General features: G+C 73.8%; 57 protein-coding genes and 3 tRNA genes (2 of these 60 only partly in view). 37 read left to right on the top strand and 23 right to left on the bottom strand.

The features are described 5' to 3' along the window. The 5 genes from ACN261_RS10415 to ACN261_RS10395 all read left to right on the top strand — a co-directional run. A protein-coding gene (locus tag ACN261_RS10415) for an isochorismatase family protein (RefSeq protein WP_421485012.1) crosses the window boundary here: on the top strand, positions 1-143 show its 3' end. The gene continues 505 nt to the left of window position 1, outside the view; the window shows 143 of its 648 coding nt (coding positions 506-648); the start codon falls outside the window, past its left edge; its stop codon occupies positions 141-143. Between the two features lie 93 nt (positions 144-236). After that, positions 237-2,204: a chorismate-binding protein gene (locus ACN261_RS10410; protein WP_421485011.1), complete on the top strand. Its 1,968-nt coding sequence runs from the start codon at positions 237-239 to the stop codon at positions 2,202-2,204. A 29-nt stretch (positions 2,205-2,233) separates the two neighbouring features. Beyond that, positions 2,234-2,707 carry an RrF2 family transcriptional regulator gene (locus ACN261_RS10405; protein ID WP_357925226.1) on the top strand — a complete coding sequence of 158 codons (474 nt, stop codon included), beginning with the start codon at positions 2,234-2,236 and terminating at the stop codon, positions 2,705-2,707. A gap of 218 nt (positions 2,708-2,925) precedes the next feature. Beyond that, positions 2,926-4,152, top strand: coding sequence for an MFS transporter (locus ACN261_RS10400; RefSeq protein WP_425849716.1), 1,227 nt, complete (start codon positions 2,926-2,928; stop codon positions 4,150-4,152). Next, the gene (locus ACN261_RS10395; protein ID WP_421485009.1) at positions 4,149-5,216 is read left to right on the top strand and encodes an NADPH:quinone reductase; all 1,068 of its coding nucleotides are present in this window, start codon (positions 4,149-4,151) and stop codon (positions 5,214-5,216) included. Before ACN261_RS10400 ends, ACN261_RS10395 begins: the two co-directional genes overlap by 4 nt. 74 nt (positions 5,217-5,290) lie before the next feature. Here ACN261_RS10395 and ACN261_RS10390 read toward each other — a convergent pair whose 3' ends face one another. Further along, positions 5,291-6,073 (bottom strand): SAM-dependent methyltransferase, encoded by a 783-nt coding sequence (locus ACN261_RS10390; RefSeq protein ID WP_425849712.1) that lies wholly within the window; start codon positions 6,071-6,073, stop codon positions 5,291-5,293. A 186-nt stretch (positions 6,074-6,259) separates the two neighbouring features. Here ACN261_RS10390 and ACN261_RS10385 point away from each other — a divergent pair, with 186 nt between their 5' ends. Beyond that, positions 6,260-6,745, top strand: coding sequence for a hypothetical protein (locus tag ACN261_RS10385; protein ID WP_421485007.1), 486 nt, complete (start codon positions 6,260-6,262; stop codon positions 6,743-6,745). On the opposite strand, the gene ACN261_RS10380 is transcribed toward ACN261_RS10385, so the two are convergent. Continuing rightward, positions 6,710-9,055 carry a glycoside hydrolase family 65 protein gene (locus ACN261_RS10380; RefSeq protein ID WP_421486974.1) on the bottom strand — a complete coding sequence of 782 codons (2,346 nt, stop codon included), beginning with the start codon at positions 9,053-9,055 and terminating at the stop codon, positions 6,710-6,712. The two genes, ACN261_RS10385 and ACN261_RS10380, sit on opposite strands and share 36 nt — an antisense overlap. Before the next feature lie 174 nt (positions 9,056-9,229). Here ACN261_RS10380 and ACN261_RS10375 point away from each other — a divergent pair, with 174 nt between their 5' ends. Beyond that, a complete protein-coding gene (locus ACN261_RS10375) occupies positions 9,230-9,853 on the top strand; it encodes a phosphatase PAP2 family protein (RefSeq protein ID WP_425849709.1) in 624 nt (207 codons plus the stop codon). Positions 9,854-9,859: 6 nt separating this feature from the next. On the opposite strand, the gene ACN261_RS10370 is transcribed toward ACN261_RS10375, so the two are convergent. Then, a complete protein-coding gene (locus ACN261_RS10370; protein ID WP_425853585.1) occupies positions 9,860-10,561 on the bottom strand; it encodes a prepilin peptidase in 702 nt (233 codons plus the stop codon). A 559-nt stretch (positions 10,562-11,120) separates the two neighbouring features. On the opposite strand from ACN261_RS10370, the gene ACN261_RS10365 reads away from it, so the two are divergent. The 12 genes from ACN261_RS10365 (at position 11,121) to ACN261_RS10310 (ending at position 20,629) form a co-directional block, all read left to right on the top strand. Continuing rightward, complete coding sequence (locus tag ACN261_RS10365) at positions 11,121-11,681, top strand: hypothetical protein (protein WP_421485005.1); 561 nt, start codon at positions 11,121-11,123, stop codon at positions 11,679-11,681. Next, a complete protein-coding gene (locus ACN261_RS10360) occupies positions 11,675-12,670 on the top strand; it encodes a hypothetical protein (RefSeq protein ID WP_425849707.1) in 996 nt (331 codons plus the stop codon). Before ACN261_RS10365 ends, ACN261_RS10360 begins: the two co-directional genes overlap by 7 nt. 55 nt (positions 12,671-12,725) lie before the next feature. Beyond that, entirely contained in the window at positions 12,726-13,376 is a 651-nt protein-coding gene (locus ACN261_RS10355) for an SAF domain-containing protein (RefSeq protein ID WP_425849705.1), read from the top strand. A 2-nt stretch (positions 13,377-13,378) separates the two neighbouring features. Further along, positions 13,379-14,182, top strand: coding sequence for an AAA family ATPase (locus ACN261_RS10350; protein ID WP_357925206.1), 804 nt, complete (start codon positions 13,379-13,381; stop codon positions 14,180-14,182). Beyond that, positions 14,172-15,725, top strand: a complete 1,554-nt coding sequence (locus ACN261_RS10345; RefSeq protein WP_421485002.1) for a CpaF family protein — start codon at positions 14,172-14,174, stop codon at positions 15,723-15,725. The genes ACN261_RS10350 and ACN261_RS10345 overlap by 11 nt, the downstream gene beginning before the upstream one ends. Then, positions 15,722-16,621 (top strand): type II secretion system F family protein, encoded by a 900-nt coding sequence (locus ACN261_RS10340; RefSeq protein WP_421485001.1) that lies wholly within the window; start codon positions 15,722-15,724, stop codon positions 16,619-16,621. Before ACN261_RS10345 ends, ACN261_RS10340 begins: the two co-directional genes overlap by 4 nt. Further along, entirely contained in the window at positions 16,618-17,481 is an 864-nt protein-coding gene (locus ACN261_RS10335; RefSeq protein ID WP_421485000.1) for a type II secretion system F family protein, read from the top strand. The genes ACN261_RS10340 and ACN261_RS10335 overlap by 4 nt, the downstream gene beginning before the upstream one ends. A 27-nt stretch (positions 17,482-17,508) precedes the next feature. Next, positions 17,509-17,700 (top strand): hypothetical protein, encoded by a 192-nt coding sequence (locus ACN261_RS10330; protein WP_421484999.1) that lies wholly within the window; start codon positions 17,509-17,511, stop codon positions 17,698-17,700. 68 nt (positions 17,701-17,768) lie between these two features. Further along, complete coding sequence (locus ACN261_RS10325; protein WP_421486972.1) at positions 17,769-18,218, top strand: TadE family protein; 450 nt, start codon at positions 17,769-17,771, stop codon at positions 18,216-18,218. A gap of 146 nt (positions 18,219-18,364) precedes the next feature. After that, a complete protein-coding gene (locus ACN261_RS10320; RefSeq protein ID WP_425853584.1) occupies positions 18,365-18,841 on the top strand; it encodes a TadE/TadG family type IV pilus assembly protein in 477 nt (158 codons plus the stop codon). Between the two features lie 53 nt (positions 18,842-18,894). Beyond that, positions 18,895-19,269, top strand: coding sequence for a hypothetical protein (locus tag ACN261_RS10315; protein WP_402893940.1), 375 nt, complete (start codon positions 18,895-18,897; stop codon positions 19,267-19,269). Positions 19,270-19,345: 76 nt separating this feature from the next. Further along, positions 19,346-20,629: a LysM peptidoglycan-binding domain-containing protein gene (locus tag ACN261_RS10310; protein WP_421484998.1), complete on the top strand. Its 1,284-nt coding sequence runs from the start codon at positions 19,346-19,348 to the stop codon at positions 20,627-20,629. A 211-nt stretch (positions 20,630-20,840) separates the two neighbouring features. On the opposite strand, the gene ACN261_RS10305 is transcribed toward ACN261_RS10310, so the two are convergent. Continuing rightward, on the bottom strand, positions 20,841-21,680 hold the full coding sequence (locus ACN261_RS10305; protein ID WP_425849699.1) for a Rieske 2Fe-2S domain-containing protein: 840 nt from the start codon (positions 21,678-21,680) through the stop codon (positions 20,841-20,843). A gap of 318 nt (positions 21,681-21,998) precedes the next feature. Between ACN261_RS10305 and ACN261_RS10300 the strand changes: the two genes are divergently transcribed. Next, positions 21,999-22,754 (top strand): crotonase/enoyl-CoA hydratase family protein, encoded by a 756-nt coding sequence (locus tag ACN261_RS10300; RefSeq protein ID WP_421484997.1) that lies wholly within the window; start codon positions 21,999-22,001, stop codon positions 22,752-22,754. An 82-nt stretch (positions 22,755-22,836) separates the two neighbouring features. On the opposite strand, the gene ACN261_RS10295 is transcribed toward ACN261_RS10300, so the two are convergent. The 3 genes from ACN261_RS10295 to ACN261_RS10285 form a co-directional block, all read right to left on the bottom strand. Continuing rightward, positions 22,837-24,321, bottom strand: coding sequence for a dihydrolipoyl dehydrogenase family protein (locus tag ACN261_RS10295; protein ID WP_421484996.1), 1,485 nt, complete (start codon positions 24,319-24,321; stop codon positions 22,837-22,839). Positions 24,322-24,501: 180 nt separating this feature from the next. Then, positions 24,502-25,824, bottom strand: coding sequence for a cryptochrome/photolyase family protein (locus ACN261_RS10290; protein ID WP_421484995.1), 1,323 nt, complete (start codon positions 25,822-25,824; stop codon positions 24,502-24,504). Continuing rightward, entirely contained in the window at positions 25,821-26,732 is a 912-nt protein-coding gene (locus ACN261_RS10285) for a phytoene/squalene synthase family protein (RefSeq protein ID WP_421484994.1), read from the bottom strand. The genes ACN261_RS10290 and ACN261_RS10285 overlap by 4 nt, the downstream gene beginning before the upstream one ends. A 65-nt stretch (positions 26,733-26,797) precedes the next feature. On the opposite strand from ACN261_RS10285, the gene ACN261_RS10280 reads away from it, so the two are divergent. The 9 genes from ACN261_RS10280 to ACN261_RS10240 all read left to right on the top strand — a co-directional run bounded on the left by ACN261_RS10280 (position 26,798) and on the right by ACN261_RS10240 (position 33,121). Further along, positions 26,798-27,952, top strand: a complete 1,155-nt coding sequence (locus tag ACN261_RS10280) for a polyprenyl synthetase family protein (protein WP_421484993.1) — start codon at positions 26,798-26,800, stop codon at positions 27,950-27,952. A gap of 28 nt (positions 27,953-27,980) precedes the next feature. Continuing rightward, on the top strand, positions 27,981-29,462 hold the full coding sequence (gene crtI / locus ACN261_RS10275; RefSeq protein WP_421484992.1) for a phytoene desaturase family protein: 1,482 nt from the start codon (positions 27,981-27,983) through the stop codon (positions 29,460-29,462). A 4-nt stretch (positions 29,463-29,466) separates the two neighbouring features. Beyond that, positions 29,467-30,102, top strand: a complete 636-nt coding sequence (idi, locus tag ACN261_RS10270) for an isopentenyl-diphosphate Delta-isomerase (protein ID WP_425849693.1) — start codon at positions 29,467-29,469, stop codon at positions 30,100-30,102. Then, positions 30,092-31,045 (top strand): MerR family transcriptional regulator, encoded by a 954-nt coding sequence (locus ACN261_RS10265; RefSeq protein ID WP_421484990.1) that lies wholly within the window; start codon positions 30,092-30,094, stop codon positions 31,043-31,045. The genes idi and ACN261_RS10265 overlap by 11 nt, the downstream gene beginning before the upstream one ends. Positions 31,046-31,107: 62 nt before the next feature. Beyond that, a complete protein-coding gene (locus ACN261_RS10260; RefSeq protein ID WP_425849690.1) occupies positions 31,108-31,896 on the top strand; it encodes a polysaccharide deacetylase family protein in 789 nt (262 codons plus the stop codon). A gap of 143 nt (positions 31,897-32,039) precedes the next feature. Then, a tRNA-Glu gene (locus tag ACN261_RS10255) sits at positions 32,040-32,112 on the top strand. A 31-nt stretch (positions 32,113-32,143) separates the two neighbouring features. Continuing rightward, positions 32,144-32,220, top strand: a tRNA-Asp gene (locus tag ACN261_RS10250). 102 nt (positions 32,221-32,322) lie between these two features. Then, positions 32,323-32,396: transfer RNA gene (locus tag ACN261_RS10245), tRNA-Phe, on the top strand. Positions 32,397-32,596: 200 nt separating this feature from the next. Beyond that, positions 32,597-33,121, top strand: a complete 525-nt coding sequence (locus tag ACN261_RS10240; protein WP_425849687.1) for an SRPBCC family protein — start codon at positions 32,597-32,599, stop codon at positions 33,119-33,121. Between the two features lie 30 nt (positions 33,122-33,151). On the opposite strand, the gene ACN261_RS10235 is transcribed toward ACN261_RS10240, so the two are convergent. Further along, on the bottom strand, positions 33,152-33,868 hold the full coding sequence (locus ACN261_RS10235) for a DUF2786 domain-containing protein (protein WP_425849685.1): 717 nt from the start codon (positions 33,866-33,868) through the stop codon (positions 33,152-33,154). A 128-nt stretch (positions 33,869-33,996) separates the two neighbouring features. Between ACN261_RS10235 and ACN261_RS10230 the strand changes: the two genes are divergently transcribed. Then, positions 33,997-34,410, top strand: coding sequence for a hypothetical protein (locus tag ACN261_RS10230; protein ID WP_421484986.1), 414 nt, complete (start codon positions 33,997-33,999; stop codon positions 34,408-34,410). A 46-nt stretch (positions 34,411-34,456) separates the two neighbouring features. On the opposite strand, the gene ACN261_RS10225 is transcribed toward ACN261_RS10230, so the two are convergent. Then, on the bottom strand, positions 34,457-34,846 hold the full coding sequence (locus tag ACN261_RS10225; RefSeq protein WP_204928428.1) for a hypothetical protein: 390 nt from the start codon (positions 34,844-34,846) through the stop codon (positions 34,457-34,459). Positions 34,847-35,029: 183 nt separating this feature from the next. Between ACN261_RS10225 and ACN261_RS10220 the strand changes: the two genes are divergently transcribed. After that, a complete protein-coding gene (locus ACN261_RS10220; RefSeq protein WP_421484985.1) occupies positions 35,030-36,382 on the top strand; it encodes an ABC transporter substrate-binding protein in 1,353 nt (450 codons plus the stop codon). Positions 36,383-36,432: 50 nt separating this feature from the next. Here the strand turns inward: ACN261_RS10220 and ACN261_RS10215 are convergent, their stop codons facing one another. Together ACN261_RS10215 and ACN261_RS10210 are read right to left on the bottom strand one after the other, a co-directional pair. Continuing rightward, on the bottom strand, positions 36,433-37,176 hold the full coding sequence (locus ACN261_RS10215; protein WP_421484984.1) for an enoyl-CoA hydratase/isomerase family protein: 744 nt from the start codon (positions 37,174-37,176) through the stop codon (positions 36,433-36,435). After that, positions 37,173-38,027, bottom strand: a complete 855-nt coding sequence (locus ACN261_RS10210) for a 3-hydroxyacyl-CoA dehydrogenase family protein (protein WP_425853583.1) — start codon at positions 38,025-38,027, stop codon at positions 37,173-37,175. The genes ACN261_RS10215 and ACN261_RS10210 overlap by 4 nt, the downstream gene beginning before the upstream one ends. 169 nt (positions 38,028-38,196) lie before the next feature. Here ACN261_RS10210 and ACN261_RS10205 point away from each other — a divergent pair, with 169 nt between their 5' ends. Further along, on the top strand, positions 38,197-38,499 hold the full coding sequence (locus ACN261_RS10205) for a hypothetical protein (protein ID WP_357925163.1): 303 nt from the start codon (positions 38,197-38,199) through the stop codon (positions 38,497-38,499). 33 nt (positions 38,500-38,532) lie between these two features. On the opposite strand, the gene ACN261_RS10200 is transcribed toward ACN261_RS10205, so the two are convergent. After that, complete coding sequence (locus ACN261_RS10200; protein ID WP_425849682.1) at positions 38,533-39,315, bottom strand: class I SAM-dependent methyltransferase; 783 nt, start codon at positions 39,313-39,315, stop codon at positions 38,533-38,535. Positions 39,316-39,358: 43 nt separating this feature from the next. On the opposite strand from ACN261_RS10200, the gene ACN261_RS10195 reads away from it, so the two are divergent. After that, entirely contained in the window at positions 39,359-39,748 is a 390-nt protein-coding gene (locus tag ACN261_RS10195) for a PPOX class F420-dependent oxidoreductase (protein ID WP_421484982.1), read from the top strand. Positions 39,749-39,864: 116 nt separating this feature from the next. Here the strand turns inward: ACN261_RS10195 and ACN261_RS10190 are convergent, their stop codons facing one another. After that, positions 39,865-40,074, bottom strand: a complete 210-nt coding sequence (locus tag ACN261_RS10190; protein ID WP_007073996.1) for a BldC family transcriptional regulator — start codon at positions 40,072-40,074, stop codon at positions 39,865-39,867. Between the two features lie 251 nt (positions 40,075-40,325). Further along, positions 40,326-41,165 (bottom strand): hypothetical protein, encoded by an 840-nt coding sequence (locus ACN261_RS10185; protein ID WP_088641961.1) that lies wholly within the window; start codon positions 41,163-41,165, stop codon positions 40,326-40,328. A gap of 264 nt (positions 41,166-41,429) precedes the next feature. Here ACN261_RS10185 and ACN261_RS10180 point away from each other — a divergent pair, with 264 nt between their 5' ends. Further along, positions 41,430-42,512 (top strand): Glu/Leu/Phe/Val family dehydrogenase, encoded by a 1,083-nt coding sequence (locus tag ACN261_RS10180; RefSeq protein WP_357756924.1) that lies wholly within the window; start codon positions 41,430-41,432, stop codon positions 42,510-42,512. A gap of 338 nt (positions 42,513-42,850) precedes the next feature. Next, positions 42,851-43,069, top strand: coding sequence for a DUF3073 domain-containing protein (locus tag ACN261_RS10175; protein ID WP_088641959.1), 219 nt, complete (start codon positions 42,851-42,853; stop codon positions 43,067-43,069). A 182-nt stretch (positions 43,070-43,251) separates the two neighbouring features. Here ACN261_RS10175 and amcA read toward each other — a convergent pair whose 3' ends face one another. The 5 genes from amcA to ACN261_RS10150 all read right to left on the bottom strand — a co-directional run bounded on the left by amcA (position 43,252) and on the right by ACN261_RS10150 (position 47,931). After that, positions 43,252-43,485, bottom strand: a complete 234-nt coding sequence (amcA, locus tag ACN261_RS10170) for a multiple cyclophane-containing RiPP AmcA (protein WP_420119319.1) — start codon at positions 43,483-43,485, stop codon at positions 43,252-43,254. Further along, a complete protein-coding gene (gene amcB / locus ACN261_RS10165) occupies positions 43,454-44,557 on the bottom strand; it encodes a cyclophane-forming radical SAM peptide maturase AmcB (protein ID WP_425853582.1) in 1,104 nt (367 codons plus the stop codon). Before amcB ends, amcA begins: the two co-directional genes overlap by 32 nt. A 129-nt stretch (positions 44,558-44,686) precedes the next feature. Then, positions 44,687-45,841: a phosphoribosylformylglycinamidine cyclo-ligase gene (gene purM / locus ACN261_RS10160; RefSeq protein WP_421484980.1), complete on the bottom strand. Its 1,155-nt coding sequence runs from the start codon at positions 45,839-45,841 to the stop codon at positions 44,687-44,689. Between the two features lie 59 nt (positions 45,842-45,900). Beyond that, entirely contained in the window at positions 45,901-47,439 is a 1,539-nt protein-coding gene (gene purF / locus ACN261_RS10155; RefSeq protein WP_421484979.1) for an amidophosphoribosyltransferase, read from the bottom strand. Between the two features lie 168 nt (positions 47,440-47,607). After that, positions 47,608-47,931, bottom strand: a complete 324-nt coding sequence (locus ACN261_RS10150) for a sterol carrier family protein (RefSeq protein ID WP_421486968.1) — start codon at positions 47,929-47,931, stop codon at positions 47,608-47,610. Between the two features lie 180 nt (positions 47,932-48,111). Here ACN261_RS10150 and ACN261_RS10145 point away from each other — a divergent pair, with 180 nt between their 5' ends. Beyond that, positions 48,112-50,424: a carboxypeptidase regulatory-like domain-containing protein gene (locus tag ACN261_RS10145; protein WP_425849676.1), complete on the top strand. Its 2,313-nt coding sequence runs from the start codon at positions 48,112-48,114 to the stop codon at positions 50,422-50,424. A gap of 118 nt (positions 50,425-50,542) precedes the next feature. Here the strand turns inward: ACN261_RS10145 and ACN261_RS10140 are convergent, their stop codons facing one another. The 4 genes from ACN261_RS10140 to purS form a co-directional block, all read right to left on the bottom strand. Further along, a complete protein-coding gene (locus ACN261_RS10140; protein WP_421484977.1) occupies positions 50,543-51,298 on the bottom strand; it encodes a 2-phosphosulfolactate phosphatase in 756 nt (251 codons plus the stop codon). Between the two features lie 4 nt (positions 51,299-51,302). Beyond that, complete coding sequence (gene purL / locus ACN261_RS10135; protein ID WP_421484976.1) at positions 51,303-54,113, bottom strand: phosphoribosylformylglycinamidine synthase subunit PurL; 2,811 nt, start codon at positions 54,111-54,113, stop codon at positions 51,303-51,305. A 70-nt stretch (positions 54,114-54,183) separates the two neighbouring features. Beyond that, positions 54,184-54,867, bottom strand: coding sequence for a phosphoribosylformylglycinamidine synthase subunit PurQ (gene purQ / locus ACN261_RS10130; RefSeq protein WP_421484975.1), 684 nt, complete (start codon positions 54,865-54,867; stop codon positions 54,184-54,186). Then, entirely contained in the window at positions 54,864-55,124 is a 261-nt protein-coding gene (gene purS / locus ACN261_RS10125; RefSeq protein WP_088641951.1) for a phosphoribosylformylglycinamidine synthase subunit PurS, read from the bottom strand. Before purS ends, purQ begins: the two co-directional genes overlap by 4 nt. A 462-nt stretch (positions 55,125-55,586) precedes the next feature. Between purS and ACN261_RS10120 the strand changes: the two genes are divergently transcribed. Next, positions 55,587-55,722, top strand: the 5' end (the start) of a protein-coding gene (locus ACN261_RS10120; RefSeq protein WP_088641950.1) for a S1 family peptidase. 548 nt of this gene lie beyond the right edge of the window; the window shows 136 of its 684 coding nt (coding positions 1-136); it begins with the start codon at positions 55,587-55,589; its stop codon lies off the right edge, out of view.

Below are 55,722 nucleotides of genomic sequence, written 5' to 3'. Positions count from 1 at the left end.
TCGTCGCCGCCGACGCGGTGGCCGACTTCACCGCCGACGACCACCGGATGGCCCTGACCTACGCGGCGAACCGGTGCGCCGTGGTCGCCGACACCGACACCCTGCTCGCCGCGCTGTCCGTCACCACCGCCGCCCACGCCTGAGCACGGGCCGGGTCGCAACCACCGTCGCATGCCCGGCCGGCCGGAACCTGTACCGGCCGGTCGGGCACCCACCACCACGAGAGGAGGCGGCCGATGTCCACGCAGCACCGACCACCGTCGTCCGACCCGGTCACGCTGCCACCCGCCGACCGGGCCGGGTGCCATGGACCGTTCGCCCTGCTGCACCGGCCGTACGCGCACGAGTACGGCTGGGTCGACGTGCTCGCCGGGCCGGTCGCCCCGGTCGACCGGCTGGCCGACCTGCCCCTGCCCGACCCCGCCGGTTCCCCGGCCGGCGAGGACCTGCTGGTGCTGATCCCCTACCGGCAGCTCGCCGAGCGGGGGTTCGACGCCCCCGACGACGGCACCCCGCTGCTGGCGATGCGGGTCGAGCAGCAGGAGGTGCTGCCGCTGGCCGAGGTGCTGCGCCGCATCCCCGACGGCGAGATCCCGGTCGGCCCCGGCGACTACGACCTGTCCGACGCCGCGTACGCCGGGCTGGTGCGTGCGGTGCTCGACGCCGAGATCGGCAGCGGCCAGGGGGCCAACTTCGTCCTCAAGCGCACCTGGATCGCCGACCTGAGCGGGGACCCGTTGACCGCCGCGCTGCGGTTGTTCCGTCGGCTGCTCGCGGCGGAGAACGGCGCGTACTGGACGTTCCTGGTGCACACCGGTGACCGGACGCTGGTCGGGGCGAGCCCGGAACGGCACGTCAGCCTGACCGACGGCCGGGCGGTGATGAACCCGATCAGCGGCACCTACCGCTACCCGGAGTCCGGGCCGACCCTGCCCGGCGTGCTCGACTTCCTCGCCACCTCCAAGGAGACGGCCGAGTTGTTCATGGTCGTCGACGAGGAACTGAAGATGATGGCCCGGATCTGCCCGGACGGCGCCCGGGTCCGGGGGCCGTACCTGCGGGAGATGACCCGGCTCGCGCACACCGAGTACCTGGTCGAGGGGGACACCGACGCGGACGTGCGGGACGTGCTGCGGGAGACGATGTTCGCCCCGACGGTGGTCGGCAGCCCGTTGCAGAACGCGACCCGGGTGATCGGCCGGTACGAGCCGACGGGCCGCGCCTACTACAGCGGCGCGCTGGCCCTGATCGGCCACGACCGGGACGGCCGCCGGACGTTGGACTCGACGATCGTGATCCGTACCGCCGACATCGACTCCGGTGGCCGGCTGCGCCTGTCGGTCGGTGCGACGCTGGTGCGCGACTCGGACCCGGTGGCGGAGGCGGCGGAGACCCGGGCGAAGGCCGCCGGCCTGCTGACCGCCCTGCACGCCCAACCGCTCGGCCGGCTGGCCGGGCATCCGGGGGTGCGGCGGGCGCTGCGGCGACGCAACGAGCGGGTCGGCCGGTTCTGGTTGGCCTCCGACCAGCCCGGCACCGAGGGCCCGCACCGGGCCGGCGACGCCGATCCGCTGTTCGACGGCCGGCGGGTGCTGGTGGTCGACGCCGAGGACACCTTCGCCGTCATGCTCGGCCAGCAACTGCGCTCGCTGGGGTTGGACGTGACGGTGTGCCGGCACGACGAGCCGTTCACCGTCGACGGGTACGACCTGGTGGTGCTGGGGCCCGGTCCGGGTGACCCGTGCGACGGTGCCGATGCGAGGGTGCGGCTGCTGCGGGAGACCATCGGCACGTTGCTGGCCGGTCGCCGCCCGTTCCTCGCCGTGTGCCTGAGCCACCAGGTGCTGTGCGACCTGCTGGGCATCCCGCTGCACCGGCTGCCGGTGCCCAACCAGGGGGTGCAGAAGGAGATCCGGTTGTTCGGCGTGCGGCACCGGGTCGCCTTCTACAACACCTTCACCGGACGCTGTCCCACCTCGCTGCTGCCGGCGGGGCGGCACGCCGGGACGGTGCAGGTGAGCCGGGACCCGGCGACCGGCGACGTGTACGCGTTGCGGGCGGCCGGGTTCGCGTCGGTGCAGTTCCATCCGGAGTCGATCCTGACCGAGGACGGGGTGGGCATCCTGCGGGAACTGCTGCGGGTCCTGCCGCTGCCGGGCGCGGCGCGGATGCTCTCGGCCGTCGGCGTCGACTCCCGAAGCTAACCAGGACGTGTACTATCCAGGTTATGCGGATGAGCGAGCAGGTCGAGTGGGGGTTGCACTGCTGCCTCACCCTCGCCTGGATCGGCGGCGAACACCCGATGCCCGCCGTCCGGCTCGCCGAGTGGTTCGAGCTGCCTCCGGCCTACCTCACCAAGTGCCTCCAAGCCCTGACCAGGGCCGGCATCCTCCAGTCGGTGCCCGGTGCGCGCGGCGGGTTCCGGCTCGCCCGCCAACCGGCGGACGTGACGGTGATGGACGTGACGGTGGCGATCGAGGGGGCCGACAACCCGTTCCGGTGCACCGAGATCCGCCAGCGCGGCGCGGGGGTCGACCCCTCCGCGCCGGAGTTCCGCACCCCGTGCGCCATCAGCACCGTCATGCACCGCGCCGACCTGGCCTGGCGACGCGAGCTGGCCGGCCACACCCTGGCCGACCTGCTCGCCTCGGCACCGCCGGAGGCGGCCGAACGCACCCGTCGCCGCTACGCGCTGCTGCGCGGCTGACGCCCCGCCCGTCACCGCCGCGACCGCCGACCGACCGTCGGCCCGCGCACCCGCCGACCACCGGTCCACCCGCGACCGGCCGGGGCCATCCGCGACCGCAGCACCGGCCGCCGGGCCGGACGGACCCCCGCCGTCGGCCCGGTGGTCGTCCACACCCGAATCCCGTGCCCGGCGCGCTCCGCCGCGCCGCCGCATGCCGTCCCGTATCCGGAGACCCCATGTCCCACCTGCACACCCGCACCGGCCCGGAGCCGGCCACCACCGCCGGGCCCGGTCGGGGCCTGCGCTTCACCCTGATCCTCGCGGCCGGCACCTTCGCCGTCGGCACCGACGCGTTCGTGGTCGCCGGGCTGCTCCCCGACATGGCCGCCGCGCTGCACGTCTCCACCGCCGCCGCCGGGCAGTCCGTGACGGTCTTCTCCATCTCGTACGCGGTCCTGGCCCCGGTGCTGTCCACCCTGACCGCCCGGCTACCGCGCCGTACGCTGCTCGTCACCGCGCTGCTGGTGCTCGCCGCCGGCAACCTGGTCTCGGCCGCCGCCGACACGCTGCCGGTGCTGATCGTCGGCCGGATCGTCGCCGCCGCCGGTGCCGCCGCGTACACCCCGAACGCGGGTGCGGCGGGTGCCTCCCTGGTGTCACCGGCGCTACGCGGGCGGGCGCTCGCGGTGGTGATCGGCGGGCTCACCGTCGCCACCGCGCTGGGCGTCCCGCTGGGTGGGCTGACCGGCCAGTGGCTCGGCTGGCGGGCGGCGCTCGTCGCGGTGGCCCTGCTCGCGCTGGCCGTGGCGGTGGCCGTCCGGCTGGTGATGCCCGCGCTGCCCGGCGCGGCGGCGGTGCCGCTACGCGACCGGTTGACCGCGCTGCGCCGGCCGGGCGTGCTCGCCGTGCTGCCGCTCACCGTGATCGGCATGGCCGCCGCCTACACGGTGTACGCCTTCGCGGTGCCCACCCTCGGCGCGCTCGGCGTCGGTGCCTACCAGGTCAACCTGATGCTGCTGGTCTACGGGGCGGGTGCGGTCGCCGGCAACGTCGCCTCCGGCTACGCCACCGACCGGTGGGGCGCCTTGCCGGTGCTGGTGGTGGGCTACGCCGCGATGGTCGTCGCACTGGGCGTGCTCGGCGCGCTCAGCACCGCCGGTTCCGCGCCGGTCCTCCTGGTCGGACTGCTCGTCGGCGTGTGGGGTGCGGCGAGCTGGTGTCAGACCCCGGCGCAGCAGCACCGCCTGATCGCCGCCGCGCCGCAGCAGGCCCCGCTGGTGGTGTCGCTGAACTCGTCGGCCATCTACATCGGCATCGGCCTCGGCACCACCGTCGGCGGGGCGACCCTCACCTCCGGCGTGCCCACCATGTACGCCCTCGGCGCGGCCGGGGCGGTGCTGGCCCTGCTGGTGCTCCACCTCGGACGGCGGATCACCGGGCGTACCCCGGCGGTGACGTCGTGACCGGCCGGGTCCCCGCCGCCCGGCCGACACCGGGTGCGGGCAGGTCGGCCCCGCCGGCACCCCGGTCCGGCGCGACGGACACCACGACCGCCGCGTACGTGGACCGCACCGGGCCCGCCGGGACGATCCGGGTCGGCCCGCTGCCCGCGCCCGAACCGATGCCGACCGAGGTGCTGGTCAGGGTCGAGGCGAGCCCGGTGAACCGGGTGGACACCTTCGTCCGGTCCGGCGCGTTCCGCACCCCGCTGACCTTCCCGTTCGTCATCGGCCGGGACCTGGCCGGCACGGTGCTGCGGGTCGGCGCGGCCGTCACCGGTTTCGCGCCGGGGGACCGGGTGTGGTGCAACAGCATGGGTCACGCCGGCCGACCCGGTGCCGCCGCCGGGCGGGTGGCGGTGCCCGCCGACCGGCTCTACCCGGTGCCCGCCGGGGTGGACCCGTTGGCCGCGGTGGCGGTGGCGCACCCGGCGGCCACCGCCTACCTCGCCCTGGTCACCCACGCCCGGGTCCGGCCGGGTGAGACGGTGCTGGTGATCGGCGCGGGCGGCAACGTGGGCAGCGCCGCGGTCACCCTGGCCCGCGCCGCCGGAGCCCGGGTGGTGGCCACCGCGCACCCCCGCGACGCCGACCACTGCGCCGGCCTCGGCGCGGAGCCGGTGGTCGACTACCGGGACGCCGACTGGGCCGCCCAGGTCCGCCGGGCCTGCCCGTCCGGGGTGGACGTGGTGCTCGACGCCGCCGGGGTCAACGACCTGACCAGCACCGTCGGCCTGCTCGCCCCCCGGGGCCGGGTGCTGGTGCTGGCCGGCCTGGGCACCACCCCGACGCTGCCCGCCGGTGAGCTGTACCTGCGTGACGGCGCGGTGCTGGGCTTCGTGATCTCGCACGCCACCGTCGCCGAGCTGGCCGACGCGGCGCGGGCGATCAACGCGTTGCTGGCCGACGGCCGGCTGCGGGCCCGCACCGTCGAGACGCTCCCGCTGGCCGCCGCCGCCGAGGCGCACCGCCGCGCCGAGGACGGCCTGCACGGGGTACGCACCCTCCTGCTACCCACCCCACCCTGACCGTCGCCGGGCGGGCGGATCGGGTCGGCCGGTCGGCGACGGTGGGGTCTCGCGGGGCCGGCCCGGGACGGTGGTCAGCGGCGCAGGCCCATCCCGGCGTAGCCGTGGGAGATCCGCTCCCGGGGTTCCCCGTCGGGTCGCCACTCGGCCACCCGGACCAGCCCCGGATCGACCAGGTCGTAGCCGTCGAAGAAGCGCAGCACGTCGGCGTGCGGGCGGGGCACCAGCGGAGCGCTGCTGCGTTGGTAGACCGCCTGCCCCTGCCGGGTGGGTAGCGGCGGGGCCCCGTCGGTGGTGAGGTGGGAGACCACCAGCGGGCTACCGGGGACGGTCGCGTTGCGCAGCCGGGCGACGGCGTCCCACGGCTGCTCGGCGTCGGTGACGAAGTGCAGCACCGCCACCAGCAGCACGGCCACCGGGCGGTCGAAGTCGATCGCCGCCCGCACGTCGGGGTGGGCCAGCAGTTCGTCCGGCCGGCGCAGGTCGCCGTGGACGACGGTGGTCCGCCCGTCGACCGGCAGCAGCCGTCGGGCGTGCGTGACGGCGACCTCGTCGTAGTCGACGTAGACCACCGTCGAGTCGGGAGCGACCTGACGGACGATCTCGTGCACGTTGCCCTGGGTGGGCAGCCCGGCACCGATGTCGAGGAACTGGCGTACGCCCAGCTCGGCGGCGTGCCGGACGGCCCGGCGCAGGAAGTGCCGGTTGGCCTGGGCGGCGATCCCGGTGTCCGGGAAGATCCGCAGGATCTGTTCGGCGGCGGCCCGGTCGGCGGCGAAGTTGTGGCACCCGCCGAGGTAGTAGTCGTACATCCGGGCCACGTTCGGCCCCTGCTCGGCGTCGGTCGGCGCGGTCACCGGCCCTCTCCCTCCACTCGCGTCGTCGCTGCGGGACGACCCACCGCCGGGCGGCGGGCACCCCGCGCCCTGATGTCTAGCACCCGGGGCGACGACATGTTGACCCCCCGTGTCGGCGAGCCGGCAGCACCCGACCGTCACCTGCCGGTATGACGGTGACACCGACTGTCGGCGAGGAGGCAACCGATGAACACTGCCCGGGAGACCGTGGAGGTGGACCCGGCCCTGTTCCGGGCCGTGTACGACTCACCCGCCTCGCTGCCGGGGCGGCACCGCTGGACCACCCCGGAACACGACGTACGCCGGCTGGAGAAGCTGCTCGGGATGCCGGCGCAGAGCATCGGCGCGCCCCTGTGGGTCAGCGGCGACGAGCCGGACTGCCCCAAGTGCGGACGCCGGGCCACCTGGCTGGACATCGTCGCCTCGGCCCTCAAGGGGGTGCACGACCCGCTGATGATCGCCACCGTGATCCTCGGTGAACGCCGCTACGTCAACACCGAGATCCCGGACGCGATCGCCGGGGTGCACTGCCTCGACTGTCACACCCCGGTCACCGGCCTGCGCAGCTTCAAGTGCCACAACTGGGCGTACGCCTTCGAGGAGCTGGCGGTGGTGCGGGAGCGGATGCGGGGCGGGTCAGGCCCGGCGGGCGGGCCGCCGGCCGTGCGGTGACGGCGGTTCCGGCCCCGGGTCGGGCACCTGCGGCAGGGGCCGGGTGACCGCCGCCGCACCGGTGACCGTGACCGGCTCCCCGGCGTGCCGCAGGTCGACGGTCGTCTCCGGGTCGGCGTCGGGCAGCTCGTAGCGGGCCCCGTCGCGGGTCAGCGTGACCCGCAGCCGCTGCCCGTGCCAGCGCAGGTGGAAGGCGAGCCGGTCGATCCGGGCCGGCAGCCGGGGGTCGAACGACAGCACGCCGGTGTCGTCGCGCAGCCCGCCGAAGCCCTCCACCACCGCCGTCCACGCCCCGGCCAGCGCGGCCAGGTGCAGCCCGTCGCCGGTCTTGTCGCCGAGGTCGGCGAGGTCGTGCAGCGCCGCCTCGGCGAACAGGTCGTACGCCAGGTCGAGGTGGCCCAGTTCGGCGGCGAGCACCGCCTGGGAGCCGGCGGACAGCGACGAGTCGCGGACGGTGCGGGCCTGGTAGTAGGCGAAGTTGCGGGCCTTGGCCTCGGCGGTGAACTCCCCCGGGCAGCGCTGCATGGCGAGCACCAGGTCGGCCTGTTTGACCACCTGCCGCCGGTACAGCTCCAGGTAGGGGTAGTGCAGCAGCAGCGGGTAGTCGTCGTCGGTCATCGCCGCGAAGTCCCACTCGGGTTGCTCGGTGAAACCGGCCGCCTGCTGGTGCACCCCGCGCTTGCGGTCGTAGGGCAGGTGCACGGCGTCGGCGGCGGCCCGCCAGCCGGCGATCTCCGCCGGGTCGACGCCGAGCGCGGCGGCCCGCTCCGGGTGCCGTCCGGCGGCGTCGGCGGCGCCCCGCAGGTTGCGCCGGACCATCAGGTTGGTGAAGACGTTGTCGTCGACCAGTGCGGCGTACTCGTCGGGGCCGGTGATCCCGGTGACGTGGAACGCGCCGTCGTCGGACCAGTGGCCGTAGCCGGCCCACAGCCGGGCCGTCTCGACCAGCAGTTCCAGCCCGGTGTCGGCGAGGAACTCCTGGTCCCCGGTGACCGTGACGTAGCGCAGCACCGCGTCGGCGATGTCGGCGTTGACGTGCAGGGCGGCGGTGCCGGCGGGCCAGTAGCCGGAGCACTCCCGGCCGCCGATGGTCCGCCAGGGGAAGGTGGCCCCGGTGAGCCGCAGCTCGGCGGCCCGCTCCCGGGCCTGCGGCAGGTGGGCGTGCCGCCAGCGCAGCGCGCCCCGGGCCACCCCGGGCAGCAGGTACGTCAGCACCGGCAGCACGTAGCTCTCGGTGTCCCACAGCACGTGCCCGTCGTAGCCGTTGCCGGTGAGTCCCTTCGCCGCGATGGTCCGGTCGCCGTCGGTCCGGCCCGCCTGGAGCAGGTGGAACACCGAGAACCGGACGGCCTGCTGGAGTTCCGGGTCGCCGTCGATCTCCACGTCGGCGGTGCGCCACCGCTCGTCGAGCACGGCCCGCTGGTCGGCCAGGAGCGCGTCGAACCCGTGCCGGTGGGCGGCGTCGGCCTCGGCGGTGACCAGGTCGGCCAGCTCGTCGGGGGTGCCGCCGTCGACCGGGGCGCACTCGTACGCGGCGTACTTGGTCAGGCGGAGCCGCTGCCCGGGGGCGAGCCGTCCTTCGAGGGTCGTGCGCAGCCGGTCCGGGGTGTGGTCGTCGCCGTCGGCGAACCCCGCCGGCACGTCCGTCTCGTGGGTCACCGCGACGGCGACCCGCTGGGCGCTGCGGTCGGTGCGGTGCACCAGCACGCCCCGGTGGCCGTCGGGGCGGTGCAGTTCGGCGTCGAGCGGGTCGTGCACGATCGAGGCGGCCCGGGGGTCGTCGGCGCGTTCGGGCACCCGCTCGTTGGCGAGCACGTCCGAGCAGACCCGGATCTCGACCGGCCGGTCGTCGAGCGGTTCGACCTGGTAGTCGACGGCGGCGACGGCGTGCCGGGGCAGGGAGACCAGCCGGGTGCTGCGGACCCGTACCCCGTGCCCGGCCGGTGAGATCCACTCGGTGTGTCGGCGTACCACGCCGGCGCGCAGGTCGAGGGTGCGCTCGTGGGCGCGGACGGTGCCGGTGCGCAGGTCGAGGGGCTCGCCGGCCACCCAGAGCCGGATCAGGGCGGCGTTGGGCGCGCTGATCACGGTGTCGCTCTCCTGCGGGAAGGCGTACCCGTCCTCGGGGTAGCTCTGTCGCCGCCGTTCGTGGAACCCGTTGAGGTAGCTGCCCGGCATGCCGTAGGGCTGGCCCTCGTCGAGGGTGCCCCGCCAGCCCACCCACCCGTTGGACAGGGCGAAGACCGACTCGGTCTCGCCGAGCCGGTCCAGGTCGGTGGCGGTCCGCCGGATCTGCCAGGTCTCGTCCATCTGCACGGCGGGGAGGTACCCGGTGGTGGTGGGCGGCCAATCGCGGGGACCGCTGTGAACTCGCTGTGACGGGGGCGGGGATCCGCCCCGGCATCGCGCACCATGTGACCGGTACACCCGGTTCCTGCACCTCGATGGGACTAAAAGAGGTATGACAGTTTGGTGAGGTGAGCAGTGATTCAAACGATTACCACAGACATTCCCGATATCAGCGAGGAGTGGTACCGCGACGTCGTCGACGTGGCCGATGCCGCCCCGGCCCCGGTGCAGTGGTTCGCGGTGCACTTCACCGAGGCAGTGATCCTGCTGCTCGGCCTGCTGGTGGTGGCCGTCGCCGTGCCCCGGCTGCGCCGACCCGACCCGTGGGGCCGGGCGCTCGCCCTGGTCGCGCCGGCCACCGTCGTCCTGGCGTACGGCTGCAGCGAACTGCTCAAGTCGCTGATCGACGAGGAGCGGCCCTGTCGGGGGGCGGTCACCATCCTGGCCGCACCGTGCCCGCCGACAGGCGACTGGTCCTTCCCCAGCAACCACGCCACGATCGCCGGGGCGCTGGCCACCGCCGTGCTGCTGCTGTCCCCCCGGTGGGGTCTGCTGGCCGCCCCGTTGGCGCTGCTCGCCGCGTTCTCCCGGGTCTTCGTGGGCGTGCACTACCCGCACGACGTCCTCGCCGGCCTGCTGCTCGGCCTGGCGGTGACCCTGCTGGTGGGCCTCCCGGCGGCCCGGTTCCTCGCCGAGATGCTGCGCCGGCACTCCGGCCCGGCCACCCGGAAGGTCGACCAGGGTCAGCGGGTCGGCTGAGCGGGATCAGCCGGTCAGCAGGAGCGTCGCGCAGGTGCCGGCGACCAGGAACGGACCGAACGGCAGGTGGCTCGACCACCCGACCCGACGGCTGGCCAGCAGCACCACCCCGACCAGCGCCGACAGCAGGAAGGTCAGCACCAGCCCGGTCACCACCGTCCCCCACCCCTGCCAGCCGAGCAACGCCCCCACCCCGAGCGCCAGTTTGGCGTCGCCGAGGCCGAAGCCCCGCCGGCCGAGCAGCAGTGTGGTGGCGGCGAAGGCCAGGCCGAGCGCCACCCCGGCGGTCACCGCCCGCAGCCACGTCCCGGCACCCGCCCCGGTCGCCGCCGCCACCCCGAGCAACGTCCAGGTGCCGAGGGCGGCGGGCCAGGTGAGCCGGTCCGGCAGCCGGTGCACCGCCAGGTCCACCAGCACGAGCGGGACCGCGCAGCCGAGCCACCAGGCCAGCGCGGCCCGTTCGGCCACCGCGCCGTCGACCAGCGCCAGCACCGCCACGGCCACCACCAGCAGTGCCTCGACCGCGAACGGCGCGGCGCCGACCCGGCCCGCACAGACCGGGCAGCGGGCCGTCGGCCCGAGCGCCGGCAGCGGCCGGTCCAGCCCGACCGGCGCGCCGCAGCCGTCGCATCCGGCCCGGTCGGCCACCCCCGGGGGTACGGCGTACCGGGCGACCGTGAGCCGCAGCACCGGTACGACCGCCAGCATCCCGGCCAGCCGCCGGACGACAGACACGGAGCGTGACGTCCGGACGGGGTCGACGTAACGGTCCGATATCAGCTCGGCGTCCCCGGTGCAGACCTGAGCGCCCGCCGCCCCGTCGGGCGTTTCCGGGGCATCGACGGCTGCCTTCGGGGAGCGGATCGGACCGGCCCGTTCGACCCGTCCCCCATCCTCCGGCGACGCAGGCGGTTCGCCGATCGGGCCGACCCCTTCGGCGGGCACCGACCCGCGATCGGCGGGCACCGGTGACACCGGTCGGACTCCCTGGACATCGCCCACCTTCGGTCACTCCTGCCCATCACGGTGAGTGCTCGGATGAATTGCCTCTGTTGCATCGGCGCACGTCAGCCTATGCTCGCCCCTTGAGTACGACGCAACCCCGCGCAGCCGCGTCGGACGCCACAACCACCCATTCACACAAGATCCACACAGGTAAATGCCGCAGCACCCGGAATTGTCCGATCGACATCATCCCGGAGTACCGCCGCATGCCCGGAGGCCGCCACGACCGTCGCCACCGGGCGCCACCGAGGAGGACACGGCAATGCGTACAGGGCGATCCCGCCACTGGACCAGCTGCCTGGTCGTCGTCGTGGTGGCCGCCCTCGCCGGCTGCGCCGACCCGCCGGAGACGACCTCCGCCCCCGCCACCCGGGCGGCCAGCGACGACCGTCCGCCCACCGAGGCGGAGCAGGCCGCCGAGCGGGCCGCGCTGGCCGCGTACGCCGGATATCTGGAAGCCTCCCGGGAGGCGAGCCGCAACAGCGATCCCCGCCATCCGAAGCTGACCCGGTTCCTGGGCGACCCGCTGCTCACCCGGGTCCGGGTGGCGATCGACGACGCCCGCCGACACGGCGCGGTCCGCACCGGGACCCTGACCTCGCAGCCCTCCGTCACCTCGGTCAGCCTCGACAGCGACCCGCCGACCGTGGAGATCCAGGACTGCCTGGACGCCACGGGTTACCGGCTGGTCTACCGCAAGGACAACCGGGTGGTGCCCGGCTCGGCCGGCACCCGGCACCTGGCGACCGCCACCGCGACCCGCTACCCGGACGGCCGCTGGCTGATCAATTCCGGTGCCGCCCATGAGGACCAGCCATGTTGACCCGGGAAGGAACGCCCGTGCCGACCCATTGCGCCGCCCTGCCCCCGGCCGGCCCCGAGCCCGCCGCTCCCCGTCTGCTCCGACCCGTCGGCGGCGTGCCCCGCCGGGTGCTCGCCGGCCTGCTGCTGGCCGTGCTGGTCGCCGTGGCCGCGCCACCCGCCCCGGTGCGGGCCGCCGGCCCGGGGGTGGAGTGCCCGCCGGGCCAGAACGACTGCAGCATCTGGGACGACGACCCGGGCACCCCCGGTGACCCGGGCGGTGGCACCGGGCCGGGCAGCCCGAACAGCCCCGGCGCGGCTCCGAAGTGCCAGTGGAACGGCAAGCCGCTGCCCTGCTACAACCCGAACCTCGGCTGGTTCGACAACTCCAGCGGCTGCTACTACAAGGTGGCCGAGCCACAGGAGGAGGCCCCCGAGGGTCAGGTGTGGTACGTCCAGACCTGCAACGGTGGTGACCTGGGCGCGCAGTCGATGGTGCTGCTCGACGGGCCGCCGCCCGGGTTCGGCACCCCGCCCGACCCGGAGGAGCTGGCCCGTCGGGCGCTCGCCTCGATCAGCCTGCTGCCGCCCCGCGCGTCGGTCGCCCCCCGGCGCAGCCTCGGCCCCGGCCTGGTCGGCCTGCCGGTCTGGATGTGGGCCAGCAGCGGCCGGAACTACTTCGGCCCGCTCCGCGCCTCGGCCAGCGACCGGGGCCTGACCGTACGGATCACCGCACAGGTCCAGCGGATCGTGTGGGACATGGGCAACGGCAAGAAGATCACCTGCCGCGGCCCCGGCACGCCGTACAAGGCGACCGGTCCGAACGCCGGTAAGAAGTCGCCGACCTGCGGCTACGACGGCTACCCCAGGGTCGGCAACTACCGGGTCAGCGCCACCACGTTCTGGAACGTGCACTGGGTCGGCGGTGGCCGCAGCGGCGACATCGCGCAGACCCGCACCAGTGGCGTCGTCGACATCCAGATCAAGGAACTCCAGGTGGTGACCCGATGAGCGCCCGTGCCGAGCTGATCTTGCGAGACCCGCAGTCGCGAACGGAGATGTACCAGTGAGTCTGGCCACCCGCGATGGAGTTCCGGTGGATGCGCCGATCGCCCCGCCCAAGGTGGTCCGGCAGCGCCGTACCCGGCCCGGCCTGCTCGGGCTCGCCGTACTGCTGATCGCGTTGGGTGGCCTCGGCGCGGCCTTCGCGGTCACCTCGGTGCGGGCCACCGGCAGCTACCTGGCGATCGCCCGGCCGGTCGAGGTGGGTCGCATCCTGATCGCCGACGACCTGGTCAGCGTGCAGGTCTCCGGAGGTGCCGGGCTGTCCCCGGTGCCGGCGAAGAAACGCGACGAGGTGGTCGGCAAGCGGGCCGCCGTGTCGCTGGTCCCCGGGTCGCTGCTCACCATGGCGCAGCTCACCGACGCCCCGCTGCTCGGTCAGGGGCAGCAGCAGATCGCGCTGGGCCTGGAGCCGAGCAAGGTGCCGGCCCGCAAGCTGCACCCCGGTGACAAGGTGTTGCTGGTCAGCACCCCGGACGAGGACTCCGACAACGCGCCGTCGTCCACCCGGTTCACCGCCACGGTGATCGACACCCTCGCCCCCGAGAACGACGACGTGGTGATCTACCTGGCGCTCGCCGTCCGGGACGTCCCGGCGGTGGTGGTGCTGGCCGCACAGGAGCGGATCGCCCTCGTGCTGACCGAGGCGGCCTGACCATGGCCATCATCGCGCTGGTCTCGGCGAAGGGGTCGCCCGGCGTCACCACCACGGCGCTGGCCTGCACCCTGAGCTGGCACCGGCGGCTGGTGCTCGCCGAGTGCGACCCGGCCGGCGGCTCGGTGCTCGCCGGTTACCTGGGCGGCCAGCTCGACGGGCCGCGCGGCATCGGCGAGCTGGCCGTGGGTGAGCTGCGCGACGGCAGCCTGGAGTCGACGTTCTGGTCGCAACTGGTCGACCTGGACGCGCCGAGGCGGGAGCGGCTGCTGCTGCCCGGCGTGGTGGACCCGGCGCAGGCCGGCAGCGTCGCCCCGCTGTGGCAACGGTTCGCCGACTTCTTCCGCACCCTGGAGAAGGGCCGTCCCGGCTACGACGTGATCGTCGACTGTGGACGGCTCCAGGTCTTCGGGCCGCCCTGGCCGCTGTTGCGCGCCGCCGACGTGGTGCTGCTGGTGACCCGGGCGCAGCTACCCGGGCTCTCCGGCACCCGGTCGATGATCCGCGCCATCGAACGGGACTTCACCCACCACCGGGTGCCCCCGGGCACGCTGCGGCTGGTGGTGGTCGGCGACGGGCACGGCAAGGCCGAGATCGGCAAGGCGTTGGGGGTGCCGGTGATCGCCCGGTTGCCGGAGGACCCGCGTACCGCGCAGGCGCTCAGCTTCGGCGGCACGGTCCGCGCCGGACGGCCGCTGATGCGCGCGGCGGCCGGGTTGGAGGCCCCGGTACGGGAGATCCTGGAGCAACGGCGGGCCCGGTTGGCCTGGCCGGCCCCGGCGCAGGGGGTGCCGGATGCGGTTTGAACCGGTCTCGCACGACCCGCGCACCCCGCCGCCGGGGGTCACCTCGACGATGCCGCCGCTGGCCCCGGTGAACGGCCGGCACCACGCCACCGCTGCGGCGACGCCGCCGGCCGCCGCCCCGCAGACGCCCCCGCCGGCCGCGCCACCCCGGCCGAAGGTGGACTTCGCGGTGGTCCGCGAGCTGCGCCGGGAGCTGAGCGAACGGCTGACCCAGTGGCAGCGCGGCCGGGAGTTCGACGCCGACGCCGAGGAGGTCGAGCGGGCCCGGCTCGCCGTCGCCGTGGTCTCCGGCTACGCCGACGCGGTACGCCGGGCCGGCACCCCGCTCAGCGCCGACGAGGAACGGACCCTGCTCGACCAGGTGACCGCCGAACTGGTCGGGCTGGGCCGGCTGCAGACCCTGCTGGTCGACGACACCATCGAGGAGGTGCACATCCTCGGCTGCGACCAGGTGCGCATCACCCGGCACGGTGGCGGCGTCGACTGGGGTGAACCGATCGCCGACAGCGACGACGAGCTGGTGGAGATCCTCCAGGCGGCGGCCCGGCGGGCCGGGGCGACCGAGCGGTCACTGTCCACCTCGAAGCCGACGCTGGACCTGCAACTGCCCGACGGCAGCCGCTTGGCGGCGGTGTTCCTGGTCAGCCACCGCCCCTACGCGGTGATCCGTAAGCACAACACGCTCGACGTCAGCCTCGACGACCTGGCCGGCAGCCGCCCCGACCTGGACGAGATGATCGACCCGCTGCTGCGCGACTTCCTCCGGGCGTCCATGCGGGCCGGGTTGAACATCATGGTCGCCGGGCTGGCCGGGGCCGGCAAGACCACAGTCATCCGGGCGTTGATGGACGAGATCCCGCCCGACGAGCCCTACGTGCTGCTGGAGGAGAGCCGGGAGTTGCTGCCGGCCCGGCGCGGGGACAAGCACCGGGCGGTGATGAGCTTCGAGTCCCGGGAGGGGCACGGCGAACGCGGCATGGACGGTCGCCCCGCCGGCGAGGTGAGCATCGCCGACCTGATCCCGGTGTCGCTGCGGATGGGCGTGCTGCGGATCATCGTCGGTGAGGTCCGGTCCCGGGAGATCGTGCCGATGCTCCAGGCGATGACCACCAGCCGTGGGTCGATGTGCACCATCCACGCCCGTACCCCGGCCGGGGTGAGCGAGCGGATCATCGAGCTGGCCCTGGCGCACGGCCGGGAGATGACCGTCGACCAGGCCCGCCGGATGGCCGGCAACGCCCTCGACCTGATCGTCTACGTCACCGTCGAGGACGAGACCGCGATCGGCGGACGCAAGCACCGGTTCGTCTCCCACGTGGAGGAGGTGGTCGGGGTCGGCGACGCCAACCGGATCACCACCACCACCGTCTTCGGGCCCGGTCCCGACGGTCGGGCCATCCCCCGCCACCTGCCGGAACGGGTCCGTGGGCAACTGCTGCGGGTCGGCTACGACGCCCGGCTGCTGTCCCGTTTCATCGAGGCCGGCGCGGGCGCGTGGCGTCGTCCCCGACACAGCCGACTCGCCCCGGCGGTGCGCCGATGAGCACCATCGAACTGCTCGCGGTGGTCTCCGGCGCGGCCTGCGTCGGTGGGATCGTGCTGGCCGTGGTGGCGCTGTTCGGCACCACCAGACCGACCCGTCCGGCGCGCAGTTCGACCACCGGGCTGCGCCGGCTCTGGCTCGGCTCCGGCACCAACCGGCGGGACCAGCGGGCGCACCAGATGACGTTGGGCGCGGCGGCGGTGGCGGGGGCGCTGGCGTTCCTGCTGACCGGGCTGCCGGTGGTGGGGCTGATCGTGGCGGTGGCGGTGCCGGGGGTGCCCTGGCTGTTCGCGGTGGGCCGGGCCGAGCAGCAGGCGATCACCCGGATCGAGGCGGTCGGCGAGTGGACCCGTCGGCTCAAGGACGTCTCCAACACCGGGCAGGGCCTCCAGCAGGCGATCGTCACCACCATCGCCACCGTCCCGGAGGAGATCCAGGAGGAGGTACGGCTGCTCGCCGCCCGCCTCCAGGCCGGCTGGACGGCCCGGTCCGCCCTGCTGGCGTTCGCCGACGAGATCGGTGACCCGGTCTGCGACCAGGTGGTCGCCGCGCTGATCCTGCACCTGACCGACCGGGGTGAACGCCTCGGCGACGTGCTCGGCTCCATCGCGTCGGCCGCCTCCGCCGAGGTGGCCACCCGACGCGAGGTGGAGGCCAAGCGCACCCAGCCCCGGTTCGCGGTCCGCTTCCTCACCGGGATGACCCTGGCCGTGCTGGCGTACGGGCTGGTCAACACCGAGTACGTCAGGCCGTACGGGACGTTCTTCGGCCAGGTGCTGATGGCGGTGCTCGCCACGGCGTTCATCGCCCTGCTGGCCTGGGTACGCGCGATGAGCCAACCCCCGCCGCCGCCCCGGTTCCTGCCGAGGCCCGACCCGGCGGAGGTGGTCGCGTGACGCTCAACTGGCAGCTCACCATCGCGGTGCTGGGCGGGGCGGCCATCGGGCTCGGCCTGTTCCTGCTGGTCCGGGAGGCGTTGCCGGCCTCCCCGGCGCTCGGCCCGGCGCTGCGCCGGCTGCACCAGCCCGCGGGCACCGCCGTCGCCGCCGGACGCGGGCCGGACTGGCTGGGGGGCTTCGCCCGCTGGCTGCGCCCGCCGCACCGCCAGCTCGCCCTGCTCGACCAGACCCCCGAGCAGTACACGATGTCGATCCTGCTCTCCGCCCTGGTCGGGTTGGCCACCCCGACGGTGGCGGGGGCGCTGCTCTTCCTGGCCGGGGTGAGCATGCCGGTGGTCGTACCGGTGCTGGGGAGCCTGGGGTTGGCGCTGTTCTGCGCGCTGCTCGCGCACCGGTCGGTGCTGGCCAAGGCGGACACCGCCCGGGAGGAGTTCCGCGCCGCGGTCTGCACCTACCTGGACCTGGTGGCGTTGCAGTTGTCGGCGGCGCACGGCCCGGTGCAGTCGCTGGAACGCGCGGCGGCGGTCTGCGACGGCTGGGTCTTCGCCCGCATCCGGGAGTCGCTGCGGATCGCCCAGATGCAGATGCACTCGCCCTGGGACGAGTTGCAGGAGCTGGCCGAGAAGATCGGCATTCCGGAGCTGGGCGACGTCGGGGCGATCATGCGGTCCTCCGGCAGCGAGGGCGCCCAGGTGCACGAGACGCTGCGCAGCCGCGCCGAGTCGCTCCGGGACCAGATCCGCACCGACAACCTGGCCCGCGCCGAGGGCGTCACCAGCCGGCTGGACATTCCCGGCTCGCTGCTGGTCTTCGTGCTGCTGGCGTTCATCCTCTATCCGTTCGTCGCCCGCCTCTGAGCAATCCCCTCCCCAAGGAGTCCCGCCATGCACCTCGTCACCTTCCTCTACGTCGCCACCGTGGCCCGCCTGGCCGAGCTACGCCGGGAGTCGGAGCGGGGCGACAGCCCCGTCCCGACCGCCGTGATCATCGCCGGTCTGGTGGCGGCCGGGATCGCCGTCACCATTCTGGTGAAGGAAAAGGCCACGGCTTGGATGAACGGCATCCCGACCAAGTGACAGGCGCACCCCCGGCCCGCCCGTGCCGGGACCGGACGGCCCCCACCGCCCGGTCCCGGTGCGCACCCCTGCGCGCACCCGACGCCGGGCGTGCCGTGCCGGCCTGGCTCCGTGCCGCCGGCCGGGCCGCCCGTCGCCGGCTCACCGCCGGGGGTACGGACCGGGGGGCCAACCCCGTGGAACTGGCCGTGGTGATGCCGGCGGTGCTGGTGCTCCTCTTCGGCTCCATCCAGATCGCCGCATGGTTCGTGGCCCGGTCCACGGCGATGCACGCCGCCCAGAGCGGGGTGAACGCGCAACGGGTCCTCGACGCGCCGGCCGGGGCGGGTGAGACCCGCGCCAAGCACTTCCTCGGTGCCGCCGGGGACTGGCTGGTCGGTGCGAAGACCACCTGCGCCACCACCGCGACCGAGGTGACCTGCACGGTCACCGGGAAGTCCCTGAGCGTCATCCCGGCCGTCCGGTTCGACGTCCGGCAGACCGCCCACGGCACCGTCGAACGGTGGACGAACCCGTGACCGGCCACCCGCCCCCACGCACCAGGCGAACCTGGCGTGACCTGCTGACCCGGCCCGCCCGGGGGGAGCGGGCCGTGGCCCACGCCCCGCGGTCCGGCTGCCCCGCCGAGACGGTCGTGCACGCCGCCGGCCGCATCCCGGGCGACGTGCCGGCCGACCGTGCTGCGGGGCGTACCCGGGGGTCGGTGTCGGTGGAGGTAGCGGTGCTGGCCCCGGCGTTCCTGGCGCTGCTGATGCTGGCCGGGGTGGCCGGCCGGGTCGCGGTCGCCGACGAGGCGGTGGAGGCGGCGGCCCACGACGCCGCGCGGGCCGCCTCGATCGCCCGCGACGCCGGCACGGCGGAGAGCGCCGCCCGGTCGGCCGCCCGCCGGCAGCTCGACTGGCGGGGCCTCAACTGCGCCAGCGCACCCCAGGTCACGGTCTGGGGTTCCACCCGCAACTCCGACCACACGTCGCTGGGCGCGGCGTTCCGCAGCCAGCTCGGCGAGCCGGCGAGCGTCTGGGTCCGGGTGAGCTGCACGGTCTCGTTCGCCGGGATGCGTTTCCCCGGCCTGCCGATGGGCGACAAGCGGGTCGAGGCCACGTTCGGCTCCCCGCTGGACCGTTACCGGAGCCGGCAGTGACCGCCCGCCCCACCGGTGACGAGGGCCGGATCAGCCTGTTCCTGGCCGTCGCCATGATCGGCGTGCTGGCGGTCATCGGCATCGCGTACGACGGCGCGGGTCAGCTGCGTACCCTGCAACGGGCCGACGACCTGGCCGCCGAGGCGGCCCGCAGCGGCGGCCAGGTGATCGACCGGGCCGCCGCGATCGAGGGCCGCCCCAAGGTGATCGACGAGCCGGGCGCCCGCGCGGCCGTCACGCAGTACCTGCGGGGCAACTCCGACGTGACCGGGCAGCAGGTCAGCTTCCCGGTGGTGGCCGGCGAGAAGCAGATCCGGGTACGCGTCACCGTCGTCTACCGCCGGCACCTGCTCGGCCTGATCGGCATGGACCGCACCGTCACCGTGGCCGGCGAGGCGACCGCCCGCACCCTCACCGACCGACCATGAACCCGCTGGCCCGACGGCCCCGTCGGCCCACGCACCCGGTGCCCCCGCACCGGCAGACCGTAGGAAGGAGGGCAGCATGACCACACCGCGTGGTTCCACCGCCCGACGAACCGGCCAGTTGCTCACCGGCTTCGGGTCGCTGGTGGTCCTGGTGGCGTTGCTGGTCGGCGCACCGGTGGCGCTGCTCGCCTTCGCCGGCAACCCGCTGCCCGACCACCTGCCCACCCTCAGCGAGGTCGGCACCGTGCTGACCAGCCGGGACGACGGTCAGCTCTTCATCCGGGCGCTCGCGCTGGTGGGCTGGTTCGGCTGGGCGACGTTCGCCTTCTCGGTGCTGGTGGAGATCGGCGCCCAGGTGACCCGCCGGCAGACGCCCCGGCTGCCCGGTATGCGCCGGCAGCAGCGGGCGGCGGCGGCCCTGCTGGGTTCGGTCGCGCTGATCATCGCGGCCAGTCCGGCGGCGAGCGCGGCGGTGACCCTGACCCACCCGATGCCGGCCGCCGCCGGCACCGGCGTGGCGACGACGCTGGACGCCTCGCGTACCGGCCTGGGGGCAGCCCCCAGCGCCGGCATCGGTGGTGCCGCCCTCGGTGCCGCCCCCGGCACCGGTCTCGGTCCCGTCCCGGGTGCCGAGAAGCCGGCCGGGAAGCCGGTCTACCGGGTGGCCCGGGGCGACTACCTGGGCGAGGTGGCCGAACGGTACCTGGACGACTTCGACCGCTACCCCGAGGTGGCCCGGCTCAACGACCTGCGCGACGCCGACCGGATCAGGCCGGGCCAGCTCATCAGGCTCCCCGCCGAGGCCGACGACACCGGTGCCCGGCGGCACGCCAGCGGCCACCTCGTCCCGGGTACGCCCCGCAAGCCGTCGCCGCGCCCGCCCGCCACCACCCCCGGCGGCCAGGCCGACCCGCAGCATCAGGGTGCGCCTTCCACCCCGGGCAGGCCGACCGGACCCGCCGCCGCGAAGCCGACCGGTCCGGCCACCCCGAAGCCCGGGAAGGTCGGGCCGGCCACGCCGCAGACGGCCACCCCGCAGACCGCCCAACCGCCCGCCGAACGACCGGTCGGGGTGCCACCGGCGATGGCCGCCGGGGCGTCCCGGGGCACCCCGGACGACCCGATCAACAGGCCGCTGGCCGTGTCGGCGGTACTGGCCGTGGCGAGCATCGTCGGCGCGCAGATCGGTGCGGTGCTCGGCCTGCGTCGCCGCCCCGTCCGGGTGACCGCCGGCCGCACCTCGGCCGCCCGGATCGCCGCCGCCCGGACGTCCACCACCGGTCGCACCCCCGGCCGCTCGATGGGCAGCCGCGCCTCCGCCGCCCGGGACCTGGTGACCGGCCGCCACCGCCGCGACTGACCCGATTCCCCTTCGCCCGTTACCCCCCAACTCGCCCAACCCCGGGCCGCCCCAGCGAGCCCGCCCCAGCGGGGTCGCCCCGGTGATCAAGAAGTTTGCGTCAAGTGATCAAGAGGTTTGCGTCAAGTTGAAGATCGACTTTGACGCAAACCTCTTGATCGACCTCTGAAAGCGAGAGCGGGGCGGGGCGGAGGCGGGAGCGGGGTGGGGGTCAGGGGAGGCGGGTCTGTAGGGTGCCGTCGACCACGCGGGTGGGGAGGATCTGCTGGTCGGTGGCGGACGGGCCGTGGACGACCTCGCCGCCGTTGAGCCGGAACGCCGAGCCGTGCCAGGGGCAGACCACGCAAGCATGCCCGTCGATCTCCTGCACCTCGCCCTCGCCGAGCGGACCGCTCTGGTGCGGGCAGCGCTCCAGCATGACGGTGACCTCGTCGCCGTGCCGGTAGAGGATCACCGAGACGTCGTCCACCTCGCGGGTCACCAGCTTGCGTTGCGGCAGCCCGGCCAGGTCGGCCACCGGCCGCCACCCGTCGCCCATCCGGTGCAGCTCGGAGACGCTCTGGCTGACCTGTGCCCCCTGCTTGTACGCCAGGTGCCCGCCGAGGTACGCCCCGGCGCTCGCCGCGCCCAGCCCCAGGTAGGCCAGGGCCCGCCCGACGCCGTGCCGGCCGGTCAACCGGGCCGCGAGGGAGCCGGCGTAGAGGGTCAGGCCAACGGTGTTGGCGGCGGCGTGCACCAGCCCCACCCGGCGCTGGTCCCGGGAGAGTTCCGCCCAGTCGTTGAGCCCGGCCACGGCGGCGGGAACCGCGCTCACGGTGCCCAGCGCGACCAGGGTGGTGGCCGCCCGACGCTGGCCGGGGAGCAGGTCGACCACCGCGGCGCAGATCCAGGACCCCACCGGCACCTGCACCATCGCCGGGTGCAGCGGGTGGCCCAGGAAGACGCCGTGCAGCAGGTCGCGTACCCGCTGCGGGCGCAGGGTCGCCTGGACGGCACGTTGCAACCGGTCGCCCGTGCGGTCCAGGGCGGTGGCCTGTTCGAGTTTCGTCATCAACGCTCGCACCCTGTCCGACTTCCCGCCTGACCGGGTCGCAAACCGGGCGACCGGCACCGATCCGGGTTCCCGCCCCGATCAGCCCGACAGCGCCCACGCAGCACCATCGACCCCGCAACATCCCACCACCGGCGTCGCGCCCTGACCTGCCCCTGGCGCTCCCGACCCGCCCCGCCACCAGCGGCGCGCACGTCGTCCGGCCGCGAAGATCCACTCAACGGAGTCCCGACAGCGGCATCAGCGGCCCAGGACACCGCACCATCGCCCCACCAGCGCCATCCCCCGCCAGCCCCGCGCGTGCGGGATGCTGGGGGGATGGCGGTGCATGTTGTCCGGGACGGGGCGGTGACCACGGTGATCCTCGACCGGGCGGCGTCCCGCAACGCCGTCGACGGGCCGACCGCGCGGGCGCTCGCCGACGCGTTCCGCGCCTTCGAGGCCGACCCCGATGCCCGGGTCGCGGTGCTCTGGGGGGCGGGCGGCACGTTCTGCTCGGGTGCCGACCTCAAGGCCATCGGCACGCCCAGCGGCAACCGGGTCGAGCCCGACGGCGACGGCCCGATGGGTCCCACCCGGATGGCACTGTCCAAGCCGGTCGTCGCGGCGATCTCCGGGTACGCGGTGGCGGGCGGCCTGGAACTGGCGCTCTGGTGCGATCTGCGGGTCGCCGAGTCGGACGCGGTGCTCGGGGTGTTCTGCCGACGCTGGGGGGTGCCGCTGATCGACGGGGGCACCGTACGGCTGCCCCGGCTGATCGGCCAGAGCCGGGCGATGGATCTGATCCTCACCGGCCGTCCGGTGCCCGCCGACGAGGCGTACGCGATGGGGTTGGTCAACCGGGTGGTCGCGCCGGGTGAGGCACGGGCGGCGGCCGAGCGGCTGGCCGCCGAGATCGCCAGGCACCCGCAGACCTGCCTACGCAACGACCGGGCGTCGGTGCTGGCCGGGGCTCACCTGCCCGAGCCGGAGGCGCTCGCCGCCGAACTCGCCTACGGGATGGACTCGCTCGCGGCCGACGCGCCTGCCGGCGCGGCCCGGTTCGCCGCCGGTGCCGGCCGCCACGGCGAGTGACCCGACCCGCACCGGAACCACCCGCCAGCCGGCCCGCACCGACCGGGAGCGCCGCCCGGCCGGAGCCGGGCGGCGCGGTGGCTCAGCCCAGATCGTCCAGGGCACTCTGGATGGCCCGGTGGAACGTCGGGTACGCGTAGATCATGTGTCGGAGCTGACTGACCGGTACGGCCGCGTGCACCGCCACCACCAGCGCCGAGAGCACCTCGCCGCCGGCCGGGCCGACCGAGGTCGCCCCGATCAGCACCCCCTGGTCGGCGTCGGCGATCACCTTGATGAAGCCGCCCGGCTCGCTCTTGTGGATCCAGCCCCGGGTGGACGACGACAGCTCGGTGAACCCGACCTGCACGTTGATGCCCCGCTCGCGGGCCTGCCGTTCGGTGAGCCCGACCGCGCCCACCTCGGGGTCGGTGAAGGTGACCCGGGGCAGTGCCCGGTAGTCGGCCCGGGGCACGGTGCCGGCGGCGCCACTGGGGCCGGCCGCGCCCATCGACCCTCCGACGGCGCTGGCCGCGCCCATCGCGCCGCCGACCACGCTGGCGGTGCCGCTGGCGTCGGGGCCGCCCTCGGCCCGCCGGACCCGGTCGAGCACGTCGGCGACCACGATCGACGCCTGGTACATGGCGATGTGGGTGAACGCGCCCTCGCCGGTCACGTCGCCGACCGCCCAGATGCCGTCGGTGACGTGCATCCGGTCGTCCACCGGCAGGTAGCGCTGCCCGGCGTCGATCCCGACGGTGTCCAGCCCCAGCTCGTCCAGGTGGGCCCGGCGGCCGGTGACCACCAGGAGCTGGTCGGCGGCGAACGACCGGTCACCGGCGTGCACGGTGAACGTGTCGCCGTCGTGGTCGATCCGCTCGGCCTTCACGTCGGTGGCGATCTCCACCCCGTCGGCGCGCAGCGCGGCGGCGGCCACCTCGGACGACTCCGGTTCCTCCAGGGCGAGGATCCGGCCGGACGCCTCCAGCACGGTCACCCGGACCCCGAACCGGGCGAAGACCTGCGCCAGCTCGACCCCGATCGCCCCACCGCCGAGGACCAGCAGGCTCGCCGGCAGCTCCGCCACCTCGATCGCCTGGTGGTTCGTCCAGTACGGGGTGTCGGCCAGCCCGTCGATCGGCGCGATCGAGGGGCGGGTGCCGGTGCCGAGGACGATGCCGTGCCGGGCCTGGAACACCTGGTCGCCGACCCGGACCCGGCCGGGGCCGTCCAGCCGGCCGCTGCCGCGCAGGAAACGGCCGCCCTTGCCGGTGAACCGGTCCACGGCGGCCCGGTCGTTCCAGGTGTCGGTGGCCTCCTCCCGGATGCGTTTCGCCACCGGGGCCCAGTCGGCCCGGACCTGCGCCGACCCGGCCAGCCCGTCGACCCGTCGCGCCTCGGCCAGGGCGTTCGCCGCCCTGATCATCATCTTGCTGGGGATGCAGCCCCAGTACGGGCACTCCCCGCCGACCAGGTCCCGTTCGACGCCGACGACGCTCAGGCCGGCCTCGGCGAGTCGCCCGGCCACCTCCTCGCCGCCCACGCCGAGCCCGACCACGACCACGTCCACCAGTTCCGGCTCTGCCATCCCGCCAGCATTGCGCACGGTCCGGGCCCCGGCCACCGCTCCACCCCGGAATTCCCGCCCCGGCGCGCCGGCCGCCCCCGGGCCGGCACCGGCGGACCGGGCCGGCACAGCAGACAGGCCCAGGCCAGCGAAACGGACCGGGCCTGCGCGGCCGGACCGGGTCAGCGCGGCCGGACCGGGTCAGCGGAGCCAGACCGGGTCGGCGCCGGGCACCTCCAGCGGTGGCGGGTAGTCGAGGGTACGGCGGACCTCGGTGGGCAGCCGCCACGGTTGGTGCACGGCCCTGCCGGCGACCGTCGCCAGCTCCGGCACCCAGCGGCGCACGTACCCGCCGTCGGGGTCGTAGCGTTCGGCCTGGCGGACGGGGTTGAGCCCCCGGTAGGGGCGGCTGTCGTTGCCGGTGCCGGCCACCCACTGCCAGTTGCCGGAGTTGTCGGGCACGTCGCCGTCGAGCAGCCAGCGGGAGAAGACCGCGAGGCCGGGCCGCCAGTCGAGGCCGAGCACCTTGGTCAGGTAGCCGGCGGTGATCAGCCGGGCCCGGTTGTGCATCCAGCCCTCGGCGTGCAGTTGGCGCATGCCGGCGTCCACGATCGGCATGCCGGTGCGGCCGTCGGTCCAGGCGTCCAGTGCCGCCGCGTCGTACCGCCAGTCCTCGGTGGCCCCGCGCCGGTACGCCTTCGCCGCGATCTCGGGGAAGGCGGCGGTGACCTGGTGGTAGAAGTCCCGCCAGCAGAGCTGCCTGACGAACGGGTGCCCCCGGTCGTCGGCCCGGTTCGCCACCGTCAGCGGGGACAGGCAGCCGAACCGCAGGTACGGGCTGAGCCGGGAGGTCTCGTCGGCGGCCAGGTCGTCGTGGATGTCGTCGTACCGGGAAAGGGTGGGCAACCACCGCGTGAGCCGGCGTCGCCCGACGGACTCGCCGCCGACCGCGGCGTCCGGCGACTCCCCCTGCGGTGCCGCCGGCAGCCGACCGACGGCGACCCCGGTGGGCAGCGTGACCCGCCGGGGCGCGGCCAGCTCCTCCCGCCACCGCGCCCCCGACCAGACCCGGTGGTAGGGGGTGAACACCCGGTAGTGGTCGCCGCCGCCGGGCCGCAGCTCCCCCGGTTCGACGACGGTCACCCCGGGGAAGAGCCGCAGGAACATCCGGTGCCTGTCGCACTCGGCGCGCAGTCGCCGTTCCCGGCGGTGGGCGTAGCGGCTGACGTCGGCGGACAGCCCGATCCCCTCGGCGTCGACCTCGCGGGCGAGCCGGATCGTCTCGGCGACCGGGTCGCCCCGGCGGATCACCAGGTCACCGCCGAGCGTGCGCAGGGTGTCCCGCAGTTCGGCGAGGCACTGGTGCAGGAAACGGTTGCGGTTGGGCGAGTGGCCGGTCAGCGCCGGGTCGAGGACGTACAGCGGCACCACCCGGTCGAACGCGGCGCAGGCCGTCGCCAGAGCCGGGTGGTCGTGCACCCGTAGGTCGCGGGTGAACAGCACGACCGCCGTACGGCCGCTCACGACACCGCCGGGCCGGGCACCACGACCGGGGTGCCGGTACGGGTTAGCAGCGCCTTCGCCGCCACCGCGAGCCGTCGCCGCTGGGGCACCACGGCCCGCCGGGCGAACACGTCGTAGTCCTGGGCGGCGACCTCGTCGAGGATGCCGCCGTAGAGGGCGTAGGCGGTACGCATGCACGCCTGGGAGGCGGGGGCGAGCAGGGTGATGCCGGGCGCGGCGGCGGCGTAGTGGGCCTGGGCACGGGTCACCTCGTACTCGACGAGGTCGCGGATGCGGTCGGTGCTGCGGCCGGCGGCCCGCGCGGCGAGCAGGTCCTCGCGGGTGACGTTGAACTTGGCCAGGTCCTCGTCGGGCAGGTAGGTGCGGCCCCGGTCGAGGTCCTCGGCGACGTCCCGGATGAAGTTGGTGAGCTGGAAGGCGAACCCGAGCTGCCGGGCCGGCTCCCGGGCGGCGACCGGGTCGGTGCTGCCGAGGATGGGCAGCATCATGGTGCCGATGACCGCCGCCGAGCCTTCCATGTAGTCGAGCAGGTCGTCGTAGGTCGGGTAGGCCATGACGGTCAGGTCCATCGCCATGCTGCGCAGGAACGACGCGAAGTCGGCGCGGTCCAGGTCGAACACGGCGATGGTGTGCAGCACCGCCGGCAGCAGCGGGTCGTCGACCGGTTCGCCGTGCAGTCCGGCGACGAAGCGGGCACCCCAGGCGTCCAGGCGGGCGGCGCGTTCGGCGGGCGGCAGGTCCTCGGTGCGGTCGACGATCTCGTCGGCGTAGCGGGTGAATCCGTACAGGGCGTGCACGTGCCGCCGTTTCCATGCGGGCAGCAGCCGGGTGGCGAGATAGTAGGTGCGGCCGTGGTGTTTGTGCAGCTCCTGGGAGCGGGCATAGGCAGCGGTGAGATCGGTGTCCACCCGGGCCTCCTCGGATTCGACGCAGCAATCGACGCAACTCGTAACCCTAGGGTACGCTCCCCCACATGGCCAACGACGCAGTTGCGGGTAATGCGCTCCGCGTCGCACCGGAACAGCCGGGAGCGACGGACGATCCGGTCCGCGGCGTACTGGCCGCTTACGCCCGTGACCTGGTCAACGGGGTCGACGAAACGTTGTCGGCGTTCCTCGCCCGCGAGGTCGACGCGCTGACCGAGATCGACGCAGCGATGGGCGGTTTCGCCGCGACGGCACGCGACTGCGTGCTGGCCGGCGGCAAGCGGGTGCGCCCGACCTTCGCCTACTGGGGCTGGCGGGGGGTGGTGGGCGGCGACGAGCCGCTGCCCTCGGTCCTGCCCGCGCTCGCCGCACTGGAACTCCTGCACACCTTCGCCCTGGTGCACGACGACGTGATGGACGCCTCCGACACCCGGCGCGGCCTGCCGACCGCCCACCGGGCCGCCGCCGAGCGGCACGTCACCGCCGGACACACCGGCGACCCGCACCGGTTCGGCGAGTCGGTCGCCGTCCTCATCGGCGACCTCTGCCTGGTCTGGGCCGACCGGCTGCTCGCCCACGCCGCCCTGCCGCCGTCCCGGCTGATGGAGGTGCGGCGCTGCTACGACCAGATGCGGGTCGAGACCATCGCCGGGCAGTACCTCGACGTGCTCGGCGAGAACGACGCGGCGAACTGGTCGGTGGACCGGGCGCTGCGGGTGGCCCGCTACAAGACGGCCAGCTACACGGTGCAGCGTCCGCTGCTCTTCGGTGCCTGCCTGGCCGGCACCGACGCCGACGCGCCGCTGATCGCCGCGTACACCCGGTACGGGCTGGCGGTCGGTGAGGCGTTCCAGCTCCGCGACGACCTGCTCGGCGTCTACGGCGACCCGGCCACCACCGGCAAGCCGGCCGGCGACGACCTGCGTACCGGCAAGCCGACCACGCTGCTGATGCTCGCCCGGCAGCTCGCCACCGGCGGCCAGCGGCGGGCGTTGGAGCGGGCCGGCAGCCCCACCGGCGTCCGGGAGCTGGCCCGGCTGGCCGACCTCGTCGCCGACACCGGGGCGGTCGCCCGGGTGGAACACATGATCTCCGACCGGGTCGCCGACGCGCTGGCCGCGCTGGAGACCGCGTCGATCGACGAGACCGCGCGCACCGCGCTGACCGGTCTCGCCACCGCCGCCACCACGCGGCGGGCTTGATGGGCAACTTCGTGAAGGAGGTGGTCGCGTGCGGACCGTGACGGGACGTACGGACCGGGTGGTGGTCGTGGGCGCGGGCCTGGGCGGGCTGGCGTGCGCGCTGCACCTGGCCGGCAGCGGCCGGCAGGTGACCGTGCTGGAACGCGAACCGGTGCCGGGCGGTCGGGCCGGCCGGCTCAGCGTCGACGGGTACGAGTTCGACACCGGCCCCACCGTGCTCACCATGCCCGACCTGATCGCCGAGGCGCTGGGTGCGGTCGGCGAGGAGTTGCACGACTGGCTCGACCTGACCCCGCTGGACCCCGCCTACCGGGCCTACTACCCGGACGGCTCCACGCTGGACGTGATCACCGACACCACCCGGATGGCGGCCGAGATCTCCCGGGTCTGCGGCCCGCGCGAGGCCGACGGCTACCTGCGGTTCGTCGACTACGCCCGCAACCTGTGGAACTGGGAGCGGGCCGACTTCATCGACCGCAACCTGGACGCCCCGACCGACCTGCTCACCGGCAACCTGCTGAAACTGCTGGCGAACGGGGCGTTCCGCCGCCTCCAAACCAAGATCAACCAGTTCTTCTCCGACCCGCGCACCCAGCGGATCTTCTCCTTCCAGGCGATGTACGCCGGGCTCGCGCCGCACGACGCGCTGGCCATCTACAGCGTCATCGCGTACCTCGACTCGGTGGCCGGGGTCTACTTCCCGCGCGGCGGCATCCACGCGGTCTCCAAGGGGATGGCCGGCGCGGCCGAGAAGCACGGCGTCCAGATCCGGTACGACACGACGGTCGCCCGGGTGGAGACCGCCAACGGCCGGGCCACCGGCGTGGTCACCGCCGACGGCGAGCTGATCCCGGCCGACGTGGTGGTACTCAACCCGGACCTGCCGGTCGCCTACCGCGACCTGCTGCCCGAGGGTCGGCAGCGGAAGCTGACCTACTCGCCGTCCTGCGTCGTCCTGCACGTCGGATCGACGCAGGGGTATGGGAAGATCGCTCATCACAACATCCACTTCGGACGGTCCTGGAAGGGCACCTTCGACGAGGTGATCGGGCGCGGTGAGCTGATGACCGACCCGTCGCTGCTGGTCACCAACCCGAGCCGGACCGACCCCTCGGTCGCCCCGGCCGGCCGGCACACCTACTACGTGCTGGCCCCGGTGCCCAACCTCGACCGGGCCCCGTTCGACTGGCGGGGTGACCTGAGCCGGCGCTACGCCGACCAGCTCGTCACCACCCTGGAGGAACGCGGGTACGTCGGGTTCGGCGCCGGCATCGAGGTGTTGCGTACGATCACCCCCGCCGAGTGGGAGGAGCAGGGAATGGCCGCCGGTACGCCGTTCGCCGCCGCGCACAGCCTCTTCCAGACCGGGCCGTTCCGCCCGTCCAACCTGCACCGCAGCCTGTCCAACGTCGTCTTCACCGGTTCCGGCACCCAGCCCGGCGTGGGCGTGCCGATGGTGCTGATCTCCGGCAAGCTGGCCGCCAACCGCATCACCGGCGCGGGTCGGTGACCGCGTGAAATCCCGGGAGGGCCACCTCGTCGAGCTGGTCGACGACACCGGCCAGGTGCTCGGCGAGGCCACCGTCGCCGCCGCCCACCAGGCACCCGGGCGGCTGCACCGGGCCTTCTCGGTGCTGCTCGTCGACCCGGACGGCCGGGTGCTCCTGCAGCAACGGGCCCGGGTCAAGACCCGGTTCCCGCTGCGCTGGGCCAACTCCTGCTGCGGGCACCCGCTGCCGGGCGAGTCCCTGGCCGAGGCGGCCAACCGCCGGCTCGCCGAGGAGCTGGGCACCGGACCGGTGTCGTTGACCGAGGTCGGCGTCTACCTCTACTACGCCGAGGACCCGGCCACCGGTCGGGTCGAGTTCGAGTACGACCACGTGCTGCGGGCCGACGTGCCGGCCGACCTCCCCCTCGGGCCCGACCCGGACGAGGTGGCCGAGCTGCGCTGGGCCGATCCGGCCCGGTTGATGGCCCAGATCGACGCCGACCCACGCACGTACTCCCCCTGGCTCGGCGGGGTGGTGAGCCGGCTGCTCCACCCGACCCCGACCGGTCCCGACGCCCCCACCGGCGATCCCCGTGCCGCCTCCACCACCCCGTCCGGCCACCGGGTGGACCACGCGTCGGAGCGGTCGGGTGGTCGATGAGCCGCTGAGCGCGGGGGCCGTGGCACGCCGGCTGGGTGTGGCGGTCACCACGCTGCGCACCTGGCACCAGCGCTACGGCCTCGGCCCCAGCCAGCACGTCCCGGGCCACCACCGGCGCTACACGGCTGCCGATCTGGCCCGCCTGGAGATCATGCGCAAGCTCACCGCCGAGGGGGTCACCCCGGCGGAGGCGGCCCGCTGGGCGAAGCAGAGCCCGGTCGTCCCCGGTGCCGGGGTCGCCTCCGGGCTGCGGGCGGGCGCCGGCCGTGACGGCGGCGGGCAGACCATCCCGGTCGGCCGGGCCGGTCCGGCGGCCCGGGGACTGGCCCGCGCCGCCATGCGGCTGGACTCGGCGGTGATCAGCGACACGATCTCGCACGCCCTGGCCACCGACGGGGTCGTCGCCACCTGGGAGGGGCTGCTCCGGCCGGTACTGGCCGGCATCGGGGAACGGCACGTCGCCACCGCCGGTCTGATCGACGTGGAACACCTGGTGTCCCGGTGCGTCTCCGAGGCGTTCGCGGCGGTCGCCCGGGCCGGCCGGCCCACCGGGCCGGCCCGCATCCTGCTCTCCTGCGCCGACGAGGAGCAGCACACCCTGCCGCTGGAGGCGCTGGCCGCGGCGCTCGCCGAGGCGGGGGTGAGCTACCGGATGCTCGGGGCCCGGGTGCCGGCGGCGGCGCTCGTCGAGGCGGTCAACCGGACCGGGCCGGCGGCCGTGGTGGTCTGGTCGCACACCCGGCCGACCGCCGACCCGACGCAGCTGTCCGCACTGCTCGCGGTGCCCCGCCGGCCGCTGCTGGTGCTCGCCGCCGGGCCGGGCTGGCGGGCCGACACGCTGCCCGCCGGGGTGGTCCGCCCGGTCGACCTGGCCGAGGCGGTCTCGCTCGCGCTGGCCGTACGGGACTCGCTGGACCAGTCGACGGGGGCCGACCGGACCTGACACATTTCGCTTTCGTGAACTACCGTCGGGGCCGTCCGCGTACCCCATCCCCCGGAGTGACGATGCGTTCACGCCCCGTCCTGGCGGTCGCCCTCGGCCTGCTCCTGCTGGTCGCCGGCTGCGGCGACCAGCACCGGAACGTCCGGCCGGCAGCGGCACCCGCCCCGAGCACCACCGCGCCGGAGCCGGCCCACACCCCGTCGCCGAGGCCGGCGCCCACCACCAAGTCGAAGCCCCAGCTCCGGCCGAAGCCCAAGACGCTCCCCGCCGGGCTGCGCAAGGCGACCGGGGTACGCGCGGTGGCGTTGACCTTCGACGACGGCCCCGACCCGACCTGGACGCCCCGGGTGCTCAACCAGCTCCGGGCGAACAAGGTCAAGGCGACGTTCTGCGTGGTCGGCACCCAGGTGCGCAAGCACCCGGAGCTGGTGGCCCGGATCGTCCGCGAGGGGCACCAGCTCTGCAACCACAGCTGGCACCACGACGTCGACCTGGGCCGCCGGCCGGTCGCCGACATCCGGGCCGACCTGGTGCGCACCAACCAGGCCATCACCAAGGCGGTCCCGGGCGCGAAGGTGCCGTTCTACCGGCAGCCCGGTGGCCGGTGGACGCCGGAGGTGGTGCAGGTCGCCAAGGAACTCGGCATGCGGTCGCTGCACTGGACCGTCGACCCCCAGGACTGGGCGAAGCCCACGTCCGGGGTGATCTCCGGACGGATCAAAAGTTCTTCCCGACCCGGTGCGGTGGTGCTGATGCACGACGGCGGAGGCGACCGGAGCCGCACCCTGGGTGCCGTTCCACAGGTCATCGGCGACCTCAAGCGCCGTTTCGGCATCGCTCCACCTCGCTGACCTGCTACTTTGCCGGGCCGCACCCCGGCGGGCATACCGGTTTGGTCGACCGCCGGGGCATGGCATATGCTTCTCATGCCTCCGGCGGGGCCGGATGGGAGCAAGTCCGCTTGAAGTTGCGAGTGTGCAATGATGGCGGGGCCGCCCTCATCGTCTAGCGGCCCAGGACGCCGCCCTTTCAAGGCGGTAGCACGGGTTCGAATCCCGTTGGGGGCACGATCCGGCCCAGCCGGAGGCAACAGAGCAAGGTCCTGTGGAGCAGTTGGAGTGCTCGCCGCCCTGTCAAGGCGGAGGTCGCGGGTTCAAGTCCCGTCAGGACCGCCAGCGCCGACGCCGCGTGCACCAATGCGCGGCGTTCTGCGTATCGGGACGCGGCACCCTGTCGGCGGAGACCCCGCCCTCCGGGTACCATGTCCCGAAGTACCAGGCCAGGTAGCTCAGTTGGTACGAGCGTCCGACTGAAAATCGGAAGGTCGGCGGTTCGACCCCGCCCCTGGCCACATAGCCTTTCGCCGGGCTACAGAGAGCGGTGACCTGCGGAAACGCGGTCACCGTTTTCGTGTATCCGGGCCCTGTCCGGCATCGACCACCGCCGTGCACCGCCCACCCCGGGACATCCAGGAGCCTCGCTGCCCACTGACCGGAAAGAGCCGGTACATGGCGCTGCGGAGCGCATCCCCAGCCGGTATGGTCCGGGCCTATGGGACGGGAGAAGCCAGATCCGGAGGGCGTCCATCAGGACGTCGACCGGTACTCGCTGCGCTGCACCCTCCTCGTCCCCGCCCCGGCGGAGCAGGCGTTCGCGGTCTTCACCGGTTCGCTGGCCGACTGGTGGGTCCGTGAGTACACCTGGTCCGGGCCGGCGGCGCTCGCCGAGCTGGGGATGGAACCCCGGGCCGGCGGCATGCTCTACGAGATCGGCCCGTACGGCTTCCGGGGCGACTGGGGGCGGGTGCTCACCTGGGACCCGCCGCGTCGGCTCGTGTTCACCTGGCAGCTCGGCCCCGACCGGGTGCCGGTGCCCGATCCGGCGCGGGCCAGCGAGGTGGAGGTGCTGTTCCTGCCGGACGAGTCCGGACGGACCCGCGTCGAGCTGGAGCACCGCCACTTCGACAGGCATGGTGAGGCCGCCGAGGGCTACCGGGCGGCGTTGACCGCCGGCTGGTACGAACTGCTCGGCCGCTACCAGGGCACCGTCAGCCGGACCGCCCCCGACCCGCTCTGAGGGGCGGGCGCACCACGAGGACCGGGCCGGTCAGCGGGGCAGACCGCCCAGCGGCGTCCGGCCGGTCGGGCGACCGACCGGATCGGGACCGCCGAGGTCGGCCCGGTGGCCGGCCGCCGCGCCCGCGCCGAAACCGGAGCCCGCGAGCCGGCGGGTCGGCGCGGTACGCAGCCGGGGGTAGACCTCGGCGACCCGGCGGGCCACCCGGTCCGAGCGGTCGGCCAGCACCAGCGCCACCGACGGGGTGCCGCGTTCCGCCGCCGCGCCCGCCTCGGCGGCCCGCAGCCGTTCGGCGACCACCCGGGCGAAGCCGGCAAGCCAGGAGCGGCGGAAGGCGGCCGGCTGCTCACCGGGCGGCACGGCGGTACCGGCGAGCCCGTGCGCGGCCTGCACGAGCAGCGAGGTGAACAGCAGGTCGACCCGTTCCAGGTCGCTGGCGAAGCCGAACAGGTGCAGCGCGAACCCGCTGCCGTCCGGCCGGCGTACGCAGCGGCAGCGCAGCGGGTCGGCCACCGCCGCGAGCAGCCCGGCCTTGTCCCGGGCGTACGGGGCGACGACGTCGACCACCCGGTCGCCGACCGGGTCGGTGGTGGGGTCGCGGGCGGCCAGCAGGGCCCGGTCGACGCCGTACCGGGCGATCAGCTCGGTGGCCTTGGCGGTGAACGCGGCCGACTCGGCGGGGGTGCAGGCCGGGTCCTCGGCCTGGGCCAGGAGCTTGCGCACCTTGCTGAGCATCGCCTCGGACATGCGTCACTGGTACCACAGCGGGTTCACGGTTCTGTCACAGCGGGATCAGAGATCGACAGATATCATCGCCACTCACCGCACCCTGTTCGCAACTCAGGGTCCGCCCCTCTTCCCCTGGAGGCACCACCATGGCATCCCGGACCGCCCGGCTGACCGCGCTCGCCGCCACCCTGCCCCTGCTCTGGTTCGGCACACCCGCCCAGGCCGCCCCGGAGACGAACCTCTCCGCGTCGGCCGCCACCTGCTACGGCGGGGCGGTCCGGTCGTACTTCCAGGTCGGCGGGTGGGGCGGGGACGCCGGGCCGTACAAGGCGAGCACCAGGTGCAAGGACGTCAACGTCAAGAACAGCAGCGAGTTCGGCACCGAGGCGTGCGTGGTCTTCATCGACAAGACCAACAAGTGCAACTACCTCACCTACCTGCCGGCGAAGTCGGACTGGATCACCGTCGCCACCAACGTGCGCGACGGCGCGAACTTCAAGGTCCGCTTCACCAACCTGCGCTACGAGTACGAGCCGCTGGTGGCGTACCACGCGTACTGATCCGCGCCGCCGGCCCTGCCGCCGACTGGCGGTGGGGCCGGGCGGGTCAGCCGGCCCGGCTGCGCAGCGTCGCCACCGCCGAACCGGCGAGGGTGAGCAGGCAGTCCGGCAGTTGCCCGTCGGCGACCGCCGCCCCGAACAGCGCCTCGCCGGTGTCGGCGTCGTGGTTGGCGTACGCGCTGACGAACCGGGCCACCCAGCGGGTGTCGTACCCCGCCTCGTCGATGCCGGGGAAGTCCAACGCGCACGCGCCGGGCGGCGGCGGGTCGCCGACCATCGTCGCGGCCAGGGTCCAGGCGACCGTGTACGCCCCGGCGAGCCCCGACCGGTCCACCACCGCGTCGAATGTGCCGACCACGGCGGCGCCGTCCCCGGTCAGCGCCGAATGGAGTACGGCGGTAGCGTCAGCGAGCGTCTGATCCGGTACGTCGGTCACCAGCGGCACAGTAGGACGCCAGGTCAAGCGCTCGGGCACCGGAAACGGTGACCACCTGCCGGGACAACGTGACGCAGCGTGCGCTGCACTGTCGGGCCGACGACGAGGGCCGCCTCCCTGGTCCCACGGCCCCCGCCGGCACGCTATGGTGCGCACCGGACCTGCGCCGGAGGAAGGACCACCATGCTCGTAACCCGCGGCCCGCGCGCGGCCATCCTGGCGGCCTGTGCGTCGTTGCTGCTCGCCGTCAGCGCGTGCGGGACGACCGACAAGCCCGAGGAGGCGGCCACCCCGCAGGTGCGTCTGTACGGCACCGACGGCAACATGCAGAACTCCTTCGCCGCCGAGCTGAAGGACCGGGCCGACCTCGTCGACGGCATGAAGGGCACCACCCCGCTCACGCCGCTCAGCGACGACTTCAAGCAGCGGCTGCGCACCGTCGACGCGAAGCTGACCGACTACCTCTACGCGGCGGAGTCGTACGACGCGGTGATGATCAGCGCGCTGGCCGCCCAGCTCGCCGGCAGCACCGATCCGGCCGACATCGCCAAGCAGATCGTCGGGGTGACCACCAACGGCCAGCGCTGCACGGACGCGGCGAGCTGCCTGGCGCTGGCCCGGGACGGTCAGGACATCGAGTACCGCGGCCCGTCGCTGAACCGGGCCGGGTTCACCGATCTCGGTGAGCCGGCCACCGCCAGCTACGCGACCCTGCACTTCGACAACCAGAAGATCAACGACGCGAAGACCGAGTTCGTCGGCGCGGGGGACGAGTCCGGGGTGAGCACCAAGGCCGCGCCGAAGCCGAAGAAGCAGCGGGGCGGGCGCAACGACCGCAGCGACGGCTCCCCGCTGATCCTCGGTGGCCTGCTGCCCAAGACCGGCGACCTGGCCCTGGCCTATCCGCCGCTGGCCGCCGGCGTGGCACTGGCGATCAAGGAGATCAACGCCGCGGGCGGGGTGCTCGGCGACCCGGTGACCTGGTTCGACGGTGACGACGGCACCAACCCGGCCGTCGCCAAGGCCACCGTGGCCTCGCACGTCAGGAACAAGGTCCAGGTCATCATCGGGGCCGCCGCGTCCGGGATCTCCGCCGCCGTGCTGCCGGACGTGGTGGCGGCCGGCAAGATCCTGTTCTCGCCGTCCAACACCGACGCGGGGTTGAGCCAGGCCGACGACAAGGGCCTCTACTTCCGGACCGCCCCGCCGGACAGCCTCCAGGGTCGGGCGCTGGCCGACGTGATCCTCCGGGACGGCCCGCACAAGATCGTGGTGGTGGCCCGCAAGGACTCCTACGGCGAGGGCCTCCAGGAGACCGTCCGCGCCGAGCTGGAGCGGGCCGGCTTCGGCACCGACCGGGTGAAGCTGCTCACCTACGAGCCGCCGGCCGACGCCAAGGCCCCGCCCGTCGACTTCGGCAGCCTGGCCGGCGAGATCAAGAACTACCAGCCGGAGGCGGTGCTGGTCATCGGCTTCGGTGAGTCCGCCGGACTGATCAAGGCACTGGCCGACGCGGGCGTACCGATCCGGCACTGACGCGACGTCGGCGGGGGCGGCACCGGTCGAGGTGCCGCCCCCGCCGACGTTCAGCGGGGCCGGCGACGTTCCAGGAAGTCGGTCATCCGGCGGTGCTTCTCCTCGTCCTCGAAGAGCACCGCCTGGCTGACCAGATCGAGCTGCGGGTGGGCACCGGGCGGGGCGTCCACCGCGAGCTTGGTCAGCCGCAACGCCAGGGCGGAACCCTTCGCCATCTCGTCGAGCAGCCCGTGCGCGGTGGGCAGCAGCTCCGCCGGCTCCGCCACCACCCGGTTGACCAGGCCGATCCGCAGCGCCTCGTCGGCGTCGACCCGGCGGCCGGTGAAGAGCAGTTCCTTGGCCCGGCCCTCGCCCACCAGGGCCGGCAACCGGTGGGTCGCCCCCGCGCCGGCCAGGATGCCCAACCGCACCTCCGGTTGACCGAAGACCGCCCGTGCCGTGCACACCCGCAGGTCGCAGGCGTACGCCAGCTCCGCACCGCCGCCCAGTGCGGGGCCGTCCACCGCCGCCACGCTCGGCATCGGCAGCGCCCGCAGGCGGGCGAAGGCCGCCGAGTTGATCGCGGCGAGCGCGTCCAGCCGGCCCCGCTCACGCAGCTGACCGATGTCGGCCCCGCCGGCGAAGAGCCCGTCCGTTCCGCCGGTGAGCAGCAGCAGCCGGGGCCGGGCCTCCAGCGCGGCGCAGACGTCGTGCAGCGCGCCGATCAGGTCGGCGTCGATGGCGTTACGTTTCTCCGGCCGGTCCAGCGTCACCACCACCCGGTCGGGCAGCTCCTCCACCCGTAGCCCGCTCACTGCCGGCGACCGTCCTTCCACACGTAGAAGCCCTGGCCGGACTTCTTGCCGAGCTTCCCGGCGGCGACCATCTCGACCAGCAGCGGCGGCGGGGCGAACCGGTCACCGTAGGCGGCCTGGAGGGTACGGGCGATGTCCAGCCGCACGTCCAGCCCGACGAGGTCGGTCAGCTCCAACGGGCCGACCGGGTGCCGGTAGCCGAGCACCATCGCCTTGTCCACGTCGGCCGGTGCGGCCACCCCGTCGGCGACCATCCGGATCGCCTCCAGGCCGAGGGTCACCCCGAGCCGGGAGGTGGCGAAGCCGGGCAGGTCGCGTACGACGACGGGGTCCTTGCCCAACCGGTCGGCGAGCGCCACGGCCGCCACGGTGGTCTCCGGCGCGGTGGCCGCGCCGACCACCACCTCCAGCAGGGTCATCGCCCAGACCGGGTTGAAGAAGTGCAGCCCGAGGAAGGACTCCGGCCGGGCCAGCCCCTCGGCCAGCTCGCCGATGGGGATGCTGGAGGTGTTGCTGCCCAGCAGGGCCGGGTGCAGCCGTTCGGCCTCGGCGAGCACCGACCGCTTCAGGTCGGGTCGCTCGGGCACCGCCTCGACGATCACCTCCGGTGCCGGGGCGACCTCGGCGAGCGCCCCCCGCAGGGTGATCCGGTCCCGCTGCGCGGCGGCGGCCTCGGCGTCGAGCTTCCCCCGCTGCACCGCCCGCGCGCACAGCTCGTCGAGGCGGTCGGCTGCGGCCCCGGCCCGCGCCCGGTCCACCTCGACCAGTTCGACCGTGTAGCCCGCGCCGGCCGCCACGTAGGCGATGCCGAGCCCCATCGTGCCGGCCCCGACGACGACAAGACGACTCATGGACGCTCCCTCACTGCGCACGGCGGCGTACGGGGTCTCCGGCACGCCCTGCCGCTCGCTCCGCTGGCTCATGGGTGCGACCCTATGCAGCACCGTTCCCGGCGGCATGCGTGGGGGACCGCCGCACCGGGTACTGACGGGCCAACGCCAAGGGAAGGAACCAGTCGACATGAGCCAGGCACCGGAGACCGTGGACAGCGGCACCACCGACGGCACGGCGGTCGTGGAGACGCGCGGCGACGAGCGCATCGACCTGCTCCGCGCCGACACCAACAACGACGGCAAGACCGACGTGTGGGTGGTGGACACCGACGGCGACGGCCGGGCGGACCTGTTCCAGTTCGACACCGACGGTGACGGCAAGGTCGACATCACCATGGTCGACATCGACGAGGACGGCACCCCGGACGAGGTGGTCGACGGCGACGGCGGCCTCCCCCCGGAGCCGCTTCCCCCGACCGTCCAGGTCTGACGCGGGCGCGGGGGGCCCGTCCGGGCCCCCCGCTCACCGCCCGGTCAACCGCAGGGTGGCCAGGTAGTACGGGGCGTCGCGGTCGTCCACGTCGGCCAGCCGCCACGGGGTGCCCCGGACCAGTTCGGCCAGTTCCTCGGCGGAGCAGACCAGGTAGTCGAACCACTGCGTGCCGAGTTCGCGGTAGCGCAGCCGCAGCCGCAGTTGCCCGCCCAGCCGCCCCCGCCGCCGGTTGCGCTCGTGGTAGCCGGTGTGCACCGGGTCGGTGGTGCCGTACGGGTCGGTGCCGTGCGCGATGATCTGCGCACCGGGCCGGGCCAGGGCGGCCAGCGCGGCGAGGAACGCCGGTGCCCGCTCCCGCCCCTCGAACAGCCCCAGGTTGTTGCCGAGCAGCAGGAACGTGTCGTAACGCCGGCCGTCGGCGACGTGCTCGTCGACGGTGCCGAGGACGAGGTCCCGCACGCCCCGGTGCCGGCTGACCCGCAGCGCCCCGGGCGAGGTGTCCAGCCCGGTGACGGGGATGCCGCGCTCCTGGAGCACCAGCGCGATCCGCCCGCCCCCGACGCCGACGTCCAGGGTGGCGCCCCGGGTCCGCTCCACGGCCCGGTGGTCGTACGGCTGCCAGTGTTCCGGCCCGTCCAGGTAGTGCGCGGCGGGCGCCCCGTTGACCAGTCCGTCGTCCCGTTCGATGATCTCGATGACCGGTCGGGGCAGCCGCCCGCCGACCAGCGGCCGGGGGCCGACCCCGGTGTGCACCGCGTACGCGTCACGCAGCAGTTCGCCGAACACGTCGCCGAGTCGAGGTTCTCCGGTCACGACCTGCACGGTATCCGGGTCCGTCCGCCGTATCCTGGGCGGCGTGACCGACCTGGACCGCCTGGCGGCGGAGAAGTACATCCTGTTGACGACGTTCCGCAAGGACGGCCGCGCGGTGTCCACCCCGGTCTGGGCGGTCCGCGACGACGACACGCTGGCGGTCTGGACGGTCGCCGACTCGGGCAAGGTCAAGCGGATCCGGCGGGACGGCACGGTGACGGTGGCCCCGTGCGACGTGCGCGGCCGTCCGCTGGGTGAGGCGGTGCCGGGTCACGCGGTGCTCTGCGGTCCGCAGGAGAGCAGCCGGATCCGCGACCTGCTCAAGCGCAAGTACCGGCTGCTGGGGCGGTTGACCCTGCTCGGCAGCCGGCTGCGCCGGGGTGAGGCGGGCACCGTCGGCATCCGGATCAGCCTGACCGGCCCGCCGGGGTGACCGGGTCCGGCGGGCGGGCTCGCCGGAGCGGCCGGGGGTGGAGACGACTCAGGGGCGGTGGTACGTCGCTGCTGCGACGTCCGCCCGCCCCTGAGGTCCGTAACGTTCTGACCGGGTCAGTCCCCCTGGCGCTGCTGGGGGATCTGGCCCTGTAGCAACGCCCGCACCTCCGACTCACGGTACCGACGGTGTCCGCCCAGGGTTCGGATCGCGCTGAGCTTCCCCGCCTTGGCCCACCGGGTCACCGTCTTCGGGTCGACACGGAACATCGACGCCACCTCGGCCGGCGTGAGTAGCGGCTCTGGTTCGTGCGTTCGCGATGCCATCGGTCACTCCTCCACATGGATAGACATCGGCCGGGGTCCCGCCGGCCGACGCGTCTCCCATGGTCCGGCTAGTCCCCGATGTCCGACATGGGCCGAACGGCCGAAGGTCCCTAGACGGACGGATGAACCATGCCCGATTTATCTGACTTTTACACGGCAGAAAGTACCTTATTCGGACTCATGATCACGGTTCGTGATGCGTCAACTACGAGTGTGACTCATAATTGACAGCTCGAATGGGCGATATACGGTCAATTGCACCGCTCCAGCAACTGGATCGCGCGCCACCGCGCCACCAACCGGTCGTACGCCGCCGACGCCTCGTCCGTCTCGCCCCGGGAGAGCCCGGCCAGGCCGCCCGCCACCAGCTCCGGAGAGTCGTCCGCGGCCAACGTCTCGTCGGAGAGCAACTGCACCAGGCCGCCGTAGTCCAACTCGACCACCGACCGGGGGTGGAACTCCTCCAGCCACCGGGCGGCCTCCTCGACCGCCTCGGTGATCGGCGCGGCACCTATCGACTTCCTGAGCACCGCCAGCGCCCGCGAGGCCCGCCGACGGGCCTTGGAGATCTCCGTGCGGTAGCGCAGCGCCCGCCGGTCCGGTCGGGTGACCAGCTCCCGCTCGCCCGCCTCGACCAGCACGAACCACCGCAGCGGCACCCCCCAGGTGGCGATCTGCTCGTGCAACCGGGGCACCCCGTGCTCCAGCACCCGGGCACCGCTGCGCCAGTCCTCCACCACGGTCTTGGCCTGCCCGGCCAGCACCGGCGGGACGAACGCGTCGGCGATCACCGACGGCACCCCTTCCCGGGCGCTCAGGGCGGCCTCGGCAACCCGGACCCGCAGGTTCCACGGGCAGACCAGCAGCGCGTCGTCGACCTCCAGCACGTACGCCTCGTCGGGCAGGTCGGGCAGTCGCGTCCAGCCCGCGCCGAGCGCCGCGATGACCGCGCTCCGTTGCCGGCCCGGCCCCTCCAACGGGGCCACCGCCCGACCCTCCCGCACGTAACGCCGCCAGTACGACTGACGGTCCCGGTCGAAGGCGGTCAGCGGCTCGTACACGCGCAGGTAAGAAGCGAAGAGCGACGGCACCGCGCGATCCTCCCACGAAACCTCTTACCGGTGCCGCCGCCGTCGGAGGCGACCGGAACGCCACCGGCGGGCGACGCCCGGAGCGGACCGGCGGGCGATGCCCACCGCGCCGCCGACGGAGGACGCCCGGACGACCGGGCCGCGCGCGACGTGGACGACGGCACCGTTTCCGACCGATATTAGGCTGACCAGCGCCGGCAGCATCCCCGCCGGCCGAGAAGGTCCGCGCCCCACAAGGGCGCACACCGACACCAGGAGTGAGCCATGGGCGTATTCGTGAGCACCGACGACCCCGGACCGGCCGGTCACGAGCAGGTCGTCTTCTGCCAGGACAGGCAGAGCGGCCTCAAGGCGATCATCGGGATCTACTCGACCGCGCTGGGGCCCGCGCTGGGCGGCACCCGGTTCTACCCGTACGCCAGCGAGGAGGCGGCGCTGGCCGACGTGCTGGACCTCTCGCGCGGGATGGCGTACAAGAACGCGCTGGCGGGGCTGGACCTGGGCGGCGGCAAGGCGGTCATCTGGGGAGATCCGGACCAGGTCAAGAGCGAGGCGCTGCTGCGCGCGTACGGACGGTTCGTGCAGTCCCTGGGCGGGCGCTACTACACCGCCTGCGACGTGGGCACCTACGTGGCCGACATGGACGTGATCGCGCGGGAGACCCGGTACGTCACCGGTCGCAGCGTGGAGCACGGCGGGGCGGGGGACTCCTCGGTCCTCACCGCCTGGGGCGTCTTCCAGGGGATGCGGGCCGCCGCCGAGCACGTCTGGGGCAGCCCCAGCCTGCGCGGACGCCGGGTCGGGGTGGCCGGGCTGGGCAAGGTAGGCAGGCACCTGACCGGGCACCTGGTCGACGACGGGGCCGAGGTGGTGGCGACCGACGTCGACCCGCGGGCGCTGGAGTGGGCGCGGACCAACCACCCCGGGGTCGCCCTGGTCGCCGACACCGCCGCGCTGGTCGCCGCCGACATCGACGTGTACGCCCCGTGCGCGCTGGGCGGCGCCCTGAACGACGACTCCGTGCCGGCCCTGCGGGCCCGGGTGGTCGCCGGCGCGGCCAACAACCAGCTCGCCCATCCCGGCATCGAGAAGCTCCTCGCCGACCGGGGCATCCTCTACGCCCCCGACTACGTGGTCAACGCCGGCGGGGTCATCCAGGTCGCGGACGAGATCGAGGGCTTCAACTTCGACCGGGCCAAGCTGCGGGCCACCCGGATCTTCGACACCACCCGGCAGATCCTCCGGCTGGCCGACGATGAGGGTGTGCCCCCGGCGGTGGCCGCCGACCGGCTGGCCGAGCGCCGGATGGCCGACGTGGGTCGGCTGCGCGCCATCCACCTGGGCTGAGCGCGCGTCCCGGGCGTGGCGACGGTCCGCGCCCGGGACGCCCGGACGGAGCGGCCCGGCCCGGTGCGGCTGCCGGCCACCGGCGGGCGGAGCACGCGGTAGCATGGCTTTTCGCGGCTTTTTCAGTAGTTTGACCAGTGTCACGGGCGGTCCAGCGCCTACCCCTTACCGGGTACACTCGGTGACTGCCGGGTGACTGCGACGCGCAGGGCCGGCAGACGGTAACCCGAGGTGCCGAACGGTGGCATCCCCATGTACCGTAAGAGCCACGAGAGATGCCTGACGTCATCGGGGCCCGCCTTCGGGCTGCCCCGCATTCTGTGCGAGGGGGTCGAGCCATGGGGCGCGGCCGTGCTAAGGCCAAGCAGACGAAGGTGGCGCGGGAGTTGAAGTACCACTCCCCGAACACCGACCTCACCGCCTTGCAGCGCGAACTGGCGGGTGCTGGTGGGAAGTCTGAGCAGCACTTCGACGACGACTACAAAGAGTATGTCGACGACGACGATGAGGATCATGCGGACGACGACCCGGACCCCTGGGCTCCTCCGACCCGCTGACCTCCGGTCACACTGAGCACGCGGCAACTCTCCGCGTGCTCACGCATGTGCCCGACCAGAGCAGCGTCACCACCGGTGATCAGGGAACCCGCCAGCCCGGAGCACACTCCGGCCGGTCGGCGCGGTCCCTGATCACCGGTGGCCATGACCCGTCGTCGTACGGCGAGGCCGGGCGTCCCTGCTCAGCGCGGCCGGTTGTTCCAGTTGTAGAACGTCGGGATGTTCTCGAAGTGGTTCCAGGCGCAGACCGCGCCGGCACCCTCCGCGCCCGACACCTCGGCGCGGGAACGACGGGCGGCCTCGGCCTCGTGGAGCAGGGCGGAGAGTCCTCCAGCGGCCTCCCGCACCCGGTCGGTGACCTGGTCCGGGCCGGTGCCGACCCGCTCAGCGGGCCGGTGACTCGTGGTCTCGGGCATGCGCCAACACTCCCTCCAATAGGCGGATCTTGCTGTTGCGGCAGTGCTCGGTCTCCGTACCGTCGAACCGTCCCTGCTCGAAGTAGCGGTTGGCCGCGTGACCACCGCCGCAGAAGCCGAAGTACGGGCAGGACGACCGGCACGCCTCGATGCCGGTGAGGAACTCACCCACCCAGTCCGTGCCCGCCGCCCCGGCCAGGATCTCGGCCAGCGGGGTGGCCAGCACGTTGCCACTGCTGAAGTCGCCGTAGCGGGCGTCGGAGAAGCCGGCCAGCTCGGGGGAGAGCACGGTCACCGAGCCGTCGTACCCGATCGTCGGGATCGGGTCGAGCTGCCGGGGCAGCAGGTCGCCCTGCGCGCCGTCCAGCACCGCCGCCGCGTACCGCAGCGACCACTCGATCTCCCGCAGGTGCACCCGGGGCGCCCGCCGCCAGGCCGTCACCAGCTCCGCCCAGAACGCGGTCACCGCCGCCGCGTCGTGTGCGTTGCTGCGGGTGTTGACCCCCTCGGTCTCCTCGATGTTCAGCCCGAGCACGTCACAGCCCAGGTCGAGGAAGTAGTCGTACAGCTCGGTGGCGAGCCCCGGCGTCGGCCGGCTCACCACCGCCAGCGCCGAGAACGGCAGGCCGTGCCGGCGCAGCGCCGCGACCCCCCGGGCGATCCGGTCGTACGCCGGCCGGCCGGCCCGGGTCACCCGGTCGCCGTTACGGGCGGGCGGGCCGTCCACGCTCACGCTCACCCGCACCCCGTGCGCGGCGAAGAACGCGCACCAGGCGTCGTCGATCAGGGTGGCGTTGGTCTGCACGTGGTGTTCCACCCCGGCGGGGAACGCGGCCATCAGCGCCGCCAGGTGCTCCCGGCCGGCGGCGAGCGGCTCACCACCGTGCCAGACCACCGAGAACCGGCCCCGCGCCGCCCAGGGGGTCACCGCGGCGGCGACCGCCTCGGCGACCGTCACCGGCATCCGCCGGTCGGCCGCCCGGTGCGGCAGGTAGCAGTACGCGCAGTCCAGGTTGCACAGCGTCGTCGGCTGCATCACCACGTACGACGGGACCGCCGCGATCCCCCGCATTCCCGCCACGGACCCGCACCGAGCAGCCATCGACCCTCCTCCCCCGTGCCCGAAGTGTCCTTCAGGCTAGGCGGCGACGGCTGCTCGGGTGAACCCCCGACCAGGCAGCCGGCCGAGCGGCCACGCCACTCAGCCCCGGGTGTGCTGGCCGACCATCTGCACGTTGCCGGTACCCTCGATGATCTCGCCGGCCTGCCAGGCGTCCACGCCCCGGCCGGCGAGGGTGGCCAGCGCGCGGTCGGCGTCCTCGGCGGAGACGATGGCGAACATGCCGACGCCCATGTTGAACGTCGACTCCATCTCCGAATCCTCGATCCGGCCCTTGGACTGGATCAGGTCGAAGATCGGCTGCGGCTTCCAGGTGGCCCGGTTGACCACCGCGTCGACGTGCTCGGGCAGCACCCGGACCAGGTTGCCGGGGATGCCGCCGCCGGTGACGTGGGCGATCGAGCGCACCTCCGCCTCGGTGATCAGCTTCAGGCAGTCCTGCGCGTAGATCTTGGTCGGGGTGAGCAGCTCCTCGCCGAGGGTGCGCTGCCGGCCGAAGTCGTCGATCACCACGTCCAGCCGCATCCGGCCGGCACCGAGCAGCACGTGCCGGACCAGCGAGTAGCCGTTGGAGTGCAGGCCGGACGAGCGCATCGCGATCACCACGTCGCCCACCTCGACCCGGTCCGGGCTGAGGATCTCGCTCTCCTCGACCACGCCGACCCCGGTGGCGGAGACGTCGTACTCGTCGGGACGCAGCACGCCCGGGTGCTCGGCGGTCTCGCCACCGAGCAGCGCGCAGCCGGCGTACCGGCAGCCGTCGGCGATACCCGCGCCGATCTCGGCGACCCGGTCCGGCACGACCTCGCCGGTGGCGATGTAGTCGAGGAGGAACAGCGGCTCGGCCCCGCACGCCACCAGGTCGTCGACGACCATCGCGACCAGGTCGATGCCGATCGTGTCGTGGATGTCGAGCTGCTGGGCGATGACCAGCTTGGTGCCCACCCCGTCGGTGGAGGACGCCAAGATCGGGTTCTTGTACTTCTTGGTGTCCAGCCGGAACAGGCCGGCGAAGCCGCCCAGGTCACCCATGACCTCCGGCCGCCGGGTCTCCTTCACCTTCGACTTGAGCAGCTCGACCGCCCGGTCGCCCGCCTCGATCGACACCCCGGCGTCGGCGTACGAGACCGAGCGTTTGCGGGTGGTGCGACCGGTCCCCGCCGTCCAGGGCTGGCGGTCGCCACCGGCACCGCTCGGGCTGCTTCCTGCGCCGCTGCGCTCGGACACGTAGGTCACGGTTCTCCCCTTTGTGGTTCTCGGTGCCGCGCCGACGGTGGCCGGGCGACCCCGGTGTGCTACGGGCGGTGGGCGGTCGCGCCGCCCGGAGTGGCGACGAGCGGTGTGTGGTGCTCGGCAGAGGTGTCCGGGGCGTCGGCGACCCGCCGGCCCACCCCTTCGAGCACGTGCTTGCCGATCAGGTTCCCGGCCGGCAGGTCGATCGGGTACTCCCCGTCGAAACAGGCCCGGCAGAGCCTGCTCCTGGGCTGTTCGGTCGCGGCGATGAGACCGGGGAGCGAAACGTAACCGAGGGTGTCGGCGCCGATCGAGCGCCGGATGCCCTCGTTGTCCAGCCCGTTGGCCAGCAGTTCGGCCCGGGTGGCGAAGTCGATGCCGTAGAAGCACGGCCAGTTCACCGGCGGGGAGGAGATCCGGACGTGGACCTCCAGCGCGCCCGCCTCGCGGAGCATCCGGACGATCGCCCGCTGGGTGTTGCCGCGCACGATCGAGTCGTCGACCACGACCAGCCGCTTGCCCCGCACGTTCTCCCGCAGCGGGTTGAGCTTGAGTCGCACGCCGAGCTGGCGGAGGGTCTGCGACGGCTGGATGAAGGTCCGCCCGACGTACGGGTTCTTCATCAGGCCGGCGCCGTAGGTGATGCCGGACGCCTCGGCATAGCCGATGGCCGCCGGCGTGCCCGACTCGGGCACCGGGATCACCAGGTCGGCCTCGACCGGGTGCTCCTTGGCGAGTTGCCGGCCGATCTGCACCCGGGCGGCGTGCACGTTGCGGCCGGCGATGGTGGCGTCCGGGCGGGCGATGTAGACGTACTCGAAGAGGCAGCCCTTGGGCTCCGGCGCGGCGAACCGGCTGGACCGCAGGCCCTCCTCGTCGATCGCGATCAGTTCGCCCGGCTCGACCTCCCGGACCACGCTCGCGCCGACGATGTCCAGCGCGGCGGTCTCGCTGGCCACCACCCAGCCGCGTTCCAGCCGGCCGAGTACCAGCGGGCGGACGCCGTGCGGGTCGCGGGCGGCGTAGAGGGTCGACTCGTCCATGAAGACGAAGCTGAACGCGCCGCGCAGCTGCGGCAGCACCTCCAGCGCGGCGGCCTCCACCGACAGGTCGGGGCGGCTGGCCAGCAGCATGGTCACCAGGGAGGTGTCGTTGGTTGCCCCGTCGTCGAGCAGGCCGCGCTCCGCGACCTCCTTCTGCAACTCGGCGGTGTTCACCAGGTTGCCGTTGTGCGCCAGGGCGATCGTGGTGCCGGAGGTGGTCGACCGGATGGTCGGCTGGGCATTTTCCCAGGTCGAGCCGCCGGTGGTGGAGTAACGCGCGTGCCCGATCGCCAGGTGGCCACGCAGGCTCTTCAGGGTCGGCTCGTCGAACACCTGGGCCACCAGGCCGAGGTCCTTGTAGACCACCACTCCCGAGCCGTCGCTGACGGCGATGCCGGCGGCCTCCTGGCCCCGGTGCTGGAGTGCGTAGAGTCCGAAATAGGTGAGATTGGCAACCTCTTCGCCCGGCGCCCAGACGCCGAAGACGCCGCAGGCGTCCTGGGGGCCGGGTCGCTGGGGGTCAAGGTCGTGGCTCAGCCGGCCATCGCCTCGGGGCACTGCCGCTCCCTCATGCTGGTCTGGACTGGCCTGGCGGAGCCGGGGGGCTGCTCCGCACCTTTCGGCCCTGGACCACTGTCGTCGCCTGACAGTGTACGCGAACACGAGTCGATACAGAAAGTCACGATCTGCCTCCACACCGTCACACCGTCGAGCGGAACGGTGCAGCTAGAGCGGCAGATGGTCAGCGAGATCCGCCCGGTTTCCACTCACCTGTACGCGACCGTCCGTGACCGCCCGCGCCCACGACAGCCGTCCGGTGGCAAGCGCCAACCAGGTGTCCGGTGCCATCTCCACCACGTTCGGCGGGGTACCCCGGGTGTGTCGGGGCCCGGGCACGCATTGAACTGCACCGTAAGGTGGGACACGCACCTCCACCGATCGGCCGGGGGCACGCTCCGCGAGGGCGGTCAGAAGGGCACGGACCGCCTCGCGGTACACCTGTCGTTCGGGGGTACGCCCCTCATCGAGCGCCGTCAGCGCCGCCAACACCGCGGCGGACTTAATGTGCGGAGAGGACACGACGGGACGATACGACCCCTGGCCGCGGAGCGCCACGCTGGCCCCTGGGTCGCGCCGATCCGGTCAGACAAGGCATAGTTGCCGACGGCGTATTCGTACCGTGATGATCCCCGGCCCCCGCCGGGGAGGTCAGACCGGAAGGCGGTGGACGTGTCAACACACCGACGTGCCTGGACGCAGCGGGCCGGTGTGGTCGTAGCGCTGGTGGCCGGCGCCCTGCTCACCGTCCCCGCCACACCCGCTTTCGCCGCTCCGAGCGTCAACAACGTGTCGGCGTCCCCGAGTTCCGTCGAGGCCGGGAAGACTACCCGGGTCAACTACTCGCTCACCGTGGGTGACGGCTCTCCGGTCGACGTCTCCGTCTCCTCCAGCAACGGCAAGCTCCGCTGCGTCGACGGTTGCAGTCGCAACAAGGTCGACCAGAGCGGTGGGTCGAGCGCCAGCTTCGCCCTCGCCGACGACGCGTCGAGCGGGTCCGCCACGATCACCGTGAAGGCCGTCGACGCCAACGGCGCCGAGAACTCGGCCAGCACGACCGTGACCCTGGTGGCCAAGGCCGCGCCGCAGACCACCGCGCCGCAGGACAAGCCGACCGTCAAGTCGATCTCCGGCAAGGTGGTCGTGGCGGCCACCGGCGACGCGGTGCCCAACGCGGTGGTGGGGCTGGAGGACTCGACCGGCAAGCAGTTCAACACCACCAGCGACGGCAGCGGAAACTTCCGGATCACCGGGTCGAGTTCCAACCCGATCGCGCCCGGCTCGATGGTGCTCGGGGCCAGCAAGGACGGCGTCGTCGCCACCAAGCCGATCAGCGCGGGGGCCGGGCAGAGCCTGAGCAACCAGCGGATCAGCCTGGCGTTGAAGGTCGAGGTGAGCCCGAGCGCCACCCCGTCGACCTCCGCCGAGCCGACCCCCTCGGAGGAGACGACCGCAGAGACCACCGAGGAGAGCGCCGAACCGACCGGCGGGCAGCAGCAGGCCGCCTCGCAGGACGACGACAGCGGGTTCGGCTCCTTCCTGATCATCCTGCTCGGCGGTCTGCTGGTGGCGGCCGGAGTCGGCACCATCGTGCTGCTCTGGATCCGCCGCAGGAACGCCGACGACGACGGGAACGGACCGGCCGGCGCCGCTGCGGCCGGTGACGTCCCCGGCCCCCGGAGCCCACGCGGCACCGACGACCAGACCCGGGTGGTCAACCGGGTCGGTGCCGGCCCCGACCCGACGATGGTCGGCAGTTCCGCGCTGAGCGACGCGCCGACGATGTTGCAGCGACCGGTCGTCGACGACGTCCCGCCGGACCCGTACGCCGCGCCACCGCAGCCCTACGGCGCACCGCAGGACAACTGGGCCGGTGCCGGCGGCTACGGCGACGAGCCCGGTGGCCCGGGCGGCTACGGCGGACAGCCGGGCGGCTACGGTGCCGCACCCGCCTCCGGCGGCGGCTACGGCGCGGCCGGAGCCGCAGGTGCCGCCGCAGGCGCGTACGGCGCGGCGAACCCGGCCGGTGGCGGCTACGGCAACGCGCCGTCCTCCGGGGGTGGCTACGGCAACGCGCCCGCGTCGGGCGGTGGCTACGACAACGCGCCCGCCTCCAGTGGCGGTTACGGCAACGCGCCCGCGTCGGGCGGTGGCTACGGCAACGCGCCCGCCTCCGGTGGCGGTTACGGCGGCCGGGACTACGGCGCGACGGCAGGTGCCGGCTACCCGGCGCAGGAGCAGACCGGCGGCTTCGGCGGCGAGCAACGCTACGACGAGCCCACCGGCCGGTACACCGGCGACAGCACCTCGTACGCGCCGGCTGCCGACCCGTACCCGACGAGCACCTACCAGCCGGAGCCGGACGCGTACGGCCAGCCGGGCGCGGGCGGCTACGGTCAGTCCGAGCAGGGTGGCTACGGTCGGGGTGCCGAGCCGACCGGTGGTTACGCCGGTGGCGGGTACGGCCAGCAGGCCGGGTACGACGCCGGCCCGGACCAGGGCTACGGCGGCGGCCAGCGTGGCGGCTACGACCAGCAGCCCGGTGCCCACCAGGGCGGCCAGCACGGCGGCTACGACCAGCCGACGGGTGCCCACCAGGGCGGCTACGACCAACGCGGCGGCGGGTACGACCAGCGGGGTGGCGCCCACCAGAGCGGGTACGAACAGCCGACGGGTGCCCACCAGGGCGGCTACGACCAACGCGGCGGCGGGTATGACCAGCAGCCCGGCTACGGCGCCCCGCAGGGCGGCTACGGTCAGGCCGGTGGCTACGGTGCCGAGCAGCAGCCGGGCGGCTACGGCCAGGAGCCCCCGCAGCAGCGCGGTGGCGGCTACGACCAGCAGGGTTACGACCAGCAGCAGGGTGGTTACTACGGCGAGCAGGGTCAGCCCGGTCGCGACCAGCAGCCCCCGTCCGGTCGGGCCCGCCCCGACGGCCCGCCCCCGGAGCGCGGCGGACGCCGCCTCGACTGGCTGGACGACTGACCCGGACCGGCGACAACGAACCACGGTGGGCCGCCCCGATGCGTATCGGGGCGGCCCACCGTCGTCGCGGGTCGGGTCGATTCCTCCAGGCAGGCCGGCACGGTTCCGGCGGGCCGGGTCAGCCGGCCGAGAAGACACCCTGGCGGAGCAGCGGCACCACTGTCGAGACGTCCCGCTGCACGGCCGCCTCGACGTCCCCGGCGAAGCCGCTCTCGATCAGCTCCCGGCCGGAGACGCAGCCACGCACCGCCGCCGGCACGTCCGGGGTGCTGGCCAGGGCGGCGAGCGCCATCGCCGCCTCCACGGACAGCCCACCGGGCACCCCGGAGACGGCATCCAGCACACTGGCCGCGCCCAGCAGGTCCTCCACCGAGGGGCGCAGGGTGCCGTCCGGCCAGCGTTCACCGGCGGCGATCACCCCGACCGGGGCGTCCGTCGTGCCGTACCCCTGGTGGTGCAGCCACCGCCCGACGGCGCGGGCGTTGCGCAGGCAGGCCGCGACCACCGGCCGGCCGGTGGCGCTGGCGGCGGCGCTGATCGCGGAGCCGTTCGGCGACGGCAGCACCAGATCGCCGACCACGGGTGCGCCGGCCAGGGCCGCCGGGGACAGCGACCACGGGTGCTCGCTGGTGGTCTGCCGACGGCCCACCGCCGCCACCGCGCCGACCCGTCGCGCATAGTCGGCCGCCTGCTCGCCCCAGGGGAACGGGTGGACCCGTACCCCCCGGGCGACCGCGACCTCGACGGCGGTGGTGAACGACAGGACGTCCACCACCACCAGTACGGCACAGACCCGGCCGAGTTCCGCCGCCCCGGTCAGCCCCCAGTCGAAGCGGGCACCCGACCCGGGTTGAACGTGGACGGCCGAGGCCACCGCCTCAGCGCTGATCGGGCGTCGGGCGCTGCCCGTCACCGGCGTCGGAGGTCGCCGCGTCGGCCTGCGGGGTGAACCCGGTCGCCGGGCCGGCGGGGGCGTCCGACGGCGGCGCGGTTGCCGCCGGGGCGTCCGGTGCCGGCGCGGAACCAGCGGCTTCGTCCGCCACGGTGGCGCGGGCCTCAGGGGCGTCCGACCCCGGGCCGGTCGACGTCGGACCGCCCGAAACCGGGGCGTCGGTCGTCGGGGCGGCCACCGCCTCGGCGGCCGGGTCGTCCGCGTCCGCCGGCTGCTGCCGCTCCGGCACGTCCACCGGCTGCGTGGCGGTGGCCGGCGCGATCGTGGTGGTACCCGTCCGGACCGCCTCGACCTGCACCTGGGCCGCCTCCGGGCCGCCGAAGAGCCGGGGCAGGGTCGCGGTGTGCGCGGCCCGCAACTCGTCCAGGCCGATCCGGAACTGGCCGTGCACGTCCAGGACACCGCTCGCCGGGTCGGTCACGCCGATCTGCTCCCACGGCACGCCCCGCTCGTCGCAGAGGGCGGTGAACGCCTTCTCGTGCCCCCGGGGCACGGTCACCAGCGCCCGACCGGCCGACTCGCTGAACAGGAAGACGAACGGCAGCGAACCGTCGGCGAACCGCTCCGGCACGCCGATCCGGACCCCGACGCCCCGGCGCAGGCTCGACTCGACCAAGCTCTGGGCCAGGCCGCCGTCGGACAGGTCGTGCGCGGAGCTGAGGTGACCCACCCGGGCCGCCTCGGCCATCAGCTCGGCGAGCTGGCGCTCCCGGCCCAGGTCAACCTGCGGCGGCATGCCGCCGAGGTGCTCGTGCGTCACCCAGGCCCACTCCGAGCCGGACAGCTCCACGTGGGTGTCGCCGAGCAGGTAGACCTGGTCGTGGTCGCCGTTGGCCCGGGGCACGAAGCCCATCGGCACCCGGTCGGCCACGTTGTCCAGCACACCCAGCACGCCGACCACCGGGGTCGGGTGGATGGCGGCGGCACCGGTCTGGTTGTAGAAGCTGACGTTGCCGCCGGTCACCGGGATGCCCAGTTCCAGGCAGCCGTCCGCCAGGCCGCGGACGGCCTCGGCGAACTGCCACATCACGCCCGGGTCCTCCGGCGAGCCGAAGTTGAGGCAGTTGGTCACGGCGATCGGCTTCGCGCCGGTCACCGCCACGTTCCGGTACGCCTCGGCGAGCGCCAGCTTCGTCCCCTGGTAGGGGTCGAGGCGGGCGTACCGGCCGTTGCCGTCGACGGAGAGGGCGACCCCGAGGCCGGTCTGCTCGTCGATCCGGATCACGCCGGAGTCCTCCGGCTGGGCCAGCACGGTGTTGCCCAGCACGTACCTGTCGTACTGCTCGGTGACCCAGGTCTTGTCGGCCAGGTTCGGCGAGGCGATCATGCGCAGCAGGGTCTCCCGCAGCGCCTCCGGGTTGCTCGGCCGGGGCAGCGTCTCGGCCCGGTCGGCCTGGAGCAGGATCAGGTCGGCCGGCTCGCGCATCGGGCGGGCGTAGACCGGGCCGTCGTCGACCAGCGAACCCGGCGGTACGTCGACCACCACGTGGTCGTTCCAGGTGACCAGCAGCCGGCCCGGCCGGCCGTCGGGCGCGGGCGGGGTGACCTCGCCGATCGCGGTCGCGAGCACGCCCCACTTCTCGGCGGTCTTGAGCACCGCCTCCAGCTTGTCCGGGGTGACGACCAGCAGCATCCGCTCCTGGGACTCGCTGGCCAGGATCTCGTGCGGCTCCATCGACGGCTCGCGCAGCGGGACCCGCTCCAGCCAGACCCGCATCCCGGTGCCGGCGGACGCGGCGGTCTCGGTGAGCGCGCAGGTCAGGCCCGCACCGCCGAGATCCTGGATGCCGACGACCAGCTCGGCGTCGTACAGCTCCAGGCACGCCTCGATCAGCAGCTTCTCGATGAACGGGTCACCGACCTGCACCGACGGGCGGCGCTGCTCGCTGCCCTCGTCGAAGGTGGCGCTGGCCAGCACCGACACGCCGCCGATGCCGTCCCGGCCGGTCTTCGCGCCGAGCAGCACCACGACGTTGCCGGGGCCGGCGGCGTCCTTCTTCTGCAACCGGTCGACCGGCAGCACACCGAGGCAGAGCGCGTTGAGCAGCGGGTTGCCCTGGTAGCAGGGGTCGAAGACCAGCTCACCGCCGATGTTGGGCAGGCCGAGGCAGTTGCCGTAGCCGCCGACGCCGGCCACCACGCCGGGCAGCACCCGGGCGGTGTCCGGGTGGTCGGCCGCGCCGAACCGCAGCGGGTCCATCACCGCGACCGGGCGGGCGCCCATCGCGAGGATGTCCCGGACGATGCCGCCGACGCCGGTCGCCGCGCCCTGGTAGGGCTCGACGAAGCTCGGGTGGTTGTGCGACTCGACCTTGAAGGTGACGGCCAGGGTGTCGGAGACCCGGACGACGCCTGCGTTCTCCCCGATGCCGGCGAGCAGCCGGTCGCTGGGCGGGGCCTTCTCGCCGAACTGGCGCAGGTGCACCTTGCTCGACTTGTACGAGCAGTGCTCGCTCCACATGATCGAGTACATGGCCAGCTCGGCCTGGGTGGGGCGGCGGCCGAGGATGTGCCGGATCCGGTCGTACTCGTCGTCGCGCAGGCCCAGCTCGGCGTACGGCTGGAGTTCGTCGCCGGTGTCGGCGGCCCGCTGCACGGTGTCCACGCCGTCGGCCCAGTCGGTGGCCGGCGTCGGACCGCTGTGCCGACCGGCGTCGGCCGGCGCGACGGCCGCGTGCGGTTCCGCCGGGGCGACGCCCGCGGCTGCCCGAACGGCCGGGTCCTGGTGGGTGGTCATGACCTCTCCTCGCTGCGCTCGTACCCGCCGGTGGGGCGGTGGAGCCGACCGATGTTGCCGCCGCGCACCGTCACGCCGGCGTCCCCACCAGGTGCTTGAGCACCGAGGTGAAGAAGCCGAGGCCGTCCAGGGAGGGGCCGGTGAGCGCCTCGACCGCGTGCTCGGGGTGGGGCATGATGCCGACCACGTTGCCGGCGGCGTTGGTGATCGCGGCGATGTCCCGCTGCGAGCCGTTCGGGTTGCCGCCGACGTAGCGGGCGACGACCCGACCCTCGGCCTCCAGGGCGTCGAGGGTGGCGGTGTCGGCCACGTAGCAGCCCTCGCCGTTCTTGACCGGGACGAGGATCTCCTGGCCGGGCTGGAAGGTGTTCGTCCAGGCGGTGCCGACCGACTCGATGCGCAGGACCTGGTCGCGGTTGCGGAAGTGCAGGTGCTGGTTGCGGGTGAGCGCGCCGGGCAGCAGGTGGGCCTCGCAGAGGATCTGGAAGCCGTTGCAGATGCCGAGCACCGGCAGGCCGCCCCGGGCGGCGTCGACCAGGCTCTCCATCACCGGTGCGAACCGGGCGATGGCGCCGCAGCGCAGGTAGTCGCCGTAGGAGAAGCCACCGGGGAGAACGACGGCGTCCACCCTGTGCAGCTCCGGGTCACCGTGCCAGAGCCGGACCGGCTCCGCGCCGGCGATCCGCACGGCGCGGGCGGCGTCCCCGTCGTCCAGCGAGCCGGGGAAGGTCACCACTCCGACGCGGGCGGTCACGAGTTCGCGTCCGCGGTCTCGTCGGCCTCGACCCGGACGGTGAAGTCCTCGATGACGGGGTTGGCGAGCAGCTTGTCGGCGATCTCCCGGGCCCGGTCCAGGTCCGGTTCGCCGGTGAACTCGATCTCGATCCGCCTGCCGATGCGGACGGAGGCGACGTCACCGACGCCGAGCCGCGGCAGCGCGTTTGCGACGGCCTGGCCCTGAGGATCGAGGATCTCGGGCTTGAGCATGACGTCGACGACGACGCGAGGCACTGGGCACTCCTGACTGTGTACGCAGTTGGGTGCCGGCCCACTACGGGCGAGCGAGGCCAGCGTACCTGGCAGATTCCGGTCCGGACGCACCGGCCGGGCGCAGTTCAGGCAGTGATCGACGTTACCGGTCGCCGGGACGTGCGGTCGAGATCCGTTCGTTGCCGCTCTGATACGGATTTGTTGCCGATTGCCGTCGCGTCGCTCCGACACACCCTACCTGAGCAGGCAATACGCGGCTCAACGCCAGATTTACGACCGGTATCCGACAAACAGGGACGAGCACATCCCGGGTCATTCCTGTCACATTGGTTGATCTCGATGCCACCCTTGTGAAGCCGCTCACCGCCCCCTAGCCTCATCGAGATACGTCGATGCATGGTCGGCGTCCCCGAGGGGCCACCCCCACCCCGACGTCCGACCCCCGCCCGGCCACCCCGGGCCCGACCCGAAGGAGTCCCCCCGATGCGTCTCCGCTCCACGCTCGCGGTGCTCACCACCGCCCTCGCCGGTGTCCTCGTCGCCGCCTCCGGGGCGACCGCCGCCCCGGCCGGCCCGCAGCCGATCATCGGCGGCAGCACCGTCTCCTCCGCCCCCTGGG

Source organism: Micromonospora sp. WMMD723, from assembly GCF_049863385.1.
GTDB lineage: Bacteria > Actinomycetota > Actinomycetes > Mycobacteriales > Micromonosporaceae > Micromonospora > Micromonospora wenchangensis.
Note: the sequence above shows the minus strand (reverse complement) of the source record. Positions and strands in the feature narration are given on the sequence as shown.

What these genes read in the sequence shown, in the direction of transcription:
- ACN261_RS10410 (WP_421485011.1), top strand. Translation starts at nt 237, where the DNA reads ATGTCCACGCAGCACCGACCACCGTCGTCCGACCCGGTCACGCTGCCA.
- ACN261_RS10405 (WP_357925226.1), top strand. Translation starts at nt 2,234, where the DNA reads ATGAGCGAGCAGGTCGAGTGGGGGTTGCACTGCTGCCTCACCCTCGCC.
- ACN261_RS10400 (WP_425849716.1), top strand. Translation starts at nt 2,926, where the DNA reads ATGTCCCACCTGCACACCCGCACCGGCCCGGAGCCGGCCACCACCGCC.
- ACN261_RS10385 (WP_421485007.1), top strand. Translation starts at nt 6,260, where the DNA reads ATGAACACTGCCCGGGAGACCGTGGAGGTGGACCCGGCCCTGTTCCGG.
- ACN261_RS10380 (WP_421486974.1), bottom strand. Translation starts at nt 9,055, where the DNA reads ATGGACGAGACCTGGCAGATCCGGCGGACCGCCACCGACCTGGACCGG.
- ACN261_RS10370 (WP_425853585.1), bottom strand. Translation starts at nt 10,561, where the DNA reads ATGCTGGCGGTCGTACCGGTGCTGCGGCTCACGGTCGCCCGGTACGCC.
- ACN261_RS10365 (WP_421485005.1), top strand. Translation starts at nt 11,121, where the DNA reads ATGCGTACAGGGCGATCCCGCCACTGGACCAGCTGCCTGGTCGTCGTC.
- ACN261_RS10360 (WP_425849707.1), top strand. Translation starts at nt 11,675, where the DNA reads ATGTTGACCCGGGAAGGAACGCCCGTGCCGACCCATTGCGCCGCCCTG.
- ACN261_RS10350 (WP_357925206.1), top strand. Translation starts at nt 13,379, where the DNA reads ATGGCCATCATCGCGCTGGTCTCGGCGAAGGGGTCGCCCGGCGTCACC.
- ACN261_RS10345 (WP_421485002.1), top strand. Translation starts at nt 14,172, where the DNA reads ATGCGGTTTGAACCGGTCTCGCACGACCCGCGCACCCCGCCGCCGGGG.
- ACN261_RS10340 (WP_421485001.1), top strand. Translation starts at nt 15,722, where the DNA reads ATGAGCACCATCGAACTGCTCGCGGTGGTCTCCGGCGCGGCCTGCGTC.
- ACN261_RS10330 (WP_421484999.1), top strand. Translation starts at nt 17,509, where the DNA reads ATGCACCTCGTCACCTTCCTCTACGTCGCCACCGTGGCCCGCCTGGCC.
- ACN261_RS10315 (WP_402893940.1), top strand. Translation starts at nt 18,895, where the DNA reads ATGATCGGCGTGCTGGCGGTCATCGGCATCGCGTACGACGGCGCGGGT.
- ACN261_RS10310 (WP_421484998.1), top strand. Translation starts at nt 19,346, where the DNA reads ATGACCACACCGCGTGGTTCCACCGCCCGACGAACCGGCCAGTTGCTC.
- ACN261_RS10305 (WP_425849699.1), bottom strand. Translation starts at nt 21,680, where the DNA reads ATGACGAAACTCGAACAGGCCACCGCCCTGGACCGCACGGGCGACCGG.
- ACN261_RS10300 (WP_421484997.1), top strand. Translation starts at nt 21,999, where the DNA reads ATGGCGGTGCATGTTGTCCGGGACGGGGCGGTGACCACGGTGATCCTC.
- ACN261_RS10295 (WP_421484996.1), bottom strand. Translation starts at nt 24,321, where the DNA reads ATGGCAGAGCCGGAACTGGTGGACGTGGTCGTGGTCGGGCTCGGCGTG.
- ACN261_RS10280 (WP_421484993.1), top strand. Translation starts at nt 26,798, where the DNA reads ATGGCCAACGACGCAGTTGCGGGTAATGCGCTCCGCGTCGCACCGGAA.
- ACN261_RS10260 (WP_425849690.1), top strand. Translation starts at nt 31,108, where the DNA reads ATGCGTTCACGCCCCGTCCTGGCGGTCGCCCTCGGCCTGCTCCTGCTG.
- ACN261_RS10240 (WP_425849687.1), top strand. Translation starts at nt 32,597, where the DNA reads ATGGGACGGGAGAAGCCAGATCCGGAGGGCGTCCATCAGGACGTCGAC.
- ACN261_RS10235 (WP_425849685.1), bottom strand. Translation starts at nt 33,868, where the DNA reads ATGTCCGAGGCGATGCTCAGCAAGGTGCGCAAGCTCCTGGCCCAGGCC.
- ACN261_RS10230 (WP_421484986.1), top strand. Translation starts at nt 33,997, where the DNA reads ATGGCATCCCGGACCGCCCGGCTGACCGCGCTCGCCGCCACCCTGCCC.
- ACN261_RS10220 (WP_421484985.1), top strand. Translation starts at nt 35,030, where the DNA reads ATGCTCGTAACCCGCGGCCCGCGCGCGGCCATCCTGGCGGCCTGTGCG.
- ACN261_RS10210 (WP_425853583.1), bottom strand. Translation starts at nt 38,027, where the DNA reads ATGAGTCGTCTTGTCGTCGTCGGGGCCGGCACGATGGGGCTCGGCATC.
- ACN261_RS10205 (WP_357925163.1), top strand. Translation starts at nt 38,197, where the DNA reads ATGAGCCAGGCACCGGAGACCGTGGACAGCGGCACCACCGACGGCACG.
- ACN261_RS10190 (WP_007073996.1), bottom strand. Translation starts at nt 40,074, where the DNA reads ATGGCATCGCGAACGCACGAACCAGAGCCGCTACTCACGCCGGCCGAG.
- ACN261_RS10180 (WP_357756924.1), top strand. Translation starts at nt 41,430, where the DNA reads ATGGGCGTATTCGTGAGCACCGACGACCCCGGACCGGCCGGTCACGAG.
- ACN261_RS10175 (WP_088641959.1), top strand. Translation starts at nt 42,851, where the DNA reads ATGGGGCGCGGCCGTGCTAAGGCCAAGCAGACGAAGGTGGCGCGGGAG.
- amcA (WP_420119319.1), bottom strand. Translation starts at nt 43,485, where the DNA reads ATGCCCGAGACCACGAGTCACCGGCCCGCTGAGCGGGTCGGCACCGGC.
- amcB (WP_425853582.1), bottom strand. Translation starts at nt 44,557, where the DNA reads ATGCGGGGGATCGCGGCGGTCCCGTCGTACGTGGTGATGCAGCCGACG.
- purL (WP_421484976.1), bottom strand. Translation starts at nt 54,113, where the DNA reads ATGACCACCCACCAGGACCCGGCCGTTCGGGCAGCCGCGGGCGTCGCC.